This is a genomic window from Thiosulfatihalobacter marinus, from assembly GCF_016019955.1.
Classification (GTDB): domain Bacteria; phylum Pseudomonadota; class Alphaproteobacteria; order Rhodobacterales; family Rhodobacteraceae; genus Shimia; species Shimia marinus_A.
Genome location: NZ_JAECRZ010000008.1, coordinates 1 through 55,012, shown reverse-complemented (window position 1 = coordinate 55,012; position 55,012 = coordinate 1). Strand labels below are relative to the sequence as shown.

59 protein-coding genes (1 of these 59 cut by a window edge) are annotated in these 55,012 nt (G+C 63.8%); 41 read left to right on the top strand and 18 right to left on the bottom strand.

What is annotated here, in order from left to right; all coding sequences use genetic code 11:
- From I3253_RS13070 to I3253_RS13045, 6 genes are all read left to right on the top strand, one after another.
- Positions 1-1,049, top strand: the 3' portion of a protein-coding gene (locus I3253_RS13070) for a C4-dicarboxylate TRAP transporter substrate-binding protein (protein ID WP_197918193.1). It extends 25 nt beyond the left edge of the window; only the last 1,049 of its 1,074 coding nucleotides appear in the window; the start codon falls outside the window, past its left edge; it ends in the stop codon at positions 1,047-1,049.
- 138 nt (positions 1,050-1,187) lie between these two features.
- Positions 1,188-1,736: a TRAP transporter small permease subunit gene (locus tag I3253_RS13065; protein WP_197918191.1), complete on the top strand. Its 549-nt coding sequence runs from the start codon at positions 1,188-1,190 to the stop codon at positions 1,734-1,736.
- On the top strand, positions 1,733-3,040 hold the full coding sequence (locus tag I3253_RS13060) for a TRAP transporter large permease (RefSeq protein ID WP_197918189.1): 1,308 nt from the start codon (positions 1,733-1,735) through the stop codon (positions 3,038-3,040). The genes I3253_RS13065 and I3253_RS13060 overlap by 4 nt, the downstream gene beginning before the upstream one ends.
- Before the next feature lie 14 nt (positions 3,041-3,054).
- Positions 3,055-3,831, top strand: a complete 777-nt coding sequence (locus tag I3253_RS13055) for a cyclase family protein (RefSeq protein ID WP_197918188.1) — start codon at positions 3,055-3,057, stop codon at positions 3,829-3,831.
- A 5-nt stretch (positions 3,832-3,836) separates the two neighbouring features.
- Complete coding sequence (locus I3253_RS13050) at positions 3,837-4,766, top strand: BKACE family enzyme (RefSeq protein ID WP_197918187.1); 930 nt, start codon at positions 3,837-3,839, stop codon at positions 4,764-4,766.
- Between the two features lie 11 nt (positions 4,767-4,777).
- A complete protein-coding gene (locus tag I3253_RS13045; protein ID WP_197918186.1) occupies positions 4,778-5,287 on the top strand; it encodes an OsmC family protein in 510 nt (169 codons plus the stop codon).
- A 6-nt stretch (positions 5,288-5,293) separates the two neighbouring features.
- Here I3253_RS13045 and I3253_RS13040 read toward each other — a convergent pair whose 3' ends face one another.
- Positions 5,294-5,860 carry a UbiX family flavin prenyltransferase gene (locus tag I3253_RS13040; protein WP_197918185.1) on the bottom strand — a complete coding sequence of 189 codons (567 nt, stop codon included), beginning with the start codon at positions 5,858-5,860 and terminating at the stop codon, positions 5,294-5,296.
- On the bottom strand, positions 5,857-7,365 hold the full coding sequence (locus tag I3253_RS13035; protein ID WP_197918402.1) for a UbiD family decarboxylase: 1,509 nt from the start codon (positions 7,363-7,365) through the stop codon (positions 5,857-5,859). Before I3253_RS13035 ends, I3253_RS13040 begins: the two co-directional genes overlap by 4 nt.
- Positions 7,366-7,492: 127 nt before the next feature.
- On the opposite strand from I3253_RS13035, the gene ubiT reads away from it, so the two are divergent.
- From ubiT to I3253_RS13015, 4 genes are read left to right on the top strand one after another with little or no spacing between them, the layout of a single operon-like run.
- Positions 7,493-8,035: a ubiquinone anaerobic biosynthesis accessory factor UbiT gene (ubiT, locus tag I3253_RS13030; RefSeq protein WP_332255699.1), complete on the top strand. Its 543-nt coding sequence runs from the start codon at positions 7,493-7,495 to the stop codon at positions 8,033-8,035.
- Positions 8,035-9,012 carry a ubiquinone anaerobic biosynthesis protein UbiU gene (gene ubiU / locus I3253_RS13025; RefSeq protein WP_197918399.1) on the top strand — a complete coding sequence of 326 codons (978 nt, stop codon included), beginning with the start codon at positions 8,035-8,037 and terminating at the stop codon, positions 9,010-9,012. The genes ubiT and ubiU overlap by 1 nt, the downstream gene beginning before the upstream one ends.
- Positions 9,013-9,015: 3 nt before the next feature.
- Positions 9,016-9,921: a ubiquinone anaerobic biosynthesis protein UbiV gene (ubiV, locus tag I3253_RS13020; protein ID WP_197918183.1), complete on the top strand. Its 906-nt coding sequence runs from the start codon at positions 9,016-9,018 to the stop codon at positions 9,919-9,921.
- Positions 9,922-9,933: 12 nt separating this feature from the next.
- The gene (locus tag I3253_RS13015; protein WP_197918182.1) at positions 9,934-10,440 is read left to right on the top strand and encodes a DUF2478 domain-containing protein; all 507 of its coding nucleotides are present in this window, start codon (positions 9,934-9,936) and stop codon (positions 10,438-10,440) included.
- Positions 10,441-10,700: 260 nt separating this feature from the next.
- Here I3253_RS13015 and I3253_RS13010 read toward each other — a convergent pair whose 3' ends face one another.
- The gene (locus I3253_RS13010) at positions 10,701-11,978 is read right to left on the bottom strand and encodes an NAD(P)/FAD-dependent oxidoreductase (RefSeq protein WP_197918181.1); all 1,278 of its coding nucleotides are present in this window, start codon (positions 11,976-11,978) and stop codon (positions 10,701-10,703) included.
- 118 nt (positions 11,979-12,096) lie between these two features.
- On the opposite strand from I3253_RS13010, the gene I3253_RS13005 reads away from it, so the two are divergent.
- Positions 12,097-12,501 (top strand): rhodanese-like domain-containing protein, encoded by a 405-nt coding sequence (locus I3253_RS13005; RefSeq protein ID WP_197918180.1) that lies wholly within the window; start codon positions 12,097-12,099, stop codon positions 12,499-12,501.
- A 67-nt stretch (positions 12,502-12,568) separates the two neighbouring features.
- Positions 12,569-13,510, top strand: coding sequence for an aminotransferase class IV (locus I3253_RS13000; RefSeq protein ID WP_197918178.1), 942 nt, complete (start codon positions 12,569-12,571; stop codon positions 13,508-13,510).
- Between the two features lie 25 nt (positions 13,511-13,535).
- Here I3253_RS13000 and I3253_RS12995 read toward each other — a convergent pair whose 3' ends face one another.
- A complete protein-coding gene (locus tag I3253_RS12995) occupies positions 13,536-14,351 on the bottom strand; it encodes an IclR family transcriptional regulator (RefSeq protein ID WP_197918176.1) in 816 nt (271 codons plus the stop codon).
- A gap of 162 nt (positions 14,352-14,513) precedes the next feature.
- On the opposite strand from I3253_RS12995, the gene I3253_RS12990 reads away from it, so the two are divergent.
- The 8 genes from I3253_RS12990 to I3253_RS12955 all read left to right on the top strand — a co-directional run bounded on the left by I3253_RS12990 (position 14,514) and on the right by I3253_RS12955 (position 22,545).
- Positions 14,514-15,413 carry a 2-dehydro-3-deoxygalactonokinase gene (locus tag I3253_RS12990; protein WP_197918174.1) on the top strand — a complete coding sequence of 300 codons (900 nt, stop codon included), beginning with the start codon at positions 14,514-14,516 and terminating at the stop codon, positions 15,411-15,413.
- The gene (locus I3253_RS12985; protein WP_197918173.1) at positions 15,410-16,015 is read left to right on the top strand and encodes a 2-dehydro-3-deoxy-6-phosphogalactonate aldolase; all 606 of its coding nucleotides are present in this window, start codon (positions 15,410-15,412) and stop codon (positions 16,013-16,015) included. The genes I3253_RS12990 and I3253_RS12985 overlap by 4 nt, the downstream gene beginning before the upstream one ends.
- Positions 16,012-16,872: an SMP-30/gluconolactonase/LRE family protein gene (locus tag I3253_RS12980; protein ID WP_197918172.1), complete on the top strand. Its 861-nt coding sequence runs from the start codon at positions 16,012-16,014 to the stop codon at positions 16,870-16,872. Before I3253_RS12985 ends, I3253_RS12980 begins: the two co-directional genes overlap by 4 nt.
- Before the next feature lie 203 nt (positions 16,873-17,075).
- Positions 17,076-18,875: an FAD-dependent oxidoreductase gene (locus I3253_RS12975; protein WP_197918171.1), complete on the top strand. Its 1,800-nt coding sequence runs from the start codon at positions 17,076-17,078 to the stop codon at positions 18,873-18,875.
- Positions 18,872-20,755, top strand: coding sequence for a 2-oxoacid:acceptor oxidoreductase subunit alpha (locus I3253_RS12970; protein WP_197918170.1), 1,884 nt, complete (start codon positions 18,872-18,874; stop codon positions 20,753-20,755). Before I3253_RS12975 ends, I3253_RS12970 begins: the two co-directional genes overlap by 4 nt.
- On the top strand, positions 20,755-21,804 hold the full coding sequence (locus tag I3253_RS12965) for a 2-oxoacid:ferredoxin oxidoreductase subunit beta (protein WP_197918169.1): 1,050 nt from the start codon (positions 20,755-20,757) through the stop codon (positions 21,802-21,804). The genes I3253_RS12970 and I3253_RS12965 overlap by 1 nt, the downstream gene beginning before the upstream one ends.
- A 230-nt stretch (positions 21,805-22,034) precedes the next feature.
- Positions 22,035-22,211, top strand: coding sequence for a hypothetical protein (locus I3253_RS12960; protein WP_197918167.1), 177 nt, complete (start codon positions 22,035-22,037; stop codon positions 22,209-22,211).
- Between the two features lie 118 nt (positions 22,212-22,329).
- Entirely contained in the window at positions 22,330-22,545 is a 216-nt protein-coding gene (locus I3253_RS12955) for a YgaP family membrane protein (RefSeq protein ID WP_269648735.1), read from the top strand.
- Positions 22,546-22,794: 249 nt separating this feature from the next.
- On the opposite strand, the gene I3253_RS12950 is transcribed toward I3253_RS12955, so the two are convergent.
- The 3 genes from I3253_RS12950 to I3253_RS12940 all read right to left on the bottom strand — a co-directional run bounded on the left by I3253_RS12950 (position 22,795) and on the right by I3253_RS12940 (position 25,874).
- A complete protein-coding gene (locus I3253_RS12950) occupies positions 22,795-23,469 on the bottom strand; it encodes a hypothetical protein (protein WP_197918164.1) in 675 nt (224 codons plus the stop codon).
- Positions 23,470-23,663: 194 nt separating this feature from the next.
- Complete coding sequence (ettA, locus tag I3253_RS12945) at positions 23,664-25,319, bottom strand: energy-dependent translational throttle protein EttA (RefSeq protein ID WP_197918163.1); 1,656 nt, start codon at positions 25,317-25,319, stop codon at positions 23,664-23,666.
- A gap of 81 nt (positions 25,320-25,400) precedes the next feature.
- Positions 25,401-25,874 (bottom strand): GNAT family N-acetyltransferase, encoded by a 474-nt coding sequence (locus I3253_RS12940; RefSeq protein ID WP_232272153.1) that lies wholly within the window; start codon positions 25,872-25,874, stop codon positions 25,401-25,403.
- A gap of 102 nt (positions 25,875-25,976) precedes the next feature.
- Here I3253_RS12940 and I3253_RS12935 point away from each other — a divergent pair, with 102 nt between their 5' ends.
- Positions 25,977-26,576, top strand: coding sequence for a nicotinate-nucleotide adenylyltransferase (locus I3253_RS12935; RefSeq protein WP_197918161.1), 600 nt, complete (start codon positions 25,977-25,979; stop codon positions 26,574-26,576).
- Here I3253_RS12935 and I3253_RS12930 read toward each other — a convergent pair.
- Positions 26,541-27,416, bottom strand: coding sequence for a DMT family transporter (locus tag I3253_RS12930; RefSeq protein ID WP_232237060.1), 876 nt, complete (start codon positions 27,414-27,416; stop codon positions 26,541-26,543). The two genes, I3253_RS12935 and I3253_RS12930, sit on opposite strands and share 36 nt — an antisense overlap.
- An 86-nt stretch (positions 27,417-27,502) precedes the next feature.
- On the opposite strand from I3253_RS12930, the gene dacB reads away from it, so the two are divergent.
- Both dacB and I3253_RS12920 read left to right on the top strand, forming a co-directional pair.
- Entirely contained in the window at positions 27,503-28,993 is a 1,491-nt protein-coding gene (gene dacB, locus I3253_RS12925) for a D-alanyl-D-alanine carboxypeptidase/D-alanyl-D-alanine endopeptidase (protein ID WP_197918160.1), read from the top strand.
- On the top strand, positions 28,983-30,008 hold the full coding sequence (locus I3253_RS12920; protein ID WP_197918153.1) for a hypothetical protein: 1,026 nt from the start codon (positions 28,983-28,985) through the stop codon (positions 30,006-30,008). Before dacB ends, I3253_RS12920 begins: the two co-directional genes overlap by 11 nt.
- Here the strand turns inward: I3253_RS12920 and I3253_RS12915 are convergent, their stop codons facing one another.
- Positions 30,009-30,377, bottom strand: a complete 369-nt coding sequence (locus tag I3253_RS12915; RefSeq protein ID WP_197918393.1) for a tellurite resistance TerB family protein — start codon at positions 30,375-30,377, stop codon at positions 30,009-30,011.
- Positions 30,378-30,565: 188 nt separating this feature from the next.
- Between I3253_RS12915 and I3253_RS12910 the strand changes: the two genes are divergently transcribed.
- Positions 30,566-32,140, top strand: a complete 1,575-nt coding sequence (locus tag I3253_RS12910) for a lysine--tRNA ligase (protein WP_197918151.1) — start codon at positions 30,566-30,568, stop codon at positions 32,138-32,140.
- Positions 32,141-32,409: 269 nt separating this feature from the next.
- Positions 32,410-34,692 (top strand): glycosyl hydrolase family 28-related protein, encoded by a 2,283-nt coding sequence (locus I3253_RS12905; RefSeq protein WP_197918149.1) that lies wholly within the window; start codon positions 32,410-32,412, stop codon positions 34,690-34,692.
- A 63-nt stretch (positions 34,693-34,755) separates the two neighbouring features.
- On the opposite strand, the gene I3253_RS12900 is transcribed toward I3253_RS12905, so the two are convergent.
- A complete protein-coding gene (locus I3253_RS12900) occupies positions 34,756-35,646 on the bottom strand; it encodes a DMT family transporter (protein ID WP_197918147.1) in 891 nt (296 codons plus the stop codon).
- A 270-nt stretch (positions 35,647-35,916) separates the two neighbouring features.
- On the opposite strand from I3253_RS12900, the gene I3253_RS12895 reads away from it, so the two are divergent.
- The 3 genes from I3253_RS12895 (at position 35,917) to I3253_RS12885 (ending at position 39,217) form a co-directional block, all read left to right on the top strand.
- On the top strand, positions 35,917-37,101 hold the full coding sequence (locus I3253_RS12895; protein ID WP_197918145.1) for an aspartate aminotransferase family protein: 1,185 nt from the start codon (positions 35,917-35,919) through the stop codon (positions 37,099-37,101).
- Positions 37,102-37,105: 4 nt separating this feature from the next.
- Positions 37,106-38,032 (top strand): ornithine carbamoyltransferase, encoded by a 927-nt coding sequence (argF, locus tag I3253_RS12890; RefSeq protein ID WP_197918144.1) that lies wholly within the window; start codon positions 37,106-37,108, stop codon positions 38,030-38,032.
- Between the two features lie 153 nt (positions 38,033-38,185).
- Positions 38,186-39,217 (top strand): 2-dehydropantoate 2-reductase, encoded by a 1,032-nt coding sequence (locus I3253_RS12885; RefSeq protein ID WP_197918143.1) that lies wholly within the window; start codon positions 38,186-38,188, stop codon positions 39,215-39,217.
- Positions 39,218-39,233: 16 nt separating this feature from the next.
- On the opposite strand, the gene I3253_RS12880 is transcribed toward I3253_RS12885, so the two are convergent.
- The 4 genes from I3253_RS12880 to I3253_RS12865 all read right to left on the bottom strand — a co-directional run bounded on the left by I3253_RS12880 (position 39,234) and on the right by I3253_RS12865 (position 44,596).
- Complete coding sequence (locus I3253_RS12880) at positions 39,234-40,715, bottom strand: inorganic phosphate transporter (protein ID WP_197918142.1); 1,482 nt, start codon at positions 40,713-40,715, stop codon at positions 39,234-39,236.
- Between the two features lie 85 nt (positions 40,716-40,800).
- Positions 40,801-41,259: an NUDIX hydrolase gene (locus I3253_RS12875; protein WP_197918141.1), complete on the bottom strand. Its 459-nt coding sequence runs from the start codon at positions 41,257-41,259 to the stop codon at positions 40,801-40,803.
- Positions 41,260-41,356: 97 nt separating this feature from the next.
- The gene (gene hrpB, locus I3253_RS12870; RefSeq protein ID WP_197918140.1) at positions 41,357-43,798 is read right to left on the bottom strand and encodes an ATP-dependent helicase HrpB; all 2,442 of its coding nucleotides are present in this window, start codon (positions 43,796-43,798) and stop codon (positions 41,357-41,359) included.
- 36 nt (positions 43,799-43,834) lie between these two features.
- Positions 43,835-44,596: a DUF3108 domain-containing protein gene (locus tag I3253_RS12865; RefSeq protein ID WP_197918139.1), complete on the bottom strand. Its 762-nt coding sequence runs from the start codon at positions 44,594-44,596 to the stop codon at positions 43,835-43,837.
- Between the two features lie 33 nt (positions 44,597-44,629).
- Between I3253_RS12865 and meaB the strand changes: the two genes are divergently transcribed.
- From meaB to I3253_RS12845, 4 genes are all read left to right on the top strand, one after another.
- Complete coding sequence (gene meaB / locus I3253_RS12860) at positions 44,630-45,613, top strand: methylmalonyl Co-A mutase-associated GTPase MeaB (protein ID WP_197918138.1); 984 nt, start codon at positions 44,630-44,632, stop codon at positions 45,611-45,613.
- Between the two features lie 215 nt (positions 45,614-45,828).
- On the top strand, positions 45,829-46,119 hold the full coding sequence (gene rpmB, locus I3253_RS12855) for a 50S ribosomal protein L28 (protein WP_197918136.1): 291 nt from the start codon (positions 45,829-45,831) through the stop codon (positions 46,117-46,119).
- Positions 46,120-46,220: 101 nt separating this feature from the next.
- Positions 46,221-46,568, top strand: coding sequence for a hypothetical protein (locus I3253_RS12850; RefSeq protein WP_197918134.1), 348 nt, complete (start codon positions 46,221-46,223; stop codon positions 46,566-46,568).
- Between the two features lie 51 nt (positions 46,569-46,619).
- On the top strand, positions 46,620-47,111 hold the full coding sequence (locus tag I3253_RS12845) for a copper chaperone PCu(A)C (protein ID WP_197918132.1): 492 nt from the start codon (positions 46,620-46,622) through the stop codon (positions 47,109-47,111).
- Positions 47,112-47,232: 121 nt separating this feature from the next.
- On the opposite strand, the gene I3253_RS12840 is transcribed toward I3253_RS12845, so the two are convergent.
- Entirely contained in the window at positions 47,233-47,934 is a 702-nt protein-coding gene (locus tag I3253_RS12840; RefSeq protein ID WP_197918130.1) for an NAD-dependent deacylase, read from the bottom strand.
- A gap of 146 nt (positions 47,935-48,080) precedes the next feature.
- On the opposite strand from I3253_RS12840, the gene I3253_RS12835 reads away from it, so the two are divergent.
- On the top strand, positions 48,081-48,524 hold the full coding sequence (locus I3253_RS12835) for a low molecular weight protein-tyrosine-phosphatase (RefSeq protein ID WP_197918128.1): 444 nt from the start codon (positions 48,081-48,083) through the stop codon (positions 48,522-48,524).
- Between the two features lie 24 nt (positions 48,525-48,548).
- On the opposite strand, the gene I3253_RS12830 is transcribed toward I3253_RS12835, so the two are convergent.
- Together I3253_RS12830 and I3253_RS12825 are read right to left on the bottom strand one after the other, a co-directional pair.
- Positions 48,549-49,499 (bottom strand): LysR family transcriptional regulator, encoded by a 951-nt coding sequence (locus I3253_RS12830; RefSeq protein ID WP_197918126.1) that lies wholly within the window; start codon positions 49,497-49,499, stop codon positions 48,549-48,551.
- A gap of 82 nt (positions 49,500-49,581) precedes the next feature.
- On the bottom strand, positions 49,582-49,905 hold the full coding sequence (locus I3253_RS12825; protein ID WP_197918125.1) for a hypothetical protein: 324 nt from the start codon (positions 49,903-49,905) through the stop codon (positions 49,582-49,584).
- Between the two features lie 265 nt (positions 49,906-50,170).
- On the opposite strand from I3253_RS12825, the gene I3253_RS12820 reads away from it, so the two are divergent.
- The 8 genes from I3253_RS12820 to I3253_RS12785 all read left to right on the top strand — a co-directional run bounded on the left by I3253_RS12820 (position 50,171) and on the right by I3253_RS12785 (position 54,562).
- Positions 50,171-50,491, top strand: a complete 321-nt coding sequence (locus I3253_RS12820; protein ID WP_197918124.1) for an antibiotic biosynthesis monooxygenase family protein — start codon at positions 50,171-50,173, stop codon at positions 50,489-50,491.
- Between the two features lie 77 nt (positions 50,492-50,568).
- Complete coding sequence (locus I3253_RS12815) at positions 50,569-50,976, top strand: universal stress protein (RefSeq protein ID WP_197918123.1); 408 nt, start codon at positions 50,569-50,571, stop codon at positions 50,974-50,976.
- A gap of 38 nt (positions 50,977-51,014) precedes the next feature.
- Positions 51,015-51,422: a universal stress protein gene (locus I3253_RS12810; protein ID WP_197918122.1), complete on the top strand. Its 408-nt coding sequence runs from the start codon at positions 51,015-51,017 to the stop codon at positions 51,420-51,422.
- Between the two features lie 16 nt (positions 51,423-51,438).
- Positions 51,439-51,939, top strand: coding sequence for a hypothetical protein (locus I3253_RS12805; RefSeq protein WP_197918121.1), 501 nt, complete (start codon positions 51,439-51,441; stop codon positions 51,937-51,939).
- Positions 51,940-52,157: 218 nt separating this feature from the next.
- Positions 52,158-52,973: a sugar phosphate isomerase/epimerase family protein gene (locus I3253_RS12800; RefSeq protein ID WP_197918120.1), complete on the top strand. Its 816-nt coding sequence runs from the start codon at positions 52,158-52,160 to the stop codon at positions 52,971-52,973.
- A gap of 185 nt (positions 52,974-53,158) precedes the next feature.
- On the top strand, positions 53,159-53,656 hold the full coding sequence (locus I3253_RS12795; RefSeq protein ID WP_197918119.1) for a sulfopyruvate decarboxylase subunit alpha: 498 nt from the start codon (positions 53,159-53,161) through the stop codon (positions 53,654-53,656).
- Positions 53,657-53,659: 3 nt separating this feature from the next.
- The gene (gene comE, locus I3253_RS12790) at positions 53,660-54,214 is read left to right on the top strand and encodes a sulfopyruvate decarboxylase subunit beta (RefSeq protein WP_197918118.1); all 555 of its coding nucleotides are present in this window, start codon (positions 53,660-53,662) and stop codon (positions 54,212-54,214) included.
- An 81-nt stretch (positions 54,215-54,295) separates the two neighbouring features.
- Positions 54,296-54,562, top strand: coding sequence for a TFIIB-type zinc ribbon-containing protein (locus I3253_RS12785; RefSeq protein ID WP_197918116.1), 267 nt, complete (start codon positions 54,296-54,298; stop codon positions 54,560-54,562).
- 33 nt (positions 54,563-54,595) lie between these two features.
- On the opposite strand, the gene I3253_RS12780 is transcribed toward I3253_RS12785, so the two are convergent.
- On the bottom strand, positions 54,596-54,859 hold the full coding sequence (locus I3253_RS12780; protein ID WP_197918114.1) for a hypothetical protein: 264 nt from the start codon (positions 54,857-54,859) through the stop codon (positions 54,596-54,598).
- Positions 54,860-55,012: the final 153 nt, after the last annotated feature.

Sequence of the window (55,012 nt, the reverse complement as noted above, 5' to 3'; positions counted from 1 at the left end):
TTCTGGCCGCGGCGCTGGCTGTCTCGGGCCTGGCCGGAAACGGAGCTGCGTTGGCGCAGACGCTGAACGTAACCATTGTGGCCGGGCACCCGCCGGTGTTTCGCTGGGTAAAACACGCCAGCCAGACCTTCATTCCGGCGGTCAACAAGGCGCTGGAAGGCACGGGAACAACCATCGAGTGGTCCGAGCAATATGGCGGGTCGCTGGCCAAGGTGGGCGAGGAACTGGAGGCGGTCGAGGAGGGGCTGGCCGAGATCGGGCTGGTGTCGTCGCTGTTTGATCCGGCCAAGCTGGCGCCGCAGAACGTGACCTATTTCACCCCGTTCGTTGTGTCGGATTCGACGCTGGTCAGCGAATGGATGGACAGGTTGCAGATGGACAATGCCGACATGAAGGCCGCGTGGGAGGCCAATGGGCTGGAATATCTGGGCGGTGCCATCGGCATTGACGACTACCTGTTGATGACCAATTTTCCGGTCAATTCGATTGCCGATCTGGAGGGGCGCAAGATCGGGGCGCCGGGGCCGGCGGTGAACTGGCTGGCGGGCACCGGGGCCGTGGGGGTGTCGGGCAACCTGACCACCTATTACAACGAGATCAAGACCGGCGTGTATGACGGGGTGATCGTGTTTGCCAGCGCGGCGCTGCCGGGCAAGCTGCACGAAGTGGCGCCCTATATCACCAAGGTGGGGTTCGGCGCGCAATATGCGGGCGGGTTTGCCGCGAACAAGGATTGGTTCGACGGGCTGGATCCGGTTGTTCAGCAGGCGCTGCGCGACGCGGCCGAGGCGGATCGGATCGCCTATCATGCCGATCTGGATGCGTCGGTGACAAAATTCCTTGAGATCATGACATCGCAGGGCGCGACCGTGACCGAAGTGGATGATGCGTTTCGCCAGCAATGGGCGGCGGGCATGGACAATGTCGCCAAGCTCTGGGCCGAGAAGCTGGACGCATCGGGCGTGAACGGAACCGCCGTGCTGAAGGATTACATGGAAACCATGCGCGCCGCCGGGGCGACCCCGGTGCGCAACTGGGATATGGAGTGATCTTTCAGGGCGTATTCCGGCGCGGAATACGCCCTGAAATCCGACACGGATTTCGGGTGCGCCTGTTTTTCGTGTTGGAAAAACGGGCCGAAGTCCTTGCAGGACTTCGGTTGCCGGAACAGCCGGAAAGGGTGGGCTATGGAGCAGGGGGCGCTGCCGCGCTGGTTCTTGGCGCTGCAAAGATGGGTTGACGGGATCACCACCGGGCTGAACGTGGCCGGGACCGTGTTGATTTTCCTGGTCATGCTGTTGGTCAATTTCGACGTGATCGGGCGCAATTTCCTTGCCAGTCCGATTTCCGGGGTGCCCGAGCTGGTATCGATGTCCATTGTCGCCATCGTCTTCCTGCAAATCGCCCAGGCCTTTCGCAAGGGGCGCCTGACCCGCACCGAAGCGGTGCTGGGATGGGTGGAGCGGCGCGCGCCGCGATTGCGCTGTGCGGTGGATATTGTCTTTGCGCTCGCTTCGGCGCTGTTGATCTGGCAGCTATACGCCGCCTCGCAACCCCTGTTCGTCAAGGCGTGGGTCAGGGGGACATTCCAGGGCACGGTGGGCGATTTCACGGCGCCGGTCTGGCCGGTCAAGCTGATCATACTGGTCGGATGTGCGGCATTGCTGGTCCAACTGGTGATGTTTGCGCTGGCGGCGGGGCTGCGTTTGCTGCGCGGCGGGGCGGGGGCATCATGAGCCCGTTCGAGATTGGCCTGATGTCGTTCGGCGCGATGATCGTGATGGTTTATCTGGGCCTGTGGGTGCCTTTTGCGCTGATGCTGTCATCCTATGTCGGGGTGTGGATGATCAAGGGGTCGCCGGTGCTGGCGGGCAAGTTGCTGGCGCTGGCGGCGAGCCAGACGATTGCCAGCTATTTCTTTGGCGTCGTGCCGCTGTTTGTGTTGATGGGATATATCGTGTCGGTGTCCGGCATGGGGCGGGATGCGTTTGATGTGGCCAATCATCTTTTTCGGCGCCTCAAGGGGGGGCTGGGGATCGGCACGGTGGGCGCCAACGCGATTTTTGCCGCGATTACAGGCATATCCATCGCGTCGGCGGCGGTGTTCACCCGGATCGCCGTGCCCGAAATGATGCGCCACGGCTATTCGGCGCGGTTTTCGGTGGGGGTGGTGGCCGGATCTTCGGTGTTGGGGATGCTGATCCCGCCCTCGCTGCTTCTGATCCTGTACGGGTTGCTGACGGAACAGTCGGTGGGCGATCTGTTCATGGCCGGAGTGCTGCCGGGGATTGTGCTGGCGGTGCTGTTCGGGGGCGGCATCTGGATGACCGCGCATCTGCGGCCCGGCGCTTTGGGTTCGGTGCGGGACGTGGATGACATGCCGGTGCTGAGCCGGCGCGACGTGATCGTCAAGGGGCTGCCGCTGGCGCTGTTGATCGGGCTGGTGCTGGGGGGGCTTTATGCCGGGTTCTTCACGCCGATCGAGGCGGGGGCCGTGGGGTGCCTTGGCGCGATCCTGATCGGGCTGGCGCGGCGGTCGCTGAACTGGCGCGATTTCTGGCAGGTGCTGAACGACACCGGGCTTGTGACCGCGTCGATCTGTTTCCTGATCATCGCGGCACAGATGTATTCGCGGATGCTGGCCCTGTCCGGCGTGCCGGCCGGGTTCGGCAGCTTCGTCGCGACCGCGGATATCGGTTTCTGGGGGGTGATCCTGGCCTATGTGGGGCTGGTGATCGTGATGGGCACGATCCTGGACAGTTCGTCGATCATGCTGATCCTGGTGCCGCTGATGTTGCCGGTGCTGAGCACGATGCAGGTGGATCTGATCTGGTTCGGGATCGTCACCATCATCGCCGTCGAGATCGGGCTGTTGACCCCGCCCTTCGGAATCTCGGTTTTCGTGATCAAGTCGGCGCTGGACGATCCCGATGTCACGCTGGGCGACATTTTCCGCGGCGCCGCGCCGTTCGCGTTCTTGATGCTGGTGCTGTTGGCGCTGGTGCTTGTTTTCCCGCAGCTTGCGACTGCGCTGATCTAGAAGGAGGTTTGCCGATGTCCCGCCGTTATGTCGATCTGTCCGTGCCACTGGAGGCGGGGATAGTCAGCGATCCGCCGATCATGCTGCCGGAAATCACCTATATGAGTCATGAAGAGACCGCCGGGCAGGTGATGTCGTTCTTTCCGGGGCTGAAGAAAGAAGACCTGCCGGGGGGCGAGGGCTGGGCGGTGGAGATGTTGCAGATCGCGACCCACAACGGCACCCATCTGGACGCGCCCTATCATCACCATTCGACGATGAACAACGGCGAGCGGGCGATCACCATCGACGAGGTGCCGCTGGAGTGGTGTTTCAATCCCGGGGTAAAGCTCGATTTCCGGCATTTCGACGACGGCTATGTCGTCAGTGCAGCGGATGTGGAGGCCGAACTGACGCGGATCGGGCATGAGCTGAGTCCGCTGGATATCGTGGTGGTGAACACCTCGGCGGGGGCGCGTTATGGCGACGCGGATTACCTGATGAAGGGCTGTGGCATGGGGCGCGCGGCGACGATGTACCTGCTGGAGCGCGGTGTGCGGGTGACGGGCACCGATGCCTGGAGCTGGGATGCGCCTTTTGCGCTGACGGCGCAGGAATATGCGAAGACGGGCGACGCGTCGATCATCTGGGAGGGGCACAGGGCCTCGATGGAGATCGGCTATTGCCACATGGAGAAGCTGACCAATCTGGACAGTTTGCCGCCCACCGGGTTCGAGATTTCCTGTTTCCCCTACAAGATCAAGGGCGCCAGCGCCGGGTTCACCCGCGCCGTGGCCATTTTCAAGGAGTAAGCGCAATGTCCGGGACCATCATCACCTGTGCGATCACCGGGGCGATTCATACGCCCACCATGTCGGATGCGCTGCCATGGACGCCCGGGGACATTGCAACGCAGGCGGTGGGCGCGGCACGTGCGGGGGCGGCGATCATCCATCTGCACGCGCGCCACCCCGAAAACGGCGCACCGTCGATCAACCCCGATCACATGAGGCATGTGCTGGCGCGGCTGAAGGCCGAGACCGATGCCATCGTGAACATCTCGACCGGGGGCAGCATCACCATGGGAATTGACGAGCGGCTGGCCCCGGCCGCGGCCTTTTCGCCAGAGATGTGTTCGATGAACATGGGATCGCTGAATTTCTCGATCCATCCCATCGCGGATCGCTATGCAGAGTGGAAATTCGACTGGGAAGAGCCATATGTCCGGGCCACCGAAGGCGGCATTTTCCGCAACACCTTTGCCGATATCAAGATGGTGGCCGACCGGATGGGGGGCGCGCCGCATAATGTCAGGTTCGAGCATGAATGCTATGATGTGGGGCATCTGCACAACCTGGCGTTCTGCCTGAAGCAGGGCATGTTCCGGGCGCCGGTCTTTGTGCAGTTCGTGATGGGGATTCTGGGCGGGATTCCGGCGGATATCGACCATCTTGTGCATATGAAACGCACGGCGGACCGGCTGTTTGGCGACGGGTATCAGTGGTCTGTCATTGGCGCGGGGGCGGCGCAGATGAAGATGGCGTCGGTTTCGGCCCAGATGGGCGGGCATGTGCGTGTGGGGCTGGAGGATTCGCTGTTCATCGAACGCGGGGTGATGGCGCAATCCAATGCGCAGCAGGTGGAAAAGGCGGTGGGCCTGTTGCGCGCCCAGGGCAACCGGATCGCGACGCCGGACGAGGCGCGCGCAATGCTGGGCCTGAAGGGGCGCGACAAGGTTGGATTCTGAAAGGGGCGGACATGACGGATCATATCACGTTGGACAACGCGCCGCCGCGTGCGGTCGTGCAGTTCACCTGCACGGGCAGGGCTGTGGGCAAGATGCGCAACGAGTTGGACGTGCGCATGGTGCAGCCGATGGAGGAACGGTTCGAACTGGCCACGGATGAGGGGCCGTTTCACGGCGGTGACGCCAGCGCGCCGCCGCCGCTGGCGTTGTTCGTCGGCGGGCTGACCGGCTGTATCATGACCCAGATCCGGGCCTTTGCGAAACGGTTGGGCGTGGGGCTTGCCGATCTGCGGGTGGAGACCCGCGTGTGCTGGGACTGGGCGGCGAAGGGGCGGGTGTATGAAACCGCGCCGAAATCCTTTGAGATCGACATATGGATCGACAGCGACGCGCCACGGCAGGATCAGCTGGCGCTGGTGGCGGCGGCGCGCAAGGGCTGTTTCATCGAGCAGACGCTGGGGCAGGGAAACACGATAACCCACAGGCTGCGCGACGGGGATGGCTGGGTGGCGGTGGACTGACGCCGCTCAGCCGTGCCATTGCCGCGCGCCCGGCGCGCCCAGTTGCAGAAGATCGACGGCGCGGGCGGCGATCTGGTCGATCACGTCCTGAAGGCTTTGTGGTTTGAGATAGAAGGCCGGGACCGGCGGCAGCAGGATCGCGCCCATTTCGGTGGCCGCGCTCATGTTGCGCAGGTGCGCAAGCGTCAGCGGGGCTTCGCGGGTGAGCAGGACAACCCGGCGGCGTTCCTTGAGCTGTACCCCGGCGGCGCGGGTCAGCAGCGTGTCGTCCAGCCCGTGCGCGATGGCGGCGAGCGAACGCATGGAGCAGGGCGCGACGATCATGCCCTGGACCGGCACCGAGCCCGAGGCGATGGCGGCGCCCATATTGTCGATATTGTGGATATGGGTGGCGCGCGCGTGCAACTCGTCCACCGCACCCTTGCCGATCTCTTCGGCCAGGGTAAGACGCGCGGCGCGCGAGATCACCAGGTCGATCCCGGCCCCGAGCGCGGCAAGGCGCTGGGCGGCGGCCAGTGCCAGCGCGGCGCCCGAGGCGCCGGAAACGCCCAGGATCACGCGCGGCGCGCTCATGACGACAGCCCTGGCAACACGCGCGCCACAAGGGCCTGGGCAAAGTCCAGATCCGCGGGTGCGGTGGCCATGACAGTGCCCCAGTCACGTTGGGTCTCGCTGCCGATCTTGTTGGTGGCATCCAGGCCGATCTTGCCGGCCAGCCCCGGCCGGGGCGAGGCGAAATCGAGGTAGTCCATGGGTGTGTTGTCCAATGTGAGAAGATCGCGCGACGGATCCATGCGGGTGGCCAGCGCCCAGGCGATATCGTCCCAGTTGCGCACGTCGATATCGTCATCCACGACGATGACCATCTTGGTATAGCTGAATTGCGGCAGCATCCCCCAAAGCGCCATCATCACCCGCCGGGCCTGGCCGGGATAGCGTTTGGCGATGGACACGACAGCAATGCGATAGGAACAGGCCGCCGGGGGCAGCCAGACATCGCGGATCTCGGGGATCTGGGCGCGGATCGTCGGCAGGGCGAGGCGGTTGAACACCTCTCCGATAATGGCCGGTTCGTCGGGCGGGCGCCCGGTATAGGTGGACAGGTAAAGCGGATCGCGCCGGTGGGTTATGGCGCTGACGCGCATCACCGGAAAAGGATCGGCCGGGTTGTAATACCCGGTATGATCGCCAAACGGGCCTTCGGGCGCGCTTTCGCCGGGATGGACCCAGCCTTCCAGCACGATCTCGGCCTCGGCGGGGACCAGCAGAGGCACCGTTTTCGCGGGCACGAGCCGGGTCCGCGCGCCGTTCAGAGCGCCCGCGAAGGTAAGTTCCGACACGGTTTCGGGCAAGGGCAGCGCGGCAGAGAGAAGCGTTGCCGGATCGGCGCCCAGCACCACGGCGACGGGCATCGGTTCGTTTGCCGCGATCCATGTGGCGTGATGCCTGGCACCGCCCCGATGCGGCAGCCAGCGCAGGATCAGGCGGGTCCTGTCCAGCACCTGGGCGCGGTAGACGCCCGCGTTATAGGTTTGCGCGGCCTGGGCGGCGCTGTCATGCGGGCGGGTCACAACCACCGGCCAGGTGATCAGCGGACCGGCATCGCCGGGCCAGTGGGTCTGGACCGGGATGGTGCCCAGATCAACGTCGTCGCCTGATTGCATCTCCTGGTGAACCGGTGCGCGCGACACGGTCTTGGGCCGCGCCGCCAGTGCCGCCCGCAGCATGGGCCAGCGCGACAGCGCATCGCGCAGCCCGTCCGGCGGGGTTGGCGCCCGCAAGGCGGCGAGAAAGCTGCCAAGTTCGTCAAGCGCATCCGGCGTAATGCCAAGGCCGGCGGCCACGCGTTCGCCGGTGCCGAACAGGTTGGTGACAACCGGGATGTCAAGCGTGCGGTCCCGCGCATCGCGCGGGGCGGTGAATTTCAGCACCGGCCCGCCCGCTTCCAGCACGGTGCGGTGCACGGCCGTCATCTGGTGGCGCAGCGCCACCGGCTCGGCGATCTCGGTCAAGGCGCCGGTGGAGCGGCAGTGATCCAGAAAGGCGCGCAGATCGGGATATGGCGGCAGGGAGCGGATCGGCATGTCCTCGGTTCAGGTTTTCAGCCCTTATCAGCGCCGGGCGCGCACGGAATTGACATTGATCAATTCGGGGGCGTCGGGGATGGCATAGCGAGGGGTGCGACCACAGAAAATGGAGTCCTGCGTGTCTGTTGCCACTCAGCCGATCCCGATATTCCCGCCCACCGCCGCGATACCGCTGCGCGCCATGCCCCTGGCGCCCCTGTCGCTGGCCCTGACCGCCGCCTGCCGCCGGATATCGCGCGCGCATCCGGGGCTGATCCGCCGGCTGGGAGAGCATGACCACTGTGCCTTTGCGCTGGACCCGACCGACCTGCCGGTGGTGCTGTTGCTGGAGCCGAACGGCGGTGTGCCCAGGCTGCGCGTGATGCGCGGCGAGGTTGCGAGCGATGCGCGCATTTCCGGCCCGCTGGCGGCGCTGATCGGGCTGGTTCACGGGGCGTTTGATGGCGACGCGCTGTTTTTCTCGCGCGATCTGGTGATTTCGGGCGATACCGGCGCGGCGCTGGCGCTGCGCAACGCGGTGGATGACGCCGAGCTGGATCTGGCCGAGGAATTCTCCGCCATGACCGGCCCGCTGGCAGCGCCGATGCGGCGCATCTTCGCCATGGCCGAGCGGCGCACCGGTGTGGCGCTGACCCGGCCCGAGGAGGCGGGGACATGGTGATGGAAATCGTTTGCCCGGCAGGCACCCCGGCGGCCCTGCGCGCGGCGGTGAAGGCCGGGGCGCATACCGTCTATTGCGGCTTTAACGATGAAACCAACGCGCGCAACTTTCCGGGGCTGAATTTCGACCGCTCGGAAATGCGCGAGGGCATCCGCTTTGCCCATGCGCATGGCGCGAAAGTGCTGGTGGCGATCAACACCTTTCCGAGTGCGGGCAACGAGGCACTGTGGCACCGCGCGGTGGCGGATGCCGAGGCCTGCGGCGCGGATGCGATCATTCTGGCCGATATCGGGTTGCTGGATTACGCCGCGCGCCACCATCCCGGCCAGCGGCGGCATTTGTCGGTGCAGGCGGCGGCGGCCAATGCCGACATGATCAATTTCTACGCCGGCACGTTCGGCGTAAAGCGCGTGGTGCTGCCGCGCGTGCTGTCGGTGCCGGAAATCGCCGCGATCAATGCCGAGACCGGGGTGGAAACAGAGGTCTTCGTGTTTGGCGGGCTGTGCGTGATGGCTGAAGGGCGCTGTTCGCTGTCGTCCTATGTCACGGGGCGGTCCCCCAACATGAACGGGGTATGTTCCCCGGCCAGCCATGTGGATTATCACGAGGAAAACGGCGTGCTGGATGCGCGGCTGGGCGGTTACACGATTCACCGCACCGGCAATGGCGAAAGCGCGCCCTATCCGACCTTGTGCAAAGGCTGTTTCGGCGCCGGGGAGAAGGCAGGGCATCTGTTTGAAGACCCGGTGAGCCTGAACGCGGAAAAGCTGATCCCGCAGTTGCACAAGGCCGGTGTCACCGCGCTCAAGATCGAGGGGCGGCAGCGGTCGCGATCCTATGTGGCGCAGGTGGTGCGCAATTTCCGCGCCGCGGTGGACGCGCTGGAGGATGGCCGGCCCCTGCCCGAGGGCATGTTGGCGGGGCTGAGCGAAGGGCAGGCCATGACAACCGGTGCCTACAAGAAGACCTGGAGATAAGACATGCAGCTGACCGTTGGACCCAACCAGTTTTTCTGGCCCGCTGCCCGGTGGCGCGACTTTTATGACGACGTGGCGGCGTCGCCGGCTGAGCGCGTGGTGCTGGGCGAGTTGGTGTGTTCAAAGCGGATGCCGTTTTATCAGGACTGCATTCCCGGCGCGGTGGAGCGATTGCAGGGCGCGGGCAAGGCCGTCGCGCTGACCAGCCTCGCGCTGATCACTCTCAAGCGTGAGCGCAAGGCGATGGCGGAACTGGCTGAAATGGGCGTGGAGGTGGAAGTCAACGATCTGACCGCGCTGGCCTATCTGCCCGAAGGCGCGGCGTTTTCGGTGGGGCCGCTGGTGAATGCCTATAACGAGGGCACGCTGGGCTGGCTGGCCGGGCGGGGTGCGACGCGGGTGTGCCTGCCGCCGGAATTGCCGCTGCAATCGGTGGAAACGCTGGCCCGCAAGGGGCGCGATCTGGGGGTGGAGATCGAAGTTTGGGGGCATGGCCGCGTGCCGCTGGCAATCTCGGGGCGGTGTTATCATGCGCGGCTGCACGGGCGGACCAAGGACAATTGCCAGTTTGCCTGCGAGGACGATCCGGACGGGTTGGATGTGCGCACTCTGGAGGATCAGCCGTTTCTGGCGATGAACGGTGTGCAGACGCTTTCGGACAGTTTTGCCTGCATGGCCCATCAGGTGGCGGCGCTGCGCGATGCCGGGGTGACGGCGCTGCGCCTGTCGCCGCAATCGCATGGGTTTGCGGCGTTGTGCGGATGGTATCGGGATTTGCTTGAGGGCCGCATGTCGGCCGGGGCGCTGGTGGCGGCGGTGCAGGCGGCGCAACCGGATGTGCGCTTGTCCGACGGGTTCCTGACCGGGGAACGGGGCGTGGCGTGGTCGGGCGCGCGGGGCGCGGCCTGACGGGAGGGTGCGATGAAGATCGGGTATGTCAGTTCGACGAAAAAGGGCGAGACCGACGCGGTGCTGTCCAGCCTTGCCGACGCGTTGCGCGCTGGCGGGCGGCAGGTGGCCGGGATCGTCAGGGATCAGGGCCATGCCAGCCGGTTCGAAAATGGGTGCGATATGAAGGTTCGGGTGTTGCCCGACGGCCCGGTTATCGCGATCACTCAGGAGCTGGGCGCCGGGTCGGGGGCCTGTCGGCTGGACCCGGAGGCAATTGCGCGTTCCGTGGCTTTGGTCGAGGGGCGGGGATTGCACGGTGCCGAGCTGTTCATTCTTAACAAGTTTGGCCCCGAGGAAGCCGCCGGGCGCGGGTTTCGCGATGTGATCGCGGCGGCGCTGGACCAGGGTGTGCCGGTGCTGGTGGGTGTTGGGCGCGGCATCCTGCCCGAATTTGTCGATTTCGCCGGCGAGATGGCGACGCCGTTGCCCGCCGATGCCGAGGCGTTGCGGGCCTGGTGCGCAAAGGCATGTGCCTAGGGTCAGGACCCATTAATCCTGCACCACTGGCGCCAAATCCGCGAAATATCGGGGGTTTGACGCGCGCCGGACATAGTGGCTCTATTTCCAAGCGTGCCAAGCCGCTGGGATGAAGTGGATTTGGCGTCCTGCGGATTTGACGGATTTGCCGCCTGACGTCCTTTCAATGCCTTGAAATAGAACCACTATTCCTGCGGCATTGTACGTAGTCAGACAGCAAATCTGTTAAACCAGTGGTGCAGGATTAATGGGTCCTGACCCTAAAGGCTTTTCCAGAGTTGATTGGCGGCAAAGGCGGCGTGATAGAATCCGGTTTGCAGCCGTCGGGCGCGGATGGGCCTGGGCGGGCTCACCGGGATTGGCAGGCTGTCGGGATCGGCGCCCGAGAGCAGATCGGCCAGCGCCTTGCCGAACAATGTGCCCGTTGTGATGCCGCGCCCGTTATAGCCGATCGGTGCAAATAGCCCGTCTTCCAGCCGATGCATGCGGAAAACGTGATCGGGCGTCATGGCGATCCGGCCGTGCCAGGGTGTGCCCGGATCGACCGGCCCGAGATCGGGGAACAGGCGGGCCAGTTGCTTGCGGGCCCAGCGGCGCGACAGGGCGCCATCGGGGCCATGAACCGCGCCCATCGACCCGATGATCAGCCGCCCGTCGCCGTCGCGGCGCAGCGAGAACATGATCGGCGCGGTGTCCCACAGACCCTGCCCGCCCTTCAGGATCGCATCGGCCCGCGCGCCAAGCGGTTCGGTGGCGACCTGAAAGAAGTGGATGGTGGTAAAGAGCTTTTCCAGGCCGGGCCAAAGCGTGCCGGAATAGGCGTTGGTGGCCAGGACCACGTTGCGCGCGCGGACCGTGCCGCGATCGGTATGCACCAGCCAATGGCCGTTCTCGCGGCGCAGGCGCTGCGCGTCGGTGTGGGTGGATATGCGCGCCCCGGCGCCACGCGCGGCCCGGGCAAGGCCGCGCGCGTATCCCATGGGGTTTATGGTTCCGGCGCGCCGGTCCAGCAGGCCGCCATGAAACCGCCGGGTGCCGGTCATTTCGGCGGTCTGTGCGGGCGTGAGCAGGTCCACCGGAGCGCCCAGGGCCTGCCACTGGCTGGCGCGCCGGGTGAGATCGGCAAGGCCGCGCGGCGAATGGGCGGCGTGAATGGTGCCGTTGCGCCGGGGGTCGCAGCGGATCTGGTGCGTTTCGATCAGCGAGAATACGTAAGAGGGCATCTCGCCCAGGGTTGTCACGAGCGATGTGCCAAGCGTGTCGCCCAGCTTGTTGCGCACCTCGCGCGGCGGCAGCCACAGGCCCGCATTGACCAGCCCGACATTGCGGCCCGACCCGCCATGGCCGATGCCCTTGGCCTCGATCACGTGGCAGTCCAGCCCGCGCGCGGCGCCGTGCAGGGCGGTGGACAGCCCGGTATAGCCGCCCCCGACAATGCAGAGATCGCAGGCGGTGTCCCCGTCAAGCGGGGCGGAGTGATCGGGCTCGGCGCCGGAGTGATCCCAGTGGGAGATCGGCGATGTATCGGGGTCTGTCATCAGGGTGAAACGTTTTGGGTACGGGGTGGGCGCGGGGCACTTGAGGACAGTAGGGATTGGCGGCAAGCTGGGAAAGTGGGAAATGAGGCAGGTTGCCAGATTTCGAGGAGTGGGGCCAATGGCGAAACTGAAGACATCGGTGAAAGAGATGGTGGCCACCGCGCGCGCCCGGATCGAGGAGATCGAAACGCCGGATCTGATCGCGATGATGGATGACCCGGAGGTGCAGATCGTGGATTTGCGCGACGTGCGCGAACGCCAGAGGCTGGGGTACATTCCGGGCAGTTTCCATTGCCCGCGCGGGATGCTGGAATTCTGGGTGGACCCGGAAAGCCCTTATTTCAAAGAAGTTTTCGCGGAAGATCGCAAGTTTGTCTTTCATTGCGCCTCGGGGTGGCGTTCGGCGCTTTCGGTGGCGCTTTTGCAGGATATGGGGTTTGAAGCGGCGCATCTGAAAGAGGGGTTTTCAACATGGGAAAAACACGGTGGGCCGGTGGTTTTTCCCGAGCCGAGAGAGCGGTGACGCGGTGGTTGGAAAGGTGTGCGACAGGGCCTAGGGTGGTGCACGGACAAGCCTGGAAGGGAGAGGCATGAGCACCCAGCGCCATTCGACACATGACGCCGAGGCCGACAGGCGGAACGATCACATCAGGATCTATGTGAACGGGCATATTGTGCCAAAAGATCAGGCGGTTGTGTCGGTTTACGACAGCGGCTTCATGCTGGGTGACGGCATGTGGGAGGGGATGCGGCTTTACGACGGCGAATGGGCGTTTTTCGAGGAACACATGGACCGGCTGTTCGGCGCGCTCAAGGCGGTGGCGCTGTCGATCGAGGAAGGGCCACAGGATATCCGGGACATTCTGGACCGGACAGCGGCGGCGAACGGGATGACGGGCGATGCCCATTGCCGCCTGATGATCACGCGGGGACGCAAGGCCAAGCCGTTTCAGCACCCCGGCCTGTCGCGGTTCGGGCCGACAATCGTGGCCATTGTCGAGCATTCCAGGCCGGCGCAAAGCACTCAAAAACAAGGTATTAAGCTGGCAAGTGTGCCGCAGGTGCGGGGCTTGCCGCATAGTCAGGATGCCAAGTTCAACAGCCATTCCAAGCTGACTTGCGTGATTGCCTGTCTACAGGCCGAACAGGCCGGGGCGGATGAGGCGCTGATGCTGGACCCGCATGGATTCGTGAACACCACCAATGCCTGCAATTTCTTCATCGTGCGCCGGGGCGAGGTTTGGACCTCGACGGGGGATTACTGCATGAACGGGGTGACGCGGCAAAAGGTGATCGACCTGTGTCACGAAAACGGTATCCCCCTAAAAGAAAAGAACTATTCGCTGTATGTAGCCTATGGCGCGGACGAGGCATTTCTGACCGGCACCTTTGGCGCCCAGACGCCGGTGGCCGAGATCGACGGGCGGATTATCGGCACCGGGGAACGGCCCGTAACAACGCGACTCCGGGCGCTGTACAAGCAGGCGATCGCCGATAACGTGGCGGCGCAAAAGGCGGCGCGGGGCCGGTAAAACCCGTGTCGGTATCGCGTCGGTATCACGTCGGTATTGCACCGGTGCCGATCGGGCGCGGCGCGGGCGGGGGAAATTCGGGGAATTGCCACAGTTCGACCTCTTGCCCGATGCGGTTGGCGGTGTCGACAAGTCGCGTGGCCCAGGCGCCCAGCTGATCAAATCCGGTGCGGTGCGTCGGCCCGGTGATCGACAGCGCGCCAAGCACGCGCCCGGCCCGGTTCAGCACCGGGGCCGCGATGCAGATGATACCGGGTTCGTGCTCTTCCCGGTCATAGGCAACGCCGTGCAGGCGAATGTCTTCCAGCGCGGCGCGCAGTGCCCGTTCGCTGCACAAGGTATGATCGGTGAACCGGTGATAGCTTTGCAGCGCCAATGCGCGCGACAGGTCCGGTTCGGGCAGGAAGGCCAGCATCGCCTTGCCCACGCCGGTGCAATAGGCCGGGGCCACCTTTCCGGCCTGCGAATACATGTCGACCGGCTTGTTCGCCTCGCGCTTGTCGACATACAGCACCTGACCGGCATCCAGTTGTGCCAGGTGCACGGTTTCGGGAATGTCGCGGGACAGGCGATCGAGGAAGGGGCGGGCCGCCGGGGCCAGCGCGTTTTGCGCCCAGGCCGCGTGGGCCAGCCGCACCAGCCGCATCCCCGGCGCATAGGTTTGGGCCGCGCCATCATAGGCCAGCATACGCTGATTGGTGAGGGATTGCAGAAGGCGATAGAGCGTCGCCTTGGGCAAGGTGCTGCGCGCCTGAATCCGGGCAAAACGTACAGGGTGGCCGAAATCGGCCACAAGCGTCAGCACATCGCAGGCTTTGCCCACGGTTCCATTCTCGGCCATGTATCCTATCCCTCTTGCGGCCCGTGTCCGGGCGGTTTGTGTTGACAAACCCGCCGCGCGTGCGGTGTAAGGTTTCATTATGTAATATTAGGTTTCAATATGTGGAACCGCAAGGGGCGTGACCGGCGGACGATGCGGCGCGCGGAGAGTCTGGAGCGGGTGATGAGCGTAACGGCGGAATGGATTGCGGTGGACTGGGGCACATCCCGGTTGCGGGCCTTTGCGATGCGGGGCGAAACGGCATTGGCCGAAGTCAGCGGCGATCAGGGGATGGGGCGGCTGGCGCGCGATCGGTTCGAGCCCGCCTTGCTGGAAATGATCGCGCCCTGGCTGGGCGACGGGGCGACGGATGTGATCGCCTGTGGCATGGTGGGCGCCCGTCAGGGATGGGCCGAGGCGCCCTATGCGGCGGTCCCGGCGAGGCCGCTGCCAGACCGGCCAATGCGCGTGCCGGACACGGATACGCGGCTGCGGGTCTATCTGGTGGCAGGGCTGAAACAGGCGCGGCCCGCCGATGTGATGCGCGGCGAAGAGACCCAGATCGCGGGATTTCTTGCGCAAAACCCTGGCTGGGACGGGGTGATCTGCCTGCCGGGCACGCATACGAAATGGGCCCATGTCAGCGCCGGGGAAGTGGTGAGTTTCCAGACCTTCATGACGGGCGAGATGTTTGACCTGTTGTCGGGAAAATCGGTGCTGCGCCATTCGGTGGGGGCGGGATGGGACAGGGCGGCCTTTGACGCGGGGCTGGACATCACCCTGTCGCAACCCGAGCAACTGGCCGGGCGGTTGTTCGGCATCCGTGCGTCCGATCTGCTGGACGGGATCGATGGCGGCGCGGCGCGGGCACGGCTTTCGGGGTTGCTGATCGGGGCAGAGATGCGCGCGGCGCGGCCCTATTGGCTGGGCCAGCGCGTGGCGGTGATCGGCGCCGGGGCGATGGCGGGCATCTATGGCGATGCGCTGAGGGCGCAGGGCGTGCCGGTTGAGATACAGGATTGCAATGCGATGACGCTGGCCGGGCTGGTGGCGGCGCGCAACATGGTGGAGACCGGGATATGAGCAGGGCCTTGATCGCTATTTTGCGGGGCGTCACGCCGGACGAGGCCGTGCCGGTTTGCGCGGCGCTGATCGATGCGGGGATAAAGAGGATCGAGGTGCCGTTGAATTCGCCCGATCCGCTGAAGAGCATCGGGGCCATGGTGGTGGCCTGCGGCGACCGGGCGTTGATCGGGGCAGGCACGGTGCTGAGTGTGGCGCAGGTGGATGCGGTGGCCGGGGTTGGTGGCCGGCTGATCGTGTCGCCCAATTGCGACGGCGCGGTGATCGCGCATACACGGGCGCTTGGGCTGGAAAGCTGGCCGGGGATATTCACCCCCAGCGAAGCCTTTGCCGCGCTGGGCGCCGGGGCGACCGGGCTGAAGCTGTTTCCGGGCAATATGGCCGGGCCGGGCGGGCTGGCGGCGCTGCGCGCGGTGCTGCCGGCGGGAACGCAGGTTTTTGCGGTGGGCGGCGCGGGACCGGCGAATTTCGCGCAATGGCGGGCGGCCAGCGCGGATGGGTTCGGCATCGGGTCGGCCCTGTACAGGCCGGGCATGACCGTGGAGGATGTGCGCGAACGCGCTGTTGCGCTGGTACGCGCCTATGACGAGGTAATGACATGAGTCGGGTTTATGACGAACGGGTCTGTGCGTTGGGGGAGGGGCCGTTGTGGCATCCGCTTCGCAAACAGTTGTTCTGGTTTGATATTTTGGGAAAGCGGTTGCTGAGCCGGGAGGGTGAGGCGCCGTTGGAATGGGCGTTTGACGAGTATGTTTCGGCGGCTGGCTGGGTGGATCGCGAAACGCTGATTCTGGCCTCGGAAACCGGGTTGTGGCGGTTCGATCCGGGCAGCGGGCAGCGGGATTTGCTGGTGCCGCTGGAGGCGGACAACATGGCGACGCGCAGCAATGACGGGCGGGCCGACCCGCAGGGCGGGTTCTGGATCGGGACGATGGGCAAGGGCGCCGAGCCGAAGGCGGGCGCGATATACCGATATTACAGGGGCGAGTTGCGCAAGCTGGTGCCGGACGTGTCGATTTCCAATGCGATCTGTTTCGCGCCGGGGGGCGGGCTTGGCTATTACACCGATACGCTGAGCGGGCGGGTGATGCGCTGGGCGCTGGACCGGGACACCGGCTGGCCGATCGGCGCGGCGGAGGTTTTCGTGGACCAGCGCGCGGAGGGGCTGAACCCGGATGGCGCGGTGACGGATGCCGAGGGCAATGTGTGGATCGCGCAATGGGGGGCATCGCGCGTGGCGGCCTATGCCCCGGACGGGACATTCCTGCGCGCGGTCGGGGTGGGCGGGCGGCATTCGTCCTGCCCGGCCTTTGGCGGCGCGGAAATGACATCGCTGTTCTGCACCACGGCGCTGGAGCACCTGTCGCCCGAGGTGGTGGCGGCGGAGCCACAGAACGGGATGACCTTTGTGTGTGAGAACGTCACCCGAGGGCAGGCGGAACCGGCGGTTATCTTGTAGTACGGATCGGCATTTTCAGGGGGATGGGCGGGCTTTGGCGCAATTTAGTGTCGCAGTTGCCCGATTTCTCGACAGATTGCGAATTCGGGGCTTTACACTCCTGTCATATGGTCGCTTTTGTTGGGTGTACCGTCGTGTACGCGACGATACGCCCTGCGATTTGCCCAGCCAGACCTTAGTCAGGTCCAGCGATGGAGGACCCGTTGAAGCCGACCGACACCAACGACCCTGAATATTTCCACAAAGTCGTCGATTGCCAGTTTGCCTGCCCGGCGCATACGCCGGTGCCGGAATATATCCGGCTGATCGCTCAGGAACGATATACCGACGCCTACATGATCAACTGGGAAAGCAACGTCTTTCCCGGCGTGCTGGGACGCACCTGTGACCGGCCCTGCGAGCCGGCCTGCCGACGCGGGCGGGTCGAGGAAGAGCCGGTGGCGATCTGCCGGCTGAAACGGGTGGCGGCGGATTTCAAGGGCGACGTGAAGGGGCTGATGCCCGGGGCAGGTCCGAAGAACGGCAAGAAGATCGCGCTGATCGGGGGCGGACCGGCCTCGTTGACGGTGGCGCGGGACCTGGCGCCGCTGGGCTATGAGATGCACCTTTTTGATGCCCAGGAAAAGGGCGGCGGGTTCATGCGCTCCGAGATCCCCACGTTCCGCCTGCCGGTCGAAGTGTTGGACGAGGAAGTGAACTATGTGCTGGACATGGGGGTTCATGCGCATTTCAACACCTATGTCGACAGTCTGCAAAGCGTTCTGGACAAGGATTATGACGCGGTTTTCGTGGGTTGCGGCGCGCCGCGCGGGCGGGATTTGCCGAACCTGCCGGGCCGCACCGAGGCCGGGGCCAATATCCATATCGGGCTGGACTGGCTGGCCAGCGTTGCCTTTGACCATATCAAGAGCATCGGCAAGCGGGTGATTGTGCTGGGCGGGGGCAATACGGCGATGGATTGCTGCCGCACGTCGCGCCGGCTGGGCGGCGAGGACGTGAAGGTGATCGTGCGCTCCCCGTTCGAGGACATGAAGGCCAGCCCCTGGGAAAAGGAGGATGCCATCCACGAAGGCATTCCGATTCTCGACAATCACGTGCCCAAGGAATTCGTGCACAAGGACGGCAAGCTGGTTGGCATGACCTTTGAAAAGGTCGAGGCCCAGTATGACAAGGACGGCAAGCGCAGCCTGGTACCGACCGGTGAAGACCTGGTTCATGTCGCCTGTGATGACGTTCTGATCGCCATCGGGCAGGAAAACTCCTTTCCCTGGATCGAGAAATCGACAGGGGTGCGGTTTACCAGCTGGGGCACGCCGATCATCAATGACGATGAAACGTTCCAGTCGACCAACAAGAAGGTGTTCTTTGGCGGCGATGCCGCCTTTGGCCCGGCCAATATCATCACCGCGGTGGCGCATGGCCACAAGGCGGCGGTATCGATCGACATGTATTGCCGGGGGCTTGACCCAGAGGTTGGCCGCCCCGATCCGCATGTCACGCTGGTAAGCCAGAAGATGGGCATTCACGAATGGAGCTATGACAGCATCCCGGTGACGGACAAGCGTGAAGCCGTACCTCTGGTGGATCTGGAGCAGGCGCTGAAAAGCAAGACGCTGGAGGTGGAGCTGGGCTTTGACGCCGAGACAGCCTTTGTACAGGCGGAACGCTGTTTGAACTGTGATGCGCAGACCGTGTTCACCGAGTCCGCCTGTATCGAGTGCGACGCCTGCACCGATATCTGTCCGACCAGCTGTATCAGCTTTGTCGAGAATGCCGAAGAGCCGGAGCTGCGCCAGAACCTGTTGGTGCCGGCCGACAACGCGGAACAGGATCTTTACGTGTCGGGCGAATTGCCCACCGGCAAGGTGATGGTCAAGGACGAAGACGTGTGCCTGCATTGCGGCCTGTGCGCCGAACGCTGTCCGACGGCGGCCTGGGACATGCAGAAATTCTATTACACAATGGCCAAGGCGGCCCCGGTTCTGGTGGAGGCGGCAGAATGAAACAGATCAAGGGCATCAACGATTTTGTCGTCAAGTTCGCCAATGTGAACGGCACCGGATCGGCCAGCGCCAACCATTTGTTTGCCAAGGCGATTTTCCGCATGGGCATTCCGGTGAGCCCGCGCAATATCTTTCCGTCCAATATCCAGGGCCTGCCCACGTGGTACGAGGTGCGCGTGAGCAAAAAGGGCTATCTGGGCCGCCGGGGCGGGGTGGACATGATGGTATGTGTCAACCCGCAGAGCATGGAAAAGGACATCGCCAGCGTCGAGCCGGGCGGCTATTTCCTGTATGACAGCACCAAGCCGCTGGCCAACCACATGAAGCGCGACGACATCACCATTCTGGGCGTGCCGCTGACCGAGATGTGTATGCGCGAATACACGGTTCCGCGCCTGCAACAGCTTCTCAAGAACGTGGTCTATGTGGGCGCGATGGCGGCGTTGCTGGATATTGATTTCCGGGTGCTGAAAGACCTGCTGAACGACCAGTTCAAGGGCAAGGAAAAGCTGATCAGCTCGAACGTGCACGCGCTGGAGATGGGCTATCAGTTCGCCAAGGAAAACTTTCAGTGCCCGCTGCCGATCCGGCTGGAGCGCAAGGGCGGCAACGTGGCGCCGCATATCCTGGAAAAACCGCATATCCTGATGAACGGCAACACCGCTGCCGCGCTGGGCGCGATCTATGGCGGGGCGACGGTGGCGGCGTGGTATCCGATCACGCCCTCGACCAGCGTCGTGGATGCCTTTGCAAAATATGCCGAGCGGATGCGGATAGATGCGGGCAGCGGCAAGAAGAATTTCGCCATCGTGCAGGCCGAGGACGAACTGGCGGCGATGGGCATGGTTGTGGGCGCAAGCTGGAACGGGGCGCGGGCCTTTACCGCGACATCCGGCCCCGGTCTGAGCCTGATGAGCGAGTTTCTGGGGCTGGCCTATTTCGCCGAGGTGCCGGTGGTGCTGATCGATGTGCAGCGGTCGGGCCCGTCGACGGGGATGCCGACGCGCAGCCAGCAATCCGACATCCTGGCCGCGGCCTATGCCAGCCATGGCGACACCAAGCAGGTGCTGCTGTTTCCGGCTACGCCGCGCGAATGTTTCGACATGACGGTGCAGGCGTTTGACCTGGCCGAGCGGTTGCAGACCCCGGTGATCATGATGACCGATCTGGACCTGGGCATGAATGACTGGATGTCGCCGCCGCTGGAATGGGACGACAATTACGAGATGGACCGGGGCAAGGTGCTGGATGCCGAAGGGCTGGACAGTGTCGAAAAATGGGGCCGGTATCTGGACGTGGACGGCGATGGCATCTGTTATCGCACCCTGCCGGGCACCCATCCGGACAAGGGCGCGTATTTCACACGCGGTTCTTCCAAGAACGAGATGGCGGTCTATTCCGAAAGTGGCGAGGATTACGTGCAAAACGTGGACCGGTTGCTGCGCAAGTTCGAAACCGCCAAATCCTATGTGCCCAAGCCCAAGACCCACCCGCCGATCAAGGTGAAGAAACCCAAGACCGATCTGAAGCTGGGGGCGCTGTTCTTTGGCACCTCGGCATCGCCGGCCTATGAGGCGGTGGAGATGTTGGCGCCCGAAGGCTATCCCATTGATACGATGCGTATTCGGGCGTTTCCGTTCCATGAAAGCCTGGACCGGTTCATCCATGACCACGACATGGTGTTCGTGATCGAGCAGAACCGGGACGGGCAGATGCGCCAGTTGATCATGAACGAATGCGAGATTGCGCCGGATCGGCTGACCTCGGTGCTGAATTATTCCGGCACGCCGATCACGGCGCGCACCATTGCCCACCAGATCCGACAGGCGCTCAAAACCAAGAGCGCCGAGATCGTGCCCCTGAAACGGGAGACTGCCTGATGTCTTATATCAAACCGAAATTCCGCCATCCGCGCCTGCCGGCCAATCGGCTGGGATTCACCGTGGCCGATTATGACGGCGCGATTTCGACGCTGTGCGCGGGCTGCGGGCATGACAGCATTTCCGCCGCGATCCGCAATGCGTGTTTCGAATCCTCGATCCCGCCGCATCGGATTGCCAAGGTCAGCGGCATTGGCTGTTCGTCCAAGATGCCGACCTACTTCCTTGGAAAATCGCATGGTTTCAACTCGGTACATGGGCGGATGCCGTCAGTGGCGACGGGTGCGAGCCTGGCCAATCGCGACCTGACCTATATAGGCGTGTCGGGCGATGGGGACACCGCGTCCATCGGGATGGGGCAGTTCATCCATCTGATCCGGCGCAATGTGAACATGACCTATATCGTGGCCAACAATGGCTGTTACGGGCTGACCAAGGGGCAGGACAGCGCGACGGCGGATCTGGGTTCGGTGGCCAAGGGCGGCGCGGTGAACCCGTTCGAGGGGATCGATCTGGCGTCCCTGGCGATCCTGCAAGGCGCGAGTTTTGTGGCACGGTCGTTTTCGGGCGACAAGGGGCAGCTGGAGCCGCTGATCCGGGCGGCGATGGCGCATAAGGGATTTGCATTCATCGACGTGGTAAGCCCCTGCGTGACGTTCAACAACCACGTGGGATCGACCAAGAGCTATACGGAAACGCGCGAGCATCTGGATGCAATGCCGCTGGATTTTGTGCCCATGCGCGACGAAATCACGACGCAATATGCCGAAGGCACCACGCAGAACGTGACGCTGCATGACGGTTCGGTGATCCATCTGCACAAGGCGGATTCCAGTTACAGGACGGATGATCGCCGTGCGGCGATGGACTCGGTCCAGCAGGCGGATGAGGACGGTCGGATTCTGACCGGGCTTTTGTTCCTTGACCCGGATTCGCAGGATCTGAACCAGAGCCTGAACCTGGCGACACGCCCGCTGAACGAGTTGGGCAAGGACGAGCTTTGCCCCGGATCGAAGGTGTTGAAGTCGATCAATGAGGGGCTTCGGTAAACAGAGTTGCACCGCACCGAACGGCGGGGCGGATGTCCGCGCCACCGAATCGGGGGTTAACGCCTTGTTTTGTCGGGTTTCGGCAGTCGGTAACACGTCGGTATTATGTCGGTATTGCGTCGGTATGGTTTGGCGCATTTTGGAGCATGGGCGGTGTTAACCGGGGGGGCGCAAGGGTTTGCTAACGATTGCCGCGTGACAAGGACGGGCGCGGCGCGGTAGCGTGCAGCATGAAACAAGTTCCCAAGAAAACCACCGATGATGCGCTGATCCAGGAATTTCTGGACAAGGGCGGTAAAGTGACCGTCGGCGAAACCAAACCGCCCAAGCCCGAACTGGGCCTGAGCAAGAACGCCTGGAATGCCAAGCTGACCAAGGAAGAGAAAGCCGCCCGCGACGGGAAGTGAGGCTTGCGGCGCGGGCAGGATGCCGCCCGGCCGGGTGGGTGAATTTAACATTCCATATATTGAATACTATTCGTAGTGGTGCTATATCTCCTCCAGACCCGGGCCGCGTGGCCCGACCATGAGGAGAAATGAGATGACCCTTGACCGTGCCGTACTGGCCTTTGCCGGCGTGATGGTTCTTTTGAGCGTGCTTCTGACCGTGTTCGTGCATCCGATGTGGGTGTGGTTCACCGTGTTCGTTGGAGCGAACATGCTGCAATCGGCCTTTACCGGCTTTTGCCCCGCCGCGATGATCTTCAAGGCGATCGGGTTCAAGCCCGGGAACGCTTTCTGAGACACTGACAGGTTGCAGTGAAACAAGCCCCGCCGGTTTGGCGGGGCTTTTTGCGTTTGGGGAGGAGCCGGGTAGCGCCCGACCGAGGGTGGGCGAGCCTTCAGTTTTGGCCGGGTGGTTTATGGTGCCAAGTGCTGCAGACGGTTGTGCGGAGTGGAGAAGGTGCAAAATCGCCCGCCCATGGGGCGGTCGGGCGATGCCCGGCGGCTTGCTTTGCAAGCCTTGATTCCGGGTTGGTGTGATGAAAATTTACTTCATACTTCCAAAAATCTTGCTCAGGTTAGTTTTCGTTAGTCTGAATGACGTTCTTGCGAATGGGATTGCCTCGATACTCAAGTCTTCCAATAAATAGCGGTCCACGGTCGTGGGCTCGATACGCACAGGTTCCTTTTTCCCAGTAGTTTGGTTTGTGGCATCGCCATCAAAGAATATCTGTCCGTTAGAAACAGTCATATGGCGGATGTAAAGATTTTGACCTTTGCCGATTCCTATCCCAGTGATTTCTTTTCGTTCTGATACCGCAGCATCCCTTTCATGGCGATTAGAGGAGATAAAGTACAACTTCTCAAGCCATCTATTTTCACTATGAAAAGGCTGGATTTGCTCCAGAAGCTGAAACAATAAGGCATTCTTTTGATGTAGTTCGTGGAGCTGATCTTTTTGGAGTCGCGACAAAAACCTCTCACTTGACGTTGTGACAGGAAAATAGATATTTGGCTTACCGCTTCCCGCTTTTCGCGAGTTGTACTTTTCCCATATCTGATTCATCGCCCGATCTAGGAGCAAGTGTAGTTTGACAATTACGTCAGTGATGTCACTGGCAAGCGCATCGACGTTTTTCGAAGCTTCAAATTCTCGCTCCGCTTCGTCGATGTCTTTTTCTATTCTGCGTAGTTTTGTTTGAAAAGATATAGGCAGTGTCACCCGGACAGCTCCTTCTCATTGATGGAAGCCAGTGACGTTAGTAAACCTGTTTCCATTCAGTCTACCGAATACTTTTTCCTATACTTCAACCATGTCGGCATTTTCCGCCTCACACCATCCCAACGGTGCGCGCACGCGCCTTTTGTGCCAAAAGACGCTGCCGCGCACTATGAGCGTTTGACGAGGTCAAACACTCACCGCGTAAACTTCTTATGCTTCAGCCGTTTCGGCTCAAGCGCATCGGCCCCCAGACGGCGTTTCTTGTCTTCTTCGTAATCCTCGAAGTTGCCTTCGAACCATTCCACGTGGGCTTCGCCCTCGAACGCCAAGATATGCGTACAGATCCGGTCGAGGAAGAAGCGGTCGTGGGAGATGACCACGGCGCAGCCTGCGAAATCGACGAGCGCGTCTTCCAAGGCACGCAGGGTTTCGACGTCGAGGTCGTTGGTCGGTTCGTCGAGGAGGAGGACGTTGCCGCCCTCTTTCAGAAGCCGCGCCATGTGCACGCGGTTGCGTTCGCCGCCTGAAAGCAGGTTCAGCGGTTTCTGCTGATCGCCGCCCTTGAAGTTGAAGGACGAGCAATAGGCGCGGGAATTGACCTGTGCGTCACCCAGTTCGATGATTTCGGCACCGCCCGAGATCGACTCCCAGACCGTGTCTTTGGGGTTGAGATCGTCGCGCGACTGGTCGACATAGGAAAGCTGTACCGTGTCGCCAAGTTCGATCGTGCCGCTGTCGGGCGCTTCCTGTCCGGTGAGCATCTTGAACAGGGTCGATTTACCCGCGCCGTTGGGGCCGATCACGCCGACGATGCCGCCGGGCGGCAGGCTGAACGACAGGTCTTCGATCAGTTGCTTGTCGCCCATGTGTTTGGCGAGGTTTTCCACCTCGATCACCTTGGAGCCAAGGCGAGGGCCGTTCGGGATAACGATCTGGGCGCGTGAGATTTTCTCGCGCTCGGACTGGTTCGCCATCTCGTTATAGGCCTGGATACGGGCCTTGGATTTGGCCTGACGGGCCTTTTGGCCCTGCCGCATCCATTCCAGTTCGCGCTCCAGCGTCTTCTGTTTGGATTTGTCCTCGCGGGCTTCCTGTTCCAGACGCTTGGCTTTTTGTTCCAGCCACGCGGAATAGTTGCCCTCGTAAGGGATGCCGCGGCCGCGGTCGAGTTCCAGGATCCAGCCGGTGATGTCATCCAGGAAATAGCGGTCATGGGTGACGATCAGGATCGTGCCCTTGTAGTCGATCAGGTGCTGTTGCAGCCAGGCGATGGTTTCGGCGTCAAGGTGGTTGGTCGGTTCATCCAGCAGCAGCATGTCGGGCGCTTCGAGCAGCAGTTTGCACAGCGCCACGCGGCGGCGTTCACCGCCCGAAAGGGATGCGACATCGGCGTCATCGGGGGGGCAGCGCAGGGCCTCCATCGACACGTCGATCTGGCTGTCCAGATCCCAGAGGTTTTCGGCATCGATCTGGTCTTGCAGGGCGGCCATTTCCTCGGCGGTTTCGTCCGAGTAGTTCATCGCCAGCTCGTTGTAGCGATCGAGGATGGCCTTTTTGCCGGCCACGCCCAGCATGACGTTTTCGCGCACGGTAAGCGTTTCGTCGAGCTGCGGTTCCTGGGGCAGATAGCCGACCTTGGCGCCCTCGGCGGCCCAGGCTTCGCCGGTGAAATCCGTATCCAGCCCGGCCATGATTTTCATCAGCGTGGACTTACCGGCGCCGTTGACGCCGACGACACCGATTTTCACACCGGGAAGAAAGCTCAGGTGGATGTTTTCAAAGCATTTCTTGCCGCCCGGATAGGTCTTTGAGACCCCCTGCATGTGGTAGACGTATTGATAGGATGCCATGGGTGTCGACTCCGTTCGCCAAATGTCATGTTGGCGGGTGTGATAGCGGAGGCCGGGGGCGGGGGCAATGTGGTCGCGCGCTCAGAGGTTTTTTTCAAAAAAGAAATCCGGGTAGGGATCGTCGTTGAAGCGGTCGATCTCGGTCCAGCCGGTGGTTTGGTAAAGCCGGATCGCCTCGGGCAGGGCGGCGTTGGTGTCAAGGCGCAGCGTGGCGATGCCAAGAGTGCGGGCGGTCTTTTCGGCCTGATCCATCAGGCGTTTTGACAGCCCCAGGCCACGCGCCTCGGGCGACACCCAGAGGCGTTTGATCTCGCCATAGCCCTTGTCGGTGCCCTTCACGCCGACACACCCCCGCACCTGCGTCCCGGCATAGGCCACAAGAAAGGCGCCGCGCGGGGCGAGCATATCTGTGGCGTCGGGATCGGCGGACAGGTTCACGTCAAACCCGGTGTCAAAGCGGCGGGCCAGCTCGTCGTAATAGTCCTGGAGGCAGGCGACGGCGTCGGGGCTGCGCGGGTCGACGGTCTGGAAGGTGACGGTGGGGGTATCGGTCATGGCAGGTGCTTGAAGTTTCGGGGTGCGCCGGGACATTAGCGGGATGGGCCATGTGGTCAACCCGGCTTGACAGCCCCGCGCAGGGCAGCGAGGAAGGCGAAGATGCGCGCAGGGTTGCCATATGCCGCGCCCGGTCAGGTGATCGGGCTGTTGGGGGGGTCTTTCGACCCGGCCCATCAGGGGCATGTGCATATCACGCTTGAGGCGATGAAACGGTTCGGGCTGGATCGGGTGTGGTGGCTGGTCAGCCCCGGCAATCCGCTGAAGCCGCGCGGGCCGGCGGCGCTGGAGCGGCGGCTGGCGCGGGCGCGGGCGATGATGCGGCATCCCCGGGTGGCGGTGACGGATTTCGAGGCACGCGCGGGCACCCGCTATACGGCAGAGACCATCGCGGCGTTACAGGCGACCTGGCCGCAGGCGCGGTTTGTCTGGCTGATGGGGGCTGACAATCTGGCGCAGTTTCACCGGTGGAAAGATTGGCAGGAGATCATGCACAGCGTGCCGGTTGGTGTATTGGCGCGGCCCGGCGACCGGGTCGAGGCGCGCACGGCCAAGGCGGCGCAGGTGTTTCGCCATGCGCGGCTGGCGCCGCGTGCCAGCAAGCTGTTGGGGCGGCTGGACGCGCCGCACTGGTGTTTTGTCAATGTGCCGATGGTGGATGCCAGTTCAACCCGCATTCGCGCGCGAGGCGACTGGCGGTAGGTTGGCGCTGGCGATGCCCGCGCCGATGATCAGCGCGAGCCCGGCCCAGGTGGCGGCGTCGGGCAGATCGCGGAACACGACCCAGCCCAGCAGCACCGCGCCGATCAGCTGGAAATAGACAAAGGGTGCCAGCGTGGCGGCGGGCGCGCGGGCATAGGCGAACAGCAGAAGAAAGTTGCCGCCCAGCGAAAACAGGGCGCTGGTAAATGTGAGCCCGATCAGGGTGGGTGTCAATTCGGGCACGGTTTGCAAGCTGAACGGCGTCAGCATGAGGGCGCTGAGGAAAAGCTGGGAAAACAGCAGGCTGGCCGGGCGCGCCACCGGGGAGAGCCAGCGCGAGGCGGTCAGGAAGGCGCCGTAGAACAGGCCAGCGAGCAGGGCAAAGCCGATGCCGGAGCCGGTGCCCGGACCGGGGCCCAGACTGGGGCCCAGACCGGGGCGCACGACCAGCAGAACACCGGCAAAGCCCAGCAGCATGAGCGCGCTGCGCAAGCGCGTGACGCGCTCTCCCAGCAGCAGGACGGACAGAAGATAGCTGAAGATCGGACCGATGAAGAAGGCGGCAAAGACATCGGCCACGGGCGCGCGTTGCAGCGCCATCTGGATTGACAGGATACCCCCCGCCAACAGCGCCGCGCGCAGCCAGATACGCCCGTCGCGCAGGATGCGCAGCGTATCGGGGCGCACCAGCGGCAGCGCGACAAGGCTGCCGATCACAAAGCGGGACCAGGCCACGAAAAACGGGCTGACACCATGTTCGGACGACAGAAGTTTGCCCGCGGTATCGCCCGCGGGGATCATCGACATGGCCAGGAACATCAGCGCCGCAAGTTTCCACATGCGTCGGGCTTAGCACGTGGACCGGCGGGCCAAAAGCGAGATGTAGCCGCTTGTAAGGCGCGGCGCGGCGGGGTTAGTGTCGGCCCATGGCCAAGACCCTTTCCCGACGTGTTTTTCTGGCGGGGCTGCTGAGCAGTTCTGCGGTGCCGCTATGGGCCGGCCCGCCGACGGTTTCGCTGCGCCCTGTTGTGCGGCCGTTTGGCCCGGGGCCACGTGCGGCGCCCGATGTGGGTACGCTGATCGATGCCGCCGGGGTAAGTGGCAAGGTCAGTTTCGCGGTCGCGGATGCGGCAACCGGCGAGATGCTGGAGGGGCATGAGGCCCAAAGCGCCCAGCCCCCGGCCAGCGTGACCAAGGCGCTGACGGCGCTGTATGCGCTGGACACTTTGGGGGGCGAACACCGGTTTGTCACCAGCGTGATCGCGGTGGGCGAGGTTTCCAACGGGCGATTGCGGGGCGATCTGGTGCTGCGGGGTGGCGGCGATCCGACGCTGGACACGACCGCGCTGGCCGAACTGGCGCGGCAGGTCAAGGCCGCCGGTATCCGCGAGGTGACGGGGCGGTTTCTTGTCTGGGGCGGGGCGTTGCCGGATGTGGCGCGGATTGACAACAGGCAACCCGTTCACGCCGCTTACAACCCGTCGCTGTCCGGTCTGTCGCTGAATTTCAACCGGGTATATTTCGAGTGGAAACCCGGTGTGGGTAAGTATCAGGTAACGATGGACGCGCGGTCGGACCGGTATCGCCCCGAGGTCAGCGTGGCCAGGATGAAGGTCGTCGACCGCAAGACGCCGGTTTACACCTACCGGCAGGTCAATGGCGTGGATCAATGGACCGTGGCGCGCGGCGCGTTGGGCAAGGGCGGGGCGCGGTGGCTGCCGGTGCGCGCGCCCGAGATTTATGCCGGAGAAGTGTTCCAGACATTGGCGCGGGCGCATGGGATCGTGCTGAAGGCGCCCCGGCGCACGCAGGTGGCGCCGCGCGGCACCGCGGTGGCGCGCGTGTCAAGCGCTCCGTTGCGCGACATCCTGCGGGCCATGCTGAAATATTCCACCAACATCACCGCCGAGATGGTGGGCATGGCCGCCAGCCGCGCCCGCGGGGCCGGGCTGACCGGGCCACGATCGTCGGCGGCGGCAATGAATGCCTGGGCGGGCGAGGCGCTGGGCATGGCCGGTGCGGCATTGGTGGATCATTCCGGGCTGGGCGAAGCCTCGCGGATGCAGGCGGACGGTTTGGTGCGGGTGTTGAGCCGGGCGCGCGAACGGCAGGAGCTGGAGCCGATTCTCAAACCGGTGTTCCTGCGGGGGCGCGACGGCAGGGTGGACAGGAACCACCCGCTGAAAGTGTTTGCCAAGACCGGGACTTTGCATTTCGTGAGCGGATTGGCGGGCTATGTAAAGGCGCCGGGCGGGCGGGAGATGGCCTTTGCGATTTTCGTGTCCGACACCGGCGCGCGGGAGCGTCTGATCGGCCCGGACCGCGAACGCCCCAAGGGGGCACGCACATGGAATCGCAAGGCAAAAGGGTTGCAGCAGGCCCTGCTGGAACGGTGGAGCATCGTGTATGACGCGTAAGGCCGGCCGGTTGGCGGTATTGTTCGGCGGCGTGTTGGCGTTGTGGCTGGCCGTGGCGCTGGTGGCGTGGTCGGGCACGCGCGATGCGCGCCGCGCGCCGCTGGCCGTGCCTGCGGACACGGTTGTGTTGCTGACGCTGGATGGCGTGCGGATGCGTGAATTGTTGCTGGGCGCGGATCCCGGCCTGTCGGGCGCGGGCGGCGACCCCCGCGGCACGTTGATGCCGTTCCTGATGGGCGCGCTGGTTCCCGAGGGGGTGTTTCTGGGCGATCCGGCGCGGGGCAGCCGGTTTGGGCTGGGGCATCCCGTGGGCGTGAGCATGCCCAATTACCAGGCGCTGTTTGCCGGGCGGGTGACGGCGTGTTTGCGCAATGAATGCCCGCCGGTGCGCGGCGGTACGCTGATCACATCGGTTGTGGACCGGTTTGGCGCCGGGGCGCTTGGGGTATTCACCAGCTATGGCGCGTTATGCCCGGCATTGCGGGTGCCGCCAGAGGCGCAGCCGCGCTGTTCGGCGGGGTTGCGGCGCGGCTATGCGGGGGCGCCCAGGCAGACGGCACCGGAATGGGGCGCGCGCGACGCCGCGATCATCGACGCCGCCCTGCAACGGCTGCGCGCCGCGCCGCCACGGTTTTTGTATATCGCCCTGGAAGAGACAGACCCGGCGGCGCATGTGGGAAACTACCCGGCCTATCTGCGTTTGCTGCGCGAGTATGACGGCTATATCCGCGCCCTGGCAACGGAGCTGGCGCGGCAGGCGGCAACGGGGCGGCGGGTGACGCTGTTGATCACGGCGGATCACGCGCGGGGCAGCGGCGATGGCTGGCGGCAGCATCGCTGGAATGTGCCGGGCACGGACGATTTGTGGCTGGCCGCAGCCGGGCATGGCATCGCGCCCCGGGGCCGTCTGGCGGAGGGACCGGCCCGGTCGTCGCGCGATGTTCGCGCAACGGTGGAATACCTGTTGGGGCTGGGCGTGCGCCCGGCGCTGCCCGAAATCCTGAACGGCGCGTGATCAGGTCATGTGGCGGGCGCGGGCGCCGCGCTCGATGCCGGCGGCATGCAGGCGATCGATGTCCAGCTCGTAGCGGATTTCCTCGAGCAGGCGCAATTCCGGTTCGGCCAGCGCCCCGTCGGCGGCGGCCACGTCGCAGGCCAGCGCATAGGCGGTTTCGAAAAGCCGTTCGGGCAGGTTGTCGCGCACCAGGCCGAACAGGGCCGACAGCCCGTCTTCCTGTTCGAACAGGTCGAACACGATCTGGCTGACGGTTTTCATCCGGTCGATATCGTATTGTGCGAAAATCGGCAGGTTGTTCACGGCGGTCTGGATCTTGACCAGTTCGGCGGTGCGGATGTTTTCGTCGCTGGCGGAGACGGCGACCATCACGGCCACCAGACAATCCTGAGGGGTCAGTGGGGTAAAGATGTCGTTGGGCACGATGATGTCCTTGTGAAAACGGTGTTGCAGTGCAGAATATTGACTGGCGCCGTCAGGGGCAATAGGAATGCAGCGCATTGCCGTGGCGATATCGCGCCCCGGCGTGTTGATTCCCACCTGAACCGGAGACTCCCATGTCTGACCTGCGTGACGCAGCCCTTGTTTCGAAAGCCTGGCCCTTTGAAGAGGCGCGCCGGCTGCTCAAACGCTACAAGGACAAGGCGCCGGAAAAGGGATACGTGCTGTTCCAGACGGGTTATGGCCCGAGCGGGCTGCCCCATATCGGCACGTTTGGCGAAGTGGCGCGCACGTCGATGGTGCGCCACGCGTTTGAACAGATCAGCGATATACCCACGCGGTTGATCTGTTTTTCCGATGACATGGACGGATTCCGCAAGGTGCCGACCAACCTGCCGATGCAGGAAGAGCTGAAGCAGGATCTGCACCTGCCGCTGACCAGGGTGCGCGACCCGTTCGGCACCCATGACGGCTTTGCCCAGCATAACAACGCGCGGCTGTGCGCCTTTCTGGATTCCTTTGGCTTTGAGTACGAGTTCGCCAGCGCGACCGAGTATTACCGGTCGGGCCGGTTCGACGAGATGCTGCTGGTTGCGCTGGAGCGGTTCGACAAGATCATGGAAATCATGCTGCCGACGCTGGGGGCCGAACGGCAGGCGACCTATTCGCCCTTCCTGCCGGTATCGCCCCGGACCGGGCATGTGTTGCAGGTGCCCACGCTGGAGCGCAATGTCGCCAGGGGCACCATCGTATATGAAGAGCCGGATGGCGAGCGCATGGAAGTGCCGGTCACGGGCGGCCATGTGAAGATGCAGTGGAAGCCGGACTGGGCGCTGCGCTGGGCGGCGCTGGGCGTGGATTACGAGATGTCGGGCAAGGATCTGATCGACAGTGTGACGCAATCGGGCAGGATTTGCCGCGCGCTGGGCCAGCGCCCGCCGGAGAGCCTGAGCTATGAGCTGTTCAATGACGAGCAGGGGCAGAAGATTTCCAAGTCGAAGGGCAATGGCCTGTCGATGGAGGAGTGGCTGACCTATGCCGCGCCCGAGAGCCTGCAATATTTCATGTACCAGAAGCCGAAGACGGCCAAGCGGCTGTATTTCGATGTCATCCCCAAGGCGGTGGATGAATATCACCAGCAGCTGCGCGCCTATCCGGGGCAGGATCCGAAGGCGCAGCTGAACAATCCGGTGTATCACATTCACGGTGGCGACGTGCCCGAGAGCAACCTGGTGGTGCCTTTCGCGATGCTGCTGAACCTGGCCTCGGTGGCGGGGGCCGAGGAGAAGGATCAGCTGTGGGGGTTCATCCGGCGCTATGCGCCACAGGCGCGGGCCGAGACCCATCCCGATCTGGACGCGGCGGCCGGGTTCGCGGTGCGCTATTACAATGATTTCGTGAAACCGGCCAAGACCTATCGCGCGCCCACCGCGCCCGAGCGCGAGGCGTTGGAAGACCTGCGCGACAAGCTGAAAGCCTGGGATGGCGGGCTGGATGGCGACGCGCTGCAATCGCTGGTCTTTTCGGTCGGGCGTGAGCGGTTCGACCCGATGCGCGACTGGTTCAAGGCGCTTTATGAGGTGTTGCTTGGCGCCAGCCAGGGGCCGCGGTTTGGCGGGTTCATCGCGCTTTACGGCGTGGAGGAGACCATCGCCCTGATCGACAGGGGACTGGCGGGCGAACTGGCCTGATCCGATCGGGTGCGCCTGCGGCGCACGCAGGTACGCGCCTTGCCGGCCCTGGCCGACAAGGCGGTATTGCCGTTCCGCCCGTGGCCAGGGGGGATCCGGGCGTGATCCGGGCGGGGTGTTGCGCGGATCGGCAGGGCACCGTCACGGTTGCCTAAGCCGGGGCTAACGCCGGTTTTGATATTCCCGTGCTGCGCCGGCGTGTCTGCCGGGCTTTGTGTAAAGCAGCAGCAAACGGCACCGCGTGCAATGCGGGTGCGGAAAGGGAATTGATGAACAAGGCGATTACGGATGGCGTGCTGTTTATGCCGCCCGAGTTCGGGGATGGGCTGGATGTCTGGTCGAGCCAGGATGGACGGCCGGGGCAGGACACCTATGAGAACGCGGTCAATGCCGCCATTGTGCCGGCGGATCAGGATTTCGGCGGCTGTCTTGAGCTTCTGAAAACCGCCTCGACGCAGAAGCTGCGTTACATGGGCGAAACCCCGATCCTGCCCGGGTGCTATTTGCGCATCACGGCGCGGGTGAAGGCGGTGAGCGGCAACCTGCCTTCGGTACGGATTGCCGGATGGGCCGGGCAGGGCAATGACACCTATGTCAGCGGGCTGACCGAGGTGGGGGAAACCGTCACGCTGGACAGCTATGGCGAGGTGGTCGAGGTGTCGGCCATTGTCGGGACCGGTGCGCGCGGCGGGGTTGACATGGTCTGGGGCGGAACGCCGGAATACGGGCATTTCGGGCTGGATCTGCTGGGCGCCAATGGCGGTGTGGTGCGCATAGACGACATCGTGATCGAGGATGTCACCTCTGCCTATCTGCGCGAGATGATGAGCTGGGTGGATGTGAAGGATTACGGCGCGGTGGGCGATGGCGTCACCGACGATGCGGCGGCTTTTGAAGCGGCCGACGCGGCGGCCGGCGGGCGCCATGTTCTGGTGTCGGAGGGGACGTTTTTCCTGGGCAGCAGCGTGACCTTTGACAGCCGGGTGACATTCGAGGGTACGGTGACGATGGGGACCGACTCGATCCTGTCGCTGACGCGCAATTTCGATCTGCCGGCCTATATCGATGCGTTTGGCGACGAGGAACTGGCGTTTCGCAAGGCGTTCCAGTCGCTGCTGAACAATGCAGACCATGAGAGCCTGGACATGGGCGGACGGCGTATCGTGATCACCGGGCCGATCGATCTTCAGGCCGCGGTGCCCAACCGCACGCAATATGCGCAGCGCCGGGTGATTGCGAACGGGCAGTTCTATGTCAGCGGCGACACCGCCTGGGAGCCGGAGGTGGTGACAAGCCAGGCGACCTATTCACCCAGCGACGGGCGCACGTTGCGCAATGTCACGAACGTGGCCAATATCCCGGTGGGCGCGCTTGTGACCGGCAACGGAGTGGGGCGCGAGGTCTATGTGCATTCCAAGAGTATCGGGGCCCAGGAGGTGACGCTGAGCCAGCCGCTGTACGATGCTGACGGCACGCAGAATTTCACCTTCACCCGGTTCAGGTATCTGTTGGATTTCAGCGGCTTCACCAAGATTTCGCAATTCCAGCTGGCCAATGTCGAACTGCTGTGCAACGGGCTGGCCAGCGGGATCATGCTGGCGCCCAACGGGGTGGTGTTTCATCTGCGGGACAGTTTCATCACGCGGCCGCGCGACCGGGGCATTACATCGATTGGCGAAGGCTGTCAGGGAATGTTGATCGACCGCTGCCAGTTCCTGACCGGCGAGGGCGATTTGCGCGCGCAGGATCGCACCTCGGTGGCGATCAACTGCAATGCCAATGACGTCAAGCTGCGCAACAACCGGGCCAGCCAGTTTCGGCATTTCGCGGTGATTGGCGGCACCAATTCGACGATCACGGGCAACCATTTTTTCCAGGGTGACGGCCAGTCCGACGGGGTGCGCACCGGGGGGATCGTGCTGGCGCAGGGCTATACCTCGACCACGATTGACGGCAATTACGTGGACAATTGCACGATCGAATGGACCAACGAGTATGACAGCGAGCCGGATTTCACCGGCGGGTTCAGCTTTGGCGCCTTGTCGGTGACGGACAACGTGTTCCTGTCGGGAGACGTGGCGCCATGGTTCGCCTATCTGGTGATCAAGCCCTTTGGAACGGGTCATTCCATCACCGGGCTGAATGTGAGCGGTAACAAGTTCCGCTCGATCAACGGTTCGATAGACCGGGTGGATCGGGTGGACACCAGCTTTGCCGATCTTGACATGACGCGCGGCAAGAACGTGGTGGTGGCGGGCAATACGTTCCACAGTATCGGAACGCCGATCTACAACCCGCTGGTGGTGGAGCATGGCCAGAAAACGGCGAGTGCGACCTGGACCATCGATACGGATGGCGAGTTGCCCTTTGGCGGGCGTACGCGCAGGGTGGAGGCCGTGGTGGCGACCTCGCGCATTCGGGACGGATCGAACCAGACTGTGTACAGCACGCCCTTTGTCAGCCTGGAGCAGGGGGCGAATGGCGATCAGGTGGTGCTGAACTGGGAAACGCCGGTTACGGGGGATGTTTCGGTGACGCTGCGGATGGATTGAGGCCGAGGTACAGGCAAGACGAGGGGGCGGCGCCGTGGTGCGGCCCCCTTTTTCGTGGCGTGGTCAGGGGGTCCGGCGGCGGCGTGGGCCGGTTTCGCGCCAGACAAGGATGGCGGCGGCGGTCAGGATCAGCCCGGCACCGATCCAGGACACGACATCGGGTAGAACGGCGAAGACCAGCGCGTCATAAAGCGCGGCAAAGGCTAGTGTGGCGTAGAAGAATGGCGACACAAAGCTGGCATCGGCGCGCGCCATGGCATTGACAAAACAGGTTTGCGCGGCGGCCATCAGCAGGCCGATGCCCGCCAGCGCGGCCCATTGCTGGGCGTTGGGCTGTTGCCAGACGAACAGCGCGGCGGCGGTGGCGAGGGTGAGGCCAATGGCGTTGTTGATCAGCAATATCTGGAACGGGCGCTCGCGGCCTGACAGCAGCTTGATGAAGATCAGCTCGGCGCCTATGGCCATGGCCGCAAAGAGCGCCAGCAGCGCGCCGGTCTGCAATGTGCCCGAGCCGGGGCGCAACAGGATGAGTGCGCCGCCAAAGGCAATGGCGGCGGAGAGCCAGCGCCAGGGGCCGATACGCTCGCCCAGAAAGACGATCGCCAGCAACATGCCGAAGACCGGGTTCAGAAAGCTGATGGCCGTGGCATCCGAGAGCGGGATAAAGGATGCGGCGGCGAACATCAGCGTTACCCCGGCCCAGCCCAGTGCCGAGCGCCCCAGGTGCAGGGCCAGCGCCGGGCGCGTGATGCGCGGGCGCAGGACCAGCGCCGCCGTGGAGAAAATCAGGAAGGCAAAGAGAAAACGGCCCTGGCTGATTTGCAAAGGGTGCAGTGCCGGCCCCAGCGCGCCGCTGCCAAGCGCCTTGGCCAGCAGGGTGGTTCCCGCCGCGAAGGCCGAGGCAACCAGCGTCAGGGCCGCGGCCAGGCCGGCGTTGGGGGTGGGCGCGCGCATCATTCCCGATCAGTGCCGCGTGGCCGCGCCATGTGCAAGCGCGATTTCCGCCGGGGTGATTTTGTGGTTGCAAATCCGCGGCGATACAGTATGGCCTGACTCCATGATCAAACGCACATATATCCGCAAGCTGCGACGCCGACACGCCCGCGTGTAATCGGCCCGTTTGATCTTTGCGCCACAAATCGGCGCAGTCTTTTCCAATATCGTTGACCTTGTTGCCTCATGTGGTGCAGTCACTGGGGCTCAGACATCAAGAAGGATGATCCCATGATCCCGTCCGTACTTCCGACCTATTCGCGTGCGCCTTTGACCTTTGTCAAAGGTGAAGGCAGCTGGATGATCGAGGCGGATGGCCGACGTTTCCTGGACCTGGGGGCCGGGATCGCGGTGAATGCGCTGGGCCATGCCAACCCGGTTCTGGTGGCGGCGCTGACCGAACAGGCGGGCAAGCTGTGGCATGTGTCGAACCTGTACAATATCGAGCAGCAGCAGGCGCTGGCGGACAAGCTGGTGGAGCAAACCTTTGCCGATACGGTGTTTTTCACCAATTCCGGCACCGAAGCCTGTGAACTGGCCGTGAAGATGGCGCGCAAATACTGGTATGAAAAGGGCCAGCCCGAGAAGGTGGAGATCATCGGTTTCCAGGGCGCGTTCCATGGCCGTTCAAGCGCCGGGATCGCGGCGGCGGGCAGCGAGAAGATGACCAAGGGCTTTGGCCCCTTGCTGCCTGGTTTTCTGCATGTGCCCTGGGGTGATCCAGAGGCCGTGCAGGCCGCCATCGGCGCGCAGACGGCTGCGGTGATCGTTGAACCGATTCAGGGCGAAGGCGGTATCCGTCCGATGGGCGACGCGGAATTGAAGGCGTTGCGCGAAATTTGTGACGCGGCCGGGGTGCTGTTGATCCTGGACGAGGTGCAATGTGGGGTTGGCCGAACGGGGCGGCTTTTTGCGCATGAGTGGGCCGGGATCACGCCGGATATCATGATGGTGGCCAAGGGCATTGGCGGGGGATTCCCGCTGGGTGCGGTTCTGGCCACCGAAGAGGCCGCCGGCGGCATGACGGCGGGCACCCATGGCAGCACCTATGGCGGCAATCCGCTGGCCTGTGCCGTGGGCTGCGCGGTGATGGATGTGGTGAGCACGCCGGAGTTTCTGGATGCGGTGAACCGCAAGGCCGGGATGCTGCGTCAGAAGCTGGAGGGGCTGGTCGCGGCGCATCCCGACGTGTTCGAGGGGGTGCGCGGTGCCGGGCTGATGCTGGGGCTGAAATGCAAGGCGGTGAATGCCGATGTGGTCAGGGCGGGCTATGACAACGAGGTCATTACCGTGCCCGCCGCCGACAACGTGGTGCGCCTGTTGCCGCCGCTGACCATTTCCGAGGATGAGATCGCAGAGGCGGTGGCCCGGCTGGACGCGGCGGCGTCGCAGGTGAGCGCGGCTGACAAGGATTGAGACGATGAAGCACTTTCTGGATATCGACAAGACCAGCGTTGCCGAGCTGCACGGCATGATTGCCGACGCCAAGGCGATCAAGAATGCCCGCAATGGCCGCCCCCGGGGGGCGCCCGATGATGATCTGCCACTGAAGGACAACATGGTGGCGCTGATCTTTGAAAAACCGTCCACCCGGACACGGGTTTCCTTTGACGTGGGCGTGCGTCAGATGGGCGGGCAGACCATGGTTCTGTCGGGCAGCGAGATGCAGCTGGGCCATGGCGAGACCGTGGCCGACACGGCGCGCGTGCTGAGCCGCTATGTGGACCTGATCATGATCCGTACCTTCGAGGAGGCGACGCTTCTGGAAATGGCGGAACATGCCACGGTGCCGGTGATCAACGGGCTGACCAATCGCACCCATCCGTGCCAGATCATGGCCGATATCCTGACATTCGAGGAGCATCGCGGCCCGATCGCGGGCAAGAAGGTGGTGTGGTGTGGTGATGGCAACAACGTGTTTGCCAGCTTTGCCCATGCTGCCGGGCAATTCGGGTTCGACCTGGTTTTTTCCGGGCCGGAACCGCTGGACCCGGAAATGGGTTTTGTCGAGCAGGCCCGCGCCAAGGGGGTCTCGGTCGAGATCGACCGCGACCCGGCCCGCGCGGTTGCAGGGGCGGATCTTGTGGTGACGGATACCTGGGTGAGTATGCATGACGCGCCGTCGGCCCGCGAGCGGCGGCACAACCAGCTGCGCCCCTATCAGGTGAACGAAGAGCTGATGCGCCATGCCAACCCGGATGCGCTGTTCATGCATTGCCTGCCGGCGCACCGGAACGAAGAGGCCACAAACGGGGTGATGGACGGGCCGAATTCGGTTATTTTCGACGAGGCCGAAAACCGTCTGCACGCCCAGAAGGCGATCATGCGCTGGTGTCTGACGCCGTAGGCCGGTTTCGGATCGCGCAAACAAGGGGCGTTCGGGGCAATCCGGGCGCCTTTTGCGTTGGGGATACAGCTTTGGTGCCGCAAATTTGCCCCAAATCCCGCATAATGCGACAAGACGGGGCGCGGGAATCGCGCGGGCGTTGTGGGTGAGTGGATGGCTGAAAGCGCGAAACGACACGGAAATTCCCCGCGGATCGTGGTGGCCGGAGCGGGCAGCGTGGGCTGTTTCGTGGGCGGTATGCTGGCGCGGGGCATGTATGACGTGACGCTATTGTTGCGCCCGCGCATGGCGGAAGAGATTTCGCGGCAGGGGCTGACGCTGACGGATTATGCCGGGCTGGACGAGGAACTGCCGCCCGACGTGGTGTCGATGACAGCCGATCCGGTGTGCCTGAAAGGGGCCGACATCATCCTGGTCACGGTCAAGAGCGGCGCGACCGCCGAGATGGCGCGCCAGATTGCGCGGTTCGCGCCGAAAACGGCGGTGGTGGTCAGCCTGCAAAACGGCATTTCCAATGTGGGCCTGTTGCGCGAAAAACTGCCGGGGCGGGATGTGCGCGCCGGGATTGTGATGTGCAACATCGTGGCCATGGGCGGCGGGCGGTTTCATCGTGGGACCAGCGGCGACATCCTGATCGAACGGGGCGCGGGCCACCTGGCGCGCACGCTGACGGTGGGGGATCTGGAGTTTCACGAACGCCGCAAGATGCCTGCGTTGCAATGGGGCAAGTTGTTGATCAACCTCAACAATGCGCTGAATGCGCTGTCCGGGCTGCCGTTGAGGAAACAGATTGGCGACATGCGCTGGCGCCGCCTGATGGCGGACCAGATGGCCGAGGCGCTGCGGGTGCTGGATGCGGCGGGGATCGAGCCGCTCAGCCCGGTGCCGGGGCCGCTGCCGATGCGCCATGTGCCCAGGGTGCTGCGCCTGCCGACGGTGCTGTTCCGGTTCGTGGCGCGCGCAATGCTGACGATCGATCCGACCGCGCGCAGCTCGATGTGGGAAGATCTGAACAAGGGCCGCAGGACCGAGATCGAGGAGTTGCAGGGCCAGATCGTGCGCATGGCCCAGGACAACGGCGTGCCCGCGCCGATCAATCAGCGCGTGGCGGATCTGGTGCGTCAGGCGGAGCGAGTGGGCACGGGATCGCCGAAGCTGAAGCCCAAAGAGGTGCGCGGGCGGTAACGAACCGCCCGGCGGGTCAGGAAACGATCGCGTTCAGGATCAGGAAGATGATCGCCGACATGGTGGCGGCCGCTGGTACCGTAATGACCCAGGCCGCGACGATTGTCATGAAATGCGAGCGGCGCACCAGCTTGCGCCGGCGGCGTTCTTCGGGCGCGATACGCTTGGTCTGGGGGCGGGCGGCGGCGCTTTTGCGCAGGCGGCGTTCGGCGTGCCATTCGCGAAAGAACCCCACCCCGAACACACCGCCCACGGCGATATGGGTCGAAGAGACCGGCAGGCCCAGCCACGAGGCGACGATCACGGTGATCGCGGCGGACAGCGCCACGCAATAGGCGCGCATCGGGTTCAGCTTGGTGATCTGTTCGCCGACCATGCGGATCAGCTTGGGTCCGAACAGGAACAGGCCAAAGGAGATGCCCAGAGCGCCGATCACCATGACCCATAGCGGGATGGCAACCTTGGCGGCGAAATTGCCGAATTCCGAGGCGTGGACAATTGCCGCCAACGGACCGACGGCGTTGGCCACGTCATTGGCGCCGTGGGCAAAGGACAAAAGCGCGGCGGAAAACACCAGCGGCAGCCCGAACAGGATCTTGAGCGATTTGTTGCGGTTCTCCATGCCCTCGGATTGCTTGCGGATCAGCGGGGCGGTGATCACATAGGTCAGCGCGCCAATCACGACCCCGATCAGCAGGGCGGTGGAAATGTCGATCTTGACCACGCGCTTCAGCCCCTTGAGCGCCAGATAGGAGGCAAAGGCGGCGGCCATGATGGCGACCAGCACCGGCACCCAGCGGCGCGCGGCGGCGATCTTGTCGTCCTGATAGATGATCTTGGCCTTGATGAAGGCCAGGAAGGCCGCGGCGATGATGCCGCCCAGCAGCGGGGATATCACCCAGCTGGCGGCAATCGTGCCCATGGTTGGCCAACTGACGGCGGTGAACCCCGCCGCGGCGATGCCCGCCCCCATGACGCCACCCACCACCGAATGGGTGGTGGAGACCGGCGCGCCAAATATTGTGGCGATGTTGACCCACAGGGCCGAAGAGATCAGCGCCGCCATCATCGCCCACATGAACACCCGCGCATTCGCGAAACCGGACGGATCAATGATGCCCTTGGAGATGGTCGACACCACGTCGCCCCCGGCCAACAGCGCACCGGCACTTTCGAAAAGCGCGGCGATCACGATGGCGCCGCCCATGGTAAGCGCGTTGGCGCCCACGGCGGGGCCCATGTTGTTGGCAACATCGTTGGCGCCGATATTCAGTGCCATATAGGCGCCGAAACCGGCGGCGGCGACCACAACAAGATTGGAGGGGAATGAGCCGAAAAACACGCTGGCAACGACTGCTGCCAGCACGATGAAGGCCAGCGCAATGCCCAGCCCGATCAGCGGGCGCGACACATAATTGGTTGCATATTCGACATGCGAAATGCGGTTGAGGTCCTTGTCGAGCGTGGACCAGATTTTGTCGCCACCGGAATTGGCCATGTCATTCCCCACAGTGCTTTTGCGCGGGGCTAGCCGGGTTTGGCGCGGTTTTCAACGGTTGTGTTACGCAAGCGTCAGGAAACGGTCATATTTGCCGCAGCAGTTCCTGCAATCCGGGCTCTTGCACCATGTTGGCCGCGTCCATGGGAGAGACCCATTTGCGGCTGCGTTCGTCGGATTCGGGGAACTGATCGACCAGCTTGTCCACCTTGGCCGAATAAACCTGCACCTCGACATCCACCGCGGCGCCGCCTGTCAGCCGTTTGGCATATTCATAGGTGCCGATCATGTCGGGGTCGATTTCGGCCTCTTTGACGCCGGCCTCTTCCCACGCTTCCTGAAGCGCGCTGCCGGGGGCGTCGTAACCGTCGATCGGCCAGCCCTTGGGCAACACCCAGCGGCCGGTATCACGTGAGGTGATCATCAGCACCTGCTTGCCGGAGCCTTCACCCTTCAGGCACAGCGCGGCGACCTGCAACCGTTTGGGGCGTCGCAGCAAGGGGCCCACCACGCTGGACAGCGCGTTCATCAATGTATCCGTCATGGTCTAAATGCTCTGCTCATGCGTTTTTGTCTGTGCTTTGTATATACGTTTTCGCGCCAGCATGCAAGCGGCCTGACTGAAATTGCCTGTTTTTGTGTTATTGCCTGCGTTTTGCGCGCAGGGTTGGATCGGCCTGGGTGGGGTCGTCGGGCCAGGGGTGGCGCGGATAGCGGGCACGCATGTCCTTGCGCACGTCACTGTAGGATCCGGCCCAGAATCCGGGCAGATCCATCGTGGTTTGCACGGGCCGCCCCGCCGGAGACAGCAGCGTGACACGCAACGGCGTGCGCCCGACGCGGGGATGCGTTGTCTGTCCGAACATTTCCTGAAGTCGCAGCGCAATTTCCGGCGCCTCGCCGGAATAATCAATGGGAATCCGCCGCCCCAGCGGGGTGGTGAAATGGGCCGGTGCCTCGCGGTCCAGCGATTGCATCTGGCCCCAGTCCAGCCGGGCGCGCAGCGGGTCCAGCAGATCGAACCTCTTCCACTGATCAGCGGTGCGGATGCCGGCAAGATGGGCCAGCAGCCAGTCTTTGCGCGTATCCATGAGGGCAGAGTCGCTCATATCGGGCAGGTCATGCCCCGCGTCACGCAGCAATTCCACCCGCGCAACGAACCGGCGCGCGGCATCGGACAGCACCAGCCCCAGATCACGCACCCCGTCCAGCATGGCCCGCGCCACCGCATCGTCGGGGGCGTCTTTCCAGATCCGATCATCCAGGATGATGGCGCCCAGCCGCTCCTGGCGGCGGGCGACAACGCGGCGTTCCCGCCTGGACCATTCGCAATGGTCGTGCCAGGCGATCTGATCCGCGAACAGGGAGCGCAACTCGGTCTCGGAAATGGCGATCGCCTGCCGGATGCGGGCCTCGCGCGGGTTGCCGTCGGTATCGGTGACAACAATCAGGCGGGTGCCGGCCAGCGGGTCGCCCTCGTCCATCACCGCGCCCTTGCCGCCAGAGAGTACGAAACGCGGCGCATCGCCCTTGCGATGCAGGCCGATCCGGTCGGGATAGGCCAGCGCGGCCATTTCAGCGGCGCTCAGACCGGTTCGCACCGGTGGCTTTGTGGCCCGCGCAAGCCGTTTGGCCTCGTCGCGGATCGTGTGCAGCGCGGCGCGGTTCACCGAATAGGGGCGGCGTTCGGTGAAGGCCTTGAGGTCGCGCAGGGCTTCAAGCCGAAGCGACAGATCCACGGGCGCGCCGCGCGCCAGCGGATCGCGCGCGGCCAGAAGCGCGGCCAGCGGCGCGGCGGGTTCGCCGGCCAGGGCCAGCATATGGCCCAGACGCGGGTGCAGCGGCAGGGCGGCCAGCTGACGGCCATGGGCGGTGATGCGGTTGTCCGCGCCCAGGGCGCCCAACATGCGCAGCACCGCCTGGGCCTCGGCAAACACGCCGGGGTTGGGGGGTGTCAGGAACGCCAGATCGTCGGGCCTGGCGCCCCATAGGGCCAGTTCCAGCGCCAGCCCGGTCAGGTCGGCGGCCTCGATCTCGGCGGGGGGGAAGGGCAGCAGGCTGCCGTCTTCTCCCTTTGTCCAGAGCCGGTAACAGACCCCCGGCGCCACCCGGCCCGCGCGGCCCTGCCGCTGGGTGGCCTCGGCGCGGGTGACGCGCTCTGTCACCAGCCGCGACATGCCCGAGCCGGGATCGAACCGGGCCCGCCGGGCGCGTCCTGCGTCAACCACAACGCGGATGTCCTGAATGGTCAGCGAGGTCTCGGCGATGGACGTGGCCAGCACCACCTTGCGCCCGGTATCGACGGGGCGGATGGCGGCCTGCTGATCCTTGAACGGCATGGCCCCGAACAGCGGGCGCACCTGACATTCGGCCGGCAGGTTCAGCAGGGATTGAGTGCGCCGGATTTCGCCTTCGCCGGGCAGAAAGACCAGCACACCGCCCCGGGTTTCCTTGACAGCCTGCGTGATCAGCCGCGCCGTGGCCACCTCCAGCCGCTCGCCCCTGGCCAGTGGCTTGTCCAGCCAGCTTGTGCTGACCGGATAGCTGCGCCCCTCGGACGTGATTACCGGCACGTCGCCCATGAGGGCGGCCACGGGACCGGCATCCAGCGTGGCCGACATGGCCAGCAGGATCAGATCGTCGCGCAGAACCTCGGCGATCTCAAGGCACAGGGCCAGCCCCAGATCGCCATTCAGGGAGCGTTCGTGAAACTCATCGAAAATCACCGCGCCGATCCCCGAAAGCCCAGCGTCGGACTGGATCATACGCGTCAGGATGCCTTCGGTGACGACCTCGATCCGGGTGGATTTCGTGACCTTGCTGTCGCCGCGCACCCGGTACCCCACCGTCTGGCCCACCGGTTCGTCCAGTGTCTGCGCCATGCGCTCGGCGGCGGCGCGCGCCGCCAGTCGGCGCGGCTCCAGCATGACGATGCGACCCTGCACAAGCCCCGCCTGTCGCATTGCCAGAGGTACCAGTGTGGTCTTGCCCGCGCCGGGGGGCGCTTGCAGCACGGCGCGGCCCCGCTCGCGCAGGGCATCGAGCAGGGGCGCGAGGGCATCTTGGATCGGCAGGGCGGTCATGTGCACGTTATCCGGCAAGCGCGTGGCAAGGTCCAGTCAGTCCTGTCGGCGCAACCGGGCCGCCCCATGGCGCGTCCTGACGCGGATGCCGGTGGCGCGCCACGCGTCGCCCGTGCGGGTGTAGGTGACAGAGAGTGGCGAGATCGCCATCTCGGCCAGTTCCTCGGGGGAATACCCGCCGATCCGGTCATAGGTGCCCGAACAGGTGACGCTGTCGCCGGTCTGTTCGCGCGTGGTGAGTGAAATCCGCACCAGCCGCGTGCCGTCAAACTGGTTTTGCGAAAACCGGCACAGGGTCTGGTCGCTCTGATCGCGCAGCACCTGCCACATCACGGTCATCGGATCCTGTGCGCCACGCATGTCGGACACCGCGATCGGGGTTGCGGGGGCCTGAGCCCCCGCCGTCTTGACGGGCAGGCCCGCGGCGAATTCCAGCCGGGTTTCGGACAGGCGCCGCCCGGTGTCGATGAAGCCTTCATAGACTGACGGCGCATAACCATCTTCACCAACGCGCCCGCGCGCCGATACGGTAAAGCGGATGCGTTTGAGCACCCCGGCCAGCCCGGTTGTCTGGAACGCGCCGGTGCCTGTGTAGCGGCCGGCGGCCTCCGACACGGCGAGGCGCAGCTCGCCCACCGGCAGGCCAAAGGCATAAACCGACCACGCCTGGGGCTCGGCCAGCGCCGGAGTGGCCCCGGTCAGGATCCCGGTCAGGGCTGCGGCACAGCGAAGCGTCCGGGGCAGAAACCGGCGCAGGCGCCATACGCGGGCTGGACAAAGGCGGGGTGGTCGCGGCATCAACGCTCTCCAACGGCAACAGACAGGTGCGCCATGGATATCGCAGAATTGCGCGACAGGATATTGAAACAGGACCGCCGCGCGCTGGCCCGGGCCATTACCCTTGTCGAAAGCGCGCGCACGGACCATCGGGCGCAGGCCGCGGACCTGCTGGAGTCGCTGCGCGGCGCCGGGCAGCAGGCGCTGCGGATCGGGCTGTCGGGCACGCCGGGGGTGGGCAAGTCCACATTCATCGAAAGCTTCGGCATGATGCTGACGGCGCGGGGCATGAAGGTCGCGGTGCTGGCGGTGGATCCGTCCTCGGCACGCTCGGGTGGATCGATCCTGGGTGACAAGACCCGCATGGAACGGCTGAGCCGCGATCCCAACGCCTTTATCCGCCCCTCGCCCAGTCAGACGCATCTGGGCGGCGTGGCGCGGCGCACCCGCGAGGCGGTCTCGCTGTGCGAGGCGTTCGGATTTGACGTTGTGCTGATCGAAACCGTCGGTGTCGGCCAGTCGGAAACCGTGGTGGCGGAAATGTCGGACCTGTTCCTGCTGCTGCTGGCCCCGGCGGGCGGGGACGAATTGCAGGGGGTCAAACGCGGCATCATGGAAATGGCCGACATCATCCTGGTCAACAAGGCCGATGGCGATCTGAAAGCGACCGCGATGCGCACCTGTGCGGATTACGCGGGGGCGCTGCGGCTGCTGCGCAAACGCCCACAGGATCCGCAGGGCTTTCCCAAGGCGATGACGGTTTCGGCGCTCGAGGAAAACGGGCTGGAAACCGCCTGGGAAGAAATGACGGCGCTGACCGGCTGGCGGCGCAAGAACGGTCATTGGGATGCGCGGCGCAGGGCGCAATCCACCTACTGGTTCCACGAGGAAGTGCGCCACGGGCTTCTGGCAAGGCTGGAAACCGGCGCCGCGCGCGCCGCGCTGGACCGGCTTGGCGCAGAGGTGGCGCGTGGCGACAAGACACCCTCGGCCGCTGCGGATCAGGTGCTTGCGCTTCTGGAGATCACCCCGGCCTGACCCTTCTTTTGGCCTCAAATATCCCGGGGAGTCGCGAGCTTGCTCGCGGCGGGGCAGCGCCCCACGGGCCCGAGCCACGAATCCGGACCTGAATCACTTGACGCCCCCTCGAATTCGGCCTAATGACGCCCAACGAATTTCCGGGCGCGGCCTTGGCGGCGCCCATCTGCTTTGACGGGGCCTTTCCCCGCTGTCTGAAAAACGAGGATGAACCCATGTCGCGCCGTTGCGAACTGACCGGAAAAGGCCCGATGTCTGGCAACAATGTCAGCCACGCCAACAACAAAACCAAACGTCGTTTCCTGCCCAACCTGAATGACGTGACGCTGCAATCCGAAGCTCTGGGCCGTGGCGTGAAGCTGCGCATCTCGGCAGCGGCGCTGCGCTCGGTGGATCACCGTGGCGGGCTGGACGCGTTCCTGTCCAAAGCCAAGGACACCGAATTGTCCGCCAATGCGCTGAAGGTCAAGAAAGAGATCGCCAAGGCCCAGACCGCCGAGGCCTGATCCCTCTGATCTTTCAGAATTTTTGACGGCCCTGCCAATCCGGCGGGGCTGTTTCTTTTTGTCGCAAGACAATATCCGGCGCGCGTGGTTACATGCGTCAAATGGCATATTTGCGCAGATATATTTCCGGCTTTCTGGTTCTGGCCCTGATCCTGACCGGGCAGAGCATGGCGATTGCGCGCGGAATGCCCATGCCCGTGGGATACGCGGAATACTGTATCTCACAAAATCCGGTCATGGTGCCGGTCGATGCCGAAGGCAACCCCACGGACCCGTCGCAATTCTGCCCTGACGCAAGCCTGTGCCTGTTCAACCATGTTGCCGTCACCACGCCCGGGCCATGGGCTGTGCAAGGGTCGGTTTCGAAGATCGGCGCGCATCATGACCTTGGCGCGCATGTGATTCGCCCGGTGGTTGCCACGGCCCGTGCCCCGCCCGTCCTGTTGTGACCCCACACCAGAACCATCTTGACTGACGACAGATATGGACGGGAGAAAACCATGTCCCTGAAAACACTTGCCATTGCCGCCATTGGCGCGGTTGCCTTTGCCCTGCCCGGCCTTGCCCAGAGCGTGATCTCGGTTGAGGATGCCTATGCGCGCGCGTCCAGCCCGATTGCCAAATCGGGGGCGGCCTTCATGGTGATCAACAATTCCGGCGACGAGGCCGATCGGCTGATCGGCGTAAGGACCGACATCGCCCGAAAAGCGGAACTGCACACGCATATCGACGATGGCAACGGCAATATGTCGATGCGCAAGGTCGAAGGTGGCTTTGTGGTTCCGGCAAACGGCGCGCATGTATTGAAGCGCGGCGGTGATCACGTGATGATGATGGGGCTGACAGGGCCTTTGAATCACGGAGACATCCTGCGCATGACGCTTGTGTTCGAGCAGGCCGGCGCGATTGATCTGGAGGTGCCGGTGGATCTGGAGCGCAAGCCTGTCCACGGCATGAAATCCATGCAGGGCCAGATGAATACCGGAGGATAACCGGCGCGCGCCCGGCTGGCAGAGGGCGATCCGCCTCGGGCCGCCCCTTCCATTCGAAAGGGGTGGCCTTCGGCGAAACGCGAAAAAGCGGGCCGGAGCGGCCCGTTTTTGCGATGGTGCCTCAGCCGTGACGCGCCAGTTCGGCGGCCACCCATTGCGGCACGGTTTCAGAGGCCGGGCCAAAACAGGTTTCCGCAAAATCCGATACCGTGGCCGAGGGGGCGAGATTGATTTCGATGGTATGCGCGCCCACCCGCGCGGCCTCTTGCACGAAGGCGGCGGCGGGATAGACCTCGCCCGAGGTGCCGATGGCGGCAAAGAGATCAGCGGTGGCGAGGTGGTCCCAGATGGCATCCATGAAATAGGGCACCTCGCCGAACCACACCACATCGGGCCGGGTGGCGGGGGCGCCGCAGGCAGGGCAGGGATCGGCCGTGCGCATGGTTTCGGGGGCGTCCCAACGCGCGCCGCACGCGGAACAGAGCGCCCCGGCCAGGGTGCCGTGCATGTGCAGCACGTTGTGTGACCCGGCCCGTTCATGCAGCGCATCGACATTCTGTGTCAGTATCACCACCTCGCCGGGGTGGTCCCGTTCGAGGCGGGCCAGCGCGTGGTGTGCCGGGTTGGGCTGCGCGGCGGCGGCATTGGCGCGTCGGGCGTTGTAGAATTCGTGCACAAGATCCGGGTTGCGATGGAACCCTTCCGGGGTTGCGACATCTTCGGGCGGGTATTGTGTCCACAGCCCGCCGGCATCGCGAAACGTGCCCAGCCCGCTTTCGGCGCTGATGCCAGCGCCGGTGAGGATGACGATCTTGCCGGTCATGGCGCCCCCTGTCCTGGTTCCTGCCCGCAGCCTTGTCCGGGGACAGTCTTGCAGGGGATGGTGCTGTCGGCAAGGCGGGTTGACCCAATCGGGCCCGGCGACGATGAAGGGGGCGCACCAAGAGGAGAGCCGGGAGGAGAGCCGGAATGCGGGTTCTGTTTGTCTGTCTGGGAAACATTTGCCGGTCGCCGGCCGCCGAGGCCGTGTTCCGTGCCATGGCGCCGGATGTTGCGGCCGACAGCGCCGGAACCGGCAACTGGCACGTGGGGGAGCCGCCCTATGCGCCGATGCAGCGCGCGGCCGAGGCGCGTGGGTATGATCTGGCGCCCTTGCGGGTCCGCCAGTTCACGGGCGCGGATTTCGCAAGTTTCGATCTGATCATTGCCATGGATGCCGACAATGTCGCCAATATCGAAAGGCTGCGCCCGGCGGGTGACGAGACGCCGGTGCGATTGTTCACGGATTATGCCCCTGAAAGCGGCGTTTCCGAGGTGCCTGACCCCTATTACACCCGCGATTTCGACGGCACGCTGACCCTGATCGAGGCGTGCGTCCGGGGGCTGGGCGCCGCGCTGAATGGCGCGCGCTAGATTTGCCTTTGGCGAATGCGGCGATCAGTCTTCCAGCAGACGGAAATCCTCTCGGATCCAGGGGAACCGTTCGACGGCGGGGGCGATCATCAACTGACCGATAAGGCTTCGCAATGTCTGAGCCACGTCGCGCGGCAGCGTATCGGCCCAATCCGTGCCGGCGTAAAGCGAGATGGTGCGTGCGAAGGCGGGAAAGGGGAGTGGATGCACGCTGACCCGTTCGTGAAACCGCTCGGCCCGCAGATAGCTGAGCGGGGTGGTCACGGCCCATCCAATGCCACGCGACACCATGGAGATCAGCGTTGGGTTCGAGCCGATCTCGAACCTCTTGGCAAAGCGCAGGTCATGCCGCGCGAAATGGGATTCGATCTGGCGGGCGATGAGCTGTTCCTGCGTGTATCGCAGCAAGGGCAGGGTTTCGATGGCCTGCTCTGCGGTCATCCCGGCCGGTGCGGCCAGAATGAACGGATCGCGCGCCAACCGATATTCAGTCACGTTTTGAATGGCTTCGCCGGTAGAGGCCGACACGCCAAGATGCAGGTCACCGGCCTGAACGGCGCGGGTGATCTCGTGGCTGGGGGCGGTGATCAGGCGAAAGCGGCAGCCCGACATTGATTCGGCCAGCCGGGTCACGAGCCGTGGTGTGAGATCGTTGTCGAAATCGTCGATCACGCCCATGCCAAGCTGGGTCAGGTGCGTCAGGTCCATCACCGAGAGTTCGCTTTGGGCAAGGCGCAGCTGTGCGAGAACCCCTGCCGCGCGCGCCAGATAGGCCCGCCCTGCCGGGGTGAGCTGCATGGGGCGTTTGCCATGATCCAGCAGGTCGGTGCCCAGGGCGGTTTCCAGATTGCGGATCTGTTGCGACACGGCGGGTTGTGACAGGCCGGTGGTGTCGGCGGCGCGCGCCACAGAACCGGTTTCCGCCAGGGCCTCGAATACCTCGAGGCCGCGCAGGGTGATGCCTTTCATCAGCATGGGTCAACTCCGCCAGATTTACCTTTAGTGAAACTGGCGGGGTGGTCAGGTCAAGGCGGGATTTGCCAAAGTGTGAAAAGGATCAGCGCTGCTGGCTGCAAGAGGCCGCCGCGATCACGCCAAATTCCTTGTACCGCAGCCAGAACCTTTCGTGCGCGGGGCGGTCGGATTGGCGAATTTCCTGGGCCTTGTGCGGATTCTTGAAAAAGCTGGCTGCCAGCCTTTGATCCGCGCGCGACAGGTTCTGATTGGCGACCTGCTGAAGGCATTTGCACATCCCGCGCGAGGCCGCGTCCCGGTTGGAATTGAGGCAGGCGCGGTTGATGACACCGGCCTCCGCCGATGCGGCCACAAGGGGAAACAGGAGGGCGGCAATGGCTGCCGCCAGAAAGGATCTTGCCGTCATGATCTGCCTCGTCGTACCCGATCGGCGCCGCCCGTGTTTTCACGATGTCATGTGCCGTCACTGAGCGCCAGTATGCGGATTCCGCCGGGGTTTTTCAATCGTCCCAGCCCCTGATCCGGCATGGTTCTGTCGAATTTGAGGGAAATTGGCGTAACGATTTGGTTATCGGTCACGCCCTTGGGGCCGCCGCGCGCGGCCCATGCCGGGAAAGCGGTAGCCAGCGCCCGAAACCGTGGTCTAAGCTGAAACCGACAAGGAGGAGCCAATGCCCAAGATTTCAAAAGACTCGCGATTGCAGACCGTGATCACAACCTTCGAGATGACTCCGGGCACCTGCCAGGACCTGATGGATGCCCTGACCGATGCCTACGAGAATTTCATCTCCCGGCAGCCCGGGTTCATTGCCGCGGGATTGCATGTGAATGACGCGCAGACGCGAATCGCGAATTATTCCCAGTGGGAGCGGCGTGAAGATTTCCAGGCGATGTTGCGTACCGACGAAATGCGCGAGCGCAACCGCCAGATCAACCTGCTGTGCCGCAGTTTCGAACCGGTGATGTATGACGTGGTTGCCGCCTTTGACTGAGGCCCGGACCTGACTTGAATCAATGTTGGATTGCCGCGGTGCGGCTAGGGTAATCTTGCGCGACAAGGAGAGGGTACATGTACAAGCACATTTTGGTTCCGGTCTCGTTTGACGATGACAGGAATGCGGATATGTCGGTGGCTGTGGCGCGCAGGCTGGCTGATCCCGGCTGTCGGGTGACGCTGATGCACGTGATGGAACAAGTGCCCAGCTATGTCATCAATTATGTCCCCAAAGGCTTTCACGACGAGGCACGCAAGGCCATCGTGCAAAGCCTGGAGACAATGGGGGCCGACCTGCCCAATGCCGAAGGGCGCGTGATCGAAGGACATGCGGGGCGGTCGATTCTGGAATGGGCCGGTGACAACGGCGTGGATTGCATTGTGATCGCGTCGCATCGGCCGGGAATGCAGGATTATTTCCTGGGCAGCACGGCATCACAGGTTGTCAGGCACGCGCGGTGCGCGGTGCATGTGGTGCGCTGAGCAGCGCGGGGCGAACAGGACAAGCAAGGAGTAGCAAGATGTACAAGAATATTCTGGTGCCGGTGGCCGTGGATCACGACCCCAAGACAGAGCGGGCGCTGACCGTGGCGCGGCTTTTGAAGGATGACGGCGGCAAGATCACGCTGTTGACGGTGATGGAGGCCGTGCCGGAATTCATCATGACCCAGTTGCCCGACGGGCAGATGGAACATAATCGCGAAGAGATGCGAAAGGGCCTGGCCGAGGATATGGCGGGCGCGGATGATGTGGAAATCAAGGTCGTGTCGGGCCATGCCGGGCGCACGATCCTGGATTTTGCCAAGGAACAGGGGATTGACTGTGTCGTCATGAATTCGCATCGTCCTGACCTGACGGACTATTTTCTGGGCAGCACGGCGGCGCGTGTGGTGCGCCATGCGCAATGCGCGGTGCATGTCCTGAGGTAAGGTGAAGGGAGACTGTATGCGGGCGGCAATCCTGGGAATCGTGGGTGCCATCGGTCTGGCTGCCTCTGGCGCGGCGTTGGCTGAACAGGGCGAGGATCTGGGGTTTTCGGATGCCCAGACGGCACGGGCGGTCGAAACCTTCAACAGTGGCGCGGACGGGTGTGAGGCCGCGCCGGTTGAGTATCGCGCGGATTGCTTTCAGCAGGTCTTTGGCCAGACCGCGCGCGGCATTGCCAAGGCATCGGCCTATTGGGAAGCCGAGGTTGCGCTGACACGGGTCAAGCGCAACCTCTATACCTTTGTGCGTTCGAACACGGATTCAGGCGCCTCGCGGTTGAAGGTCAACGGCGCGCGGGCCAAGGCGGTGACGCAGGCGGCGATACCGCAAGCGCGTGCGTTGTTCCAGGCCAGCGTGGATCAGGCGGTTGGCGTTTTGCAGAATGGATCAGCCGCCGAAAAACGGTTTTTCCAGCCGATCGCGGAAGCGGTTGCCGCGCGGCGCGATGCGTTGAACTAGGCACGCAAGCGCGTCCTTGTGCAGGCGCACTCCTGATGACCTGCTATAAGATGCTGATTGTAAATGAGTTTTTTCCCGGTCAAGGCGGCGCTCCGGGCGGCTGTTGCCTGTGGATCTGACCGGGGCTGGCCACCTGTCCGGATGGTTTCGCGCTTGCCAAGGGCGTGGCTGTGGGGAATGCTGAGCGCCAGTTCCCAGGTTGGAAAGGGCCCCGCGTGATGAGTGAGTTGCCTATTGTCGGCGCGCAGCTGAGTGTTCTGGATATCGACAAGCACCGCGACTGGCTGTTCGAAAAGAACCGCGATCTGGAACTGCCGGAATTCTGTATGGCCGATATCCTGCGGGCCCCTGAACCGTTCATCGACATGGCGCGCGCCAAGCTGGATGGCTGGCACGGGCGGCTGGGGATTCACGGGCCTTTTGCCGGGTTCGAGATTGATACCAGGGACCGCGAGATACGCGACGTGGTGCAGGCCCGGCTGAACCAGGCGCTGGATGTGTGCGCCGCCTTGAGCGCCGTGCAGATGGTGATCCATTCGCCGTTCGATCTGTGGGACGCGCATAATTTTGGCAATGGTCCCAAGGATTTGGACAGGCGCGTTGCACATACGTTGGAAACGCTGGGCCCGGCGCTGCGGCGGGCCGAGGGGCTGGGCGTGGTGCTGGTGTTGGAAAATATCCGGGACGTGGATCCGGCCCACAGGGCGGCGGTGATCGACGCGGCCGGCAGCGCGGCGCTGCGGCTTTCGGTGGATACCGGACATGCCAACTGGGCGCATGTGATGGCCGGGGCGGTGGCGCCGGACCGGTTCATTTCCGAGGCGGGCGCGATGTTGGGCCATGTGCATTTGCAGGATACGGATGGCTATGCCGACAGGCACTGGCCGTTGGGTTGCGGCACGATTGCCTGGCACGGGGTGTTCGAGGCGATCGGGCGGACCCGCGCCAATCCGCACCTGATTGTCGAGATCAACGATTTCGATCGGGTGCGGGAGAGTGTGGCGCATCTTGAGAGGCTGGGATTGGCGCAGTAGCGCGAATCAGGGGTTAACAGGCTGATTTTGCGCCGGAAACAGGTTTCGGCAGCGCGTCGGTATCATGTCGGTATTGCGTCGGTGCCAACAGGCCGGAATGGCGGTGTTACTGGCGCGTGCGTTGCCGGCTTGTGCCGGGGCGCGGGATCGGCCAGCGTGGGGCAGGCGACAGAAGGGAGCGGCGTGTGAGCATTCATCGCAAGATTGTGGACGATCTGATAGGCGCGCAGGTGGGGTTTGTCACCACGGTCCCGTGCAAGCAGTTGGCCGGGGTGATCGCAGAGGTGGACGCGCACCCGGATATCCTGCACGTGCCGTCGAACAAGGAGGACGAGGGCATGGGGCTGTGCGCCGGGGCGTGGATGGGGGGCACGCGGGCGGCGATCATCATGCAGAACACGGCGATCGGCGTGACGATCAACGCGTTGGCCACGCTGATCCAGTATTACCGGATGCCGCTGCCGATGCTGATTTCCTATCGCGGGGAACTGGGCGAGCCGGTGGCCTGTCAGGTGGAAATGGCGGTGCATACCAAGGCGCTGTTGGCGCAGTTGAACATTCCCACCTATCATTTTCACCGCGAGGAGGATGCGGGCGAGCTGCGCCAGATCCTGGAGTACACCTATATGTGCAACAAGCCGGTGGCGGTGTTGATGGATGCCGGTTTCTGGAAGGGGTACTGAGAGATGATCCGTTACGAGATGCTGCAAGAGATCCTGCCGGTGATCCGCGATCAGCTGGTGGTGTGCAATATCGGAATCCCGTCGCAGGAGCTGCACGCGCTGGAGGATCGCCCGGGCAATTTCTATATGCTGGGCACGATGGGGCTGGCAAGTTCGATCGGGCTGGGGCTGGCGTTGGTGCAGGACAAGACGGTGGTGGTGATCGACGGGGACGGATCGGTGCTGACCAATCTTGGCAGCTTGCCGACCATCGCCAACAACCCGCGCGGCAATTATGTGCTGTTGATCGTTGATAACGGGTCGTATGGCTCGACCGGGGATCAGCCGACCTATGCCGGGAAAAAGACCTCGCTGGCCGAGGTGGCGCGGGGCTGTGGCTGTGATCACGTGGTGGAATGTGCAGCCGAGGAAACGCGCGCGGCGCTGGAGGCGGCGCTGGCGGGGGACCGGATGACAGTGATCGTGAGCAAATGCGAGAGCGGCAACGCCAGGATGCCGGTGATCGCGATGGACCCGGTGGTGATCCGCGACCGGTTCATGGCGGCGGTGGCAGAGTAGCGTACTTTACGCAGTTTTGCGGATGGAAATAGGGGCAGGCGCCCCTATGTCTGTATTTGAACAAGCAAGGAGGAGACCCTGATGAAATGCCCTGTGGACGGTGCGACGCTGGTGATCGCGGATCGCAACGGTGTGGAGATCGATTACTGCCCCGATTGCCGGGGTGTGTGGCTGGATCGTGGCGAGCTGGACAAGATCATTGAACGGTCCGCCGAATACGGCGCGCCGCCGCCGCCGCCGCGAGAGCATCGCGGGAATGATCGGTATGATGAACGGCGCGGGCATGGTCAGAAGCCGCGCAAGAAGAAAAAGATGGGCGGGTTTCTGGAAGACATCTTTGATTTCTGATCGGGAGGGGCGCTGGTGAGGTGCCCTTTTTCGTCAGACGACTCCGGACATCATGGCAAATAGGAGGAGTGCCGCCGGGGCCAGGGCGAGGCCAATCGCCCATTTCAGCGCCTTGTTGTTGAGCGCCATGATCAGGGCGGGGATGACGAACAGCGCGGTGATGGCCAGGCCGATGGTCATGAACCCAAGCGCCATGCCCCGCCCCGCCGCATCCATCGAGGCGTTGAGCGTGTCGATCCATGCCCATGTGAAGAGGATCACATAGGCAAGGGACAGGGAAAAAACGGCGCGGCGCATGGGGGAGAGGGTAGGCGGTTTTGGGGTTTGTGTCGAATTTTGGCGGGGTGTTTCGGTTTGTCCCAAGCTATATGCATGAAGTGGTCCCGGTTTTTCGGACAGCTCAGCGGCTGATCTAAGGTGTATCCGGGTTGGTTTTCATGCCGCCAATTT

Coding starts and splice junctions, on each gene's coding strand:
- I3253_RS13065 (WP_197918191.1), top strand. CDS start 1,188: ATGGAGCAGGGGGCGCTGCCGCGCTGGTTCTTGGCGCTGCAAAGATGG.
- I3253_RS13060 (WP_197918189.1), top strand. CDS start 1,733: ATGAGCCCGTTCGAGATTGGCCTGATGTCGTTCGGCGCGATGATCGTG.
- I3253_RS13055 (WP_197918188.1), top strand. CDS start 3,055: ATGTCCCGCCGTTATGTCGATCTGTCCGTGCCACTGGAGGCGGGGATA.
- I3253_RS13050 (WP_197918187.1), top strand. CDS start 3,837: ATGTCCGGGACCATCATCACCTGTGCGATCACCGGGGCGATTCATACG.
- I3253_RS13045 (WP_197918186.1), top strand. CDS start 4,778: ATGACGGATCATATCACGTTGGACAACGCGCCGCCGCGTGCGGTCGTG.
- I3253_RS13040 (WP_197918185.1), bottom strand. CDS start 5,860: ATGAGCGCGCCGCGCGTGATCCTGGGCGTTTCCGGCGCCTCGGGCGCC.
- ubiU (WP_197918399.1), top strand. CDS start 8,035: ATGGAAATCGTTTGCCCGGCAGGCACCCCGGCGGCCCTGCGCGCGGCG.
- ubiV (WP_197918183.1), top strand. CDS start 9,016: ATGCAGCTGACCGTTGGACCCAACCAGTTTTTCTGGCCCGCTGCCCGG.
- I3253_RS13015 (WP_197918182.1), top strand. CDS start 9,934: ATGAAGATCGGGTATGTCAGTTCGACGAAAAAGGGCGAGACCGACGCG.
- I3253_RS13010 (WP_197918181.1), bottom strand. CDS start 11,978: ATGACAGACCCCGATACATCGCCGATCTCCCACTGGGATCACTCCGGC.
- I3253_RS13005 (WP_197918180.1), top strand. CDS start 12,097: ATGGCGAAACTGAAGACATCGGTGAAAGAGATGGTGGCCACCGCGCGC.
- I3253_RS13000 (WP_197918178.1), top strand. CDS start 12,569: ATGAGCACCCAGCGCCATTCGACACATGACGCCGAGGCCGACAGGCGG.
- I3253_RS12995 (WP_197918176.1), bottom strand. CDS start 14,351: ATGGCCGAGAATGGAACCGTGGGCAAAGCCTGCGATGTGCTGACGCTT.
- I3253_RS12990 (WP_197918174.1), top strand. CDS start 14,514: ATGAGCGTAACGGCGGAATGGATTGCGGTGGACTGGGGCACATCCCGG.
- I3253_RS12985 (WP_197918173.1), top strand. CDS start 15,410: ATGAGCAGGGCCTTGATCGCTATTTTGCGGGGCGTCACGCCGGACGAG.
- I3253_RS12980 (WP_197918172.1), top strand. CDS start 16,012: ATGAGTCGGGTTTATGACGAACGGGTCTGTGCGTTGGGGGAGGGGCCG.
- I3253_RS12970 (WP_197918170.1), top strand. CDS start 18,872: ATGAAACAGATCAAGGGCATCAACGATTTTGTCGTCAAGTTCGCCAAT.
- I3253_RS12965 (WP_197918169.1), top strand. CDS start 20,755: ATGTCTTATATCAAACCGAAATTCCGCCATCCGCGCCTGCCGGCCAAT.
- I3253_RS12960 (WP_197918167.1), top strand. CDS start 22,035: ATGAAACAAGTTCCCAAGAAAACCACCGATGATGCGCTGATCCAGGAA.
- I3253_RS12955 (WP_269648735.1), top strand. CDS start 22,330: ATGAGGAGAAATGAGATGACCCTTGACCGTGCCGTACTGGCCTTTGCC.
- ettA (WP_197918163.1), bottom strand. CDS start 25,319: ATGGCATCCTATCAATACGTCTACCACATGCAGGGGGTCTCAAAGACC.
- I3253_RS12940 (WP_232272153.1), bottom strand. CDS start 25,874: ATGACCGATACCCCCACCGTCACCTTCCAGACCGTCGACCCGCGCAGC.
- I3253_RS12935 (WP_197918161.1), top strand. CDS start 25,977: ATGCGCGCAGGGTTGCCATATGCCGCGCCCGGTCAGGTGATCGGGCTG.
- I3253_RS12930 (WP_232237060.1), bottom strand. CDS start 27,416: ATGTGGAAACTTGCGGCGCTGATGTTCCTGGCCATGTCGATGATCCCC.
- dacB (WP_197918160.1), top strand. CDS start 27,503: ATGGCCAAGACCCTTTCCCGACGTGTTTTTCTGGCGGGGCTGCTGAGC.
- I3253_RS12920 (WP_197918153.1), top strand. CDS start 28,983: ATGACGCGTAAGGCCGGCCGGTTGGCGGTATTGTTCGGCGGCGTGTTG.
- I3253_RS12915 (WP_197918393.1), bottom strand. CDS start 30,377: ATGGTCGCCGTCTCCGCCAGCGACGAAAACATCCGCACCGCCGAACTG.
- I3253_RS12910 (WP_197918151.1), top strand. CDS start 30,566: ATGTCTGACCTGCGTGACGCAGCCCTTGTTTCGAAAGCCTGGCCCTTT.
- I3253_RS12905 (WP_197918149.1), top strand. CDS start 32,410: ATGAACAAGGCGATTACGGATGGCGTGCTGTTTATGCCGCCCGAGTTC.
- I3253_RS12900 (WP_197918147.1), bottom strand. CDS start 35,646: ATGCGCGCGCCCACCCCCAACGCCGGCCTGGCCGCGGCCCTGACGCTG.
- I3253_RS12895 (WP_197918145.1), top strand. CDS start 35,917: ATGATCCCGTCCGTACTTCCGACCTATTCGCGTGCGCCTTTGACCTTT.
- argF (WP_197918144.1), top strand. CDS start 37,106: ATGAAGCACTTTCTGGATATCGACAAGACCAGCGTTGCCGAGCTGCAC.
- I3253_RS12885 (WP_197918143.1), top strand. CDS start 38,186: ATGGCTGAAAGCGCGAAACGACACGGAAATTCCCCGCGGATCGTGGTG.
- I3253_RS12880 (WP_197918142.1), bottom strand. CDS start 40,715: ATGGCCAATTCCGGTGGCGACAAAATCTGGTCCACGCTCGACAAGGAC.
- I3253_RS12875 (WP_197918141.1), bottom strand. CDS start 41,259: ATGACGGATACATTGATGAACGCGCTGTCCAGCGTGGTGGGCCCCTTG.
- hrpB (WP_197918140.1), bottom strand. CDS start 43,798: ATGACCGCCCTGCCGATCCAAGATGCCCTCGCGCCCCTGCTCGATGCC.
- I3253_RS12865 (WP_197918139.1), bottom strand. CDS start 44,596: ATGCCGCGACCACCCCGCCTTTGTCCAGCCCGCGTATGGCGCCTGCGC.
- meaB (WP_197918138.1), top strand. CDS start 44,630: ATGGATATCGCAGAATTGCGCGACAGGATATTGAAACAGGACCGCCGC.
- rpmB (WP_197918136.1), top strand. CDS start 45,829: ATGTCGCGCCGTTGCGAACTGACCGGAAAAGGCCCGATGTCTGGCAAC.
- I3253_RS12850 (WP_197918134.1), top strand. CDS start 46,221: ATGGCATATTTGCGCAGATATATTTCCGGCTTTCTGGTTCTGGCCCTG.
- I3253_RS12845 (WP_197918132.1), top strand. CDS start 46,620: ATGTCCCTGAAAACACTTGCCATTGCCGCCATTGGCGCGGTTGCCTTT.
- I3253_RS12840 (WP_197918130.1), bottom strand. CDS start 47,934: ATGACCGGCAAGATCGTCATCCTCACCGGCGCTGGCATCAGCGCCGAA.
- I3253_RS12835 (WP_197918128.1), top strand. CDS start 48,081: ATGCGGGTTCTGTTTGTCTGTCTGGGAAACATTTGCCGGTCGCCGGCC.
- I3253_RS12830 (WP_197918126.1), bottom strand. CDS start 49,499: ATGCTGATGAAAGGCATCACCCTGCGCGGCCTCGAGGTATTCGAGGCC.
- I3253_RS12825 (WP_197918125.1), bottom strand. CDS start 49,905: ATGACGGCAAGATCCTTTCTGGCGGCAGCCATTGCCGCCCTCCTGTTT.
- I3253_RS12820 (WP_197918124.1), top strand. CDS start 50,171: ATGCCCAAGATTTCAAAAGACTCGCGATTGCAGACCGTGATCACAACC.
- I3253_RS12815 (WP_197918123.1), top strand. CDS start 50,569: ATGTACAAGCACATTTTGGTTCCGGTCTCGTTTGACGATGACAGGAAT.
- I3253_RS12810 (WP_197918122.1), top strand. CDS start 51,015: ATGTACAAGAATATTCTGGTGCCGGTGGCCGTGGATCACGACCCCAAG.
- I3253_RS12805 (WP_197918121.1), top strand. CDS start 51,439: ATGCGGGCGGCAATCCTGGGAATCGTGGGTGCCATCGGTCTGGCTGCC.
- I3253_RS12800 (WP_197918120.1), top strand. CDS start 52,158: ATGAGTGAGTTGCCTATTGTCGGCGCGCAGCTGAGTGTTCTGGATATC.
- comE (WP_197918118.1), top strand. CDS start 53,660: ATGATCCGTTACGAGATGCTGCAAGAGATCCTGCCGGTGATCCGCGAT.
- I3253_RS12785 (WP_197918116.1), top strand. CDS start 54,296: ATGAAATGCCCTGTGGACGGTGCGACGCTGGTGATCGCGGATCGCAAC.
- I3253_RS12780 (WP_197918114.1), bottom strand. CDS start 54,859: ATGCGCCGCGCCGTTTTTTCCCTGTCCCTTGCCTATGTGATCCTCTTC.